Consider the following 57509-nt stretch of genomic DNA (forward strand, 5'->3'; position numbering starts at 1 on the left):
GGCGTTATTACGTGCCTTTATAATCCCCCGGGCTTGGAACGGGGGCGTGGTGTGGCGGAAAGTCCGCCACACCACGCAGGTGAAAGTGCTGGGCCCGGCCTTGCCGGGCCCCGGTTGTCGGTTGTGTCAGCTAGGGCCAGAAGGTGTGGACCCGGAAGCCGGTGTGCTCGGCGCACCAGTTCAGCCACGCGACGGTCACCGCGATGACGCGGTAGGCGTGCTCGTGGCCGGTCTCGGGGATGAGGTGGAGGTAGTCGTCGGTGTGGGTGTGCAGCCAGTCGGCGAGAACCTTGCTGTGGCGGGCATCGAGGGACCGGGCGAGGCCGGGTGCGCCCAGGGGTAGGTGGCGGTCGTCATGGCGGAGTTTGACGCAGATGTCGTGCGGCTCGTCGAGATTGAGGACGCAGGCGGCTTGGGGGCCGCGGCAGGGGTGGTGGGTCGGGACCGCGAACCGTCCGCGGCGCAGTGTGCGGATGTCGAGGTCGCGCTGGCGGGGCCAGTGGGGTTCATAACCGTCGGCACCGACGACCGGACACAGGGGTGTGCCGTCGTGGTGGCTGTGCCGCGGGACGCGGACGGTCTTCGGGTAGGGGCCGAACGGTGGGGTGTTGCGCGCGGGTTCACAGCAGGCCGGGCAGTACAGCTTCACGCCTGTCCCTCCTGCATGTGGTGGCGGCCAGGGGTGCGGTGCAGGTCCCGTAGCCGGACCTGGTTGCGGCCGGGAACCGTCTGGGTTGCGCTGTCGTGGTGGAGCCAGTACCAGGCTTCTTCACGTTTGGCCTGGTAGAGGGCGATGTCTGCACGGTGGAGCAGGGCTGTGCCGGTCCAGGCCTGCGGGCCGGTCAGCGCGAGTCCCGCGCTGGCGCGTGGGGTGAGTTTGATGGTGTTGTCGAGGTCGGGGTGCAGGGTCAGGGGCCGTTCGAGCAGGCCGAGGATGTCGGCGGCGAGGTTCGCGTAGTTCCCCGCTGCGGTGGGCAGGATGAGCAGGAACTCGTCGCCGCCGAGCCGTGCCGCGTACCCGCCGACGGTTGCGGTGGCGTTTTCGAGGCGAACAGCACATTGCTGCAGGAGCTGGTCGCCGGCGGCGTGACCATGTTCGTCGTTGATGGTCTTGAACCGGTCGAGGTCGAGGAGCATGACCATCGTCGGTTCCCGGTCTGCGAGTCGCTGTTCAAGCAGCGGTAGGGCGTGGCGGCGGTTGGGTAGGCCGGTGAGCTCGTCGACGTGCGCGAGGTGCCAGGCGTGTTCGTAGGCGGCGCGGGTGCGCCGCAGCGCCGGCAAGGCGGTGGCCCGCCCGGCGAGAAGCAGTGCTGCGGCCACGACGGTGGCGATCAGCAGGGGCAGGGTGGACAATGGACACCTCCATATGGAGGCCCCGGGGCGCGTTGCTTGCAGGCATTTGGGCGTCCCGGGGCGTTTTCACGGGTGCCGGACACCCCCGGACGGGATGCCGGAGAGCTAGCTGCGTGCTGTCAGTCGCGTGCTGGGTCCAAGACCGGGTCGATGGTCTGGGCGGCGCCGGTGACGTGGAGGCGGTGGCCGTGCAGCTGAGGCAGGTCCAGGGCGTCGAGGTGCGCGCGGGCCAGGCGGGTCGCGGCGTCGGCGGCGGTGTGCTGGTCGGGTGCGCGGACCCAGACCCGCAGGGTTTCGCCCCAGGTGGCCTGCCAGAGCCCGTTGTCGAGCCACTGGCCGTGGGCGTCGATGAAGTAGTCGTCGACGCTGATCCGCTCGTGGCAGGTCCGGGCGGCGAAAGCGGCCTGCACGGTTGCCTGTGCGCGGTCGTTGCCGGCGGCGGGCAGGGTCAGGGTCGTGGCCGCGTTGACGCATACCAGCCAGGCCCTGGGTAGCGGGTCGAGGCCGATATCGGCCAGGAACCGGTCGACGCGCGCGGCGGGGTCGGGCAGGTGGGCCAGGTCGTCGCCGACCGCGGTGATCACCCGGCTCCTGATCGCGCGGCGCAGCAGTCCCAGCCTGGTGCGGTCGGCCGCGTCGCGGTGGTGGTACCAGACGGGCTCCGCGGACGGCCCTTCAGCGGCGACTTCGGCCTCGGAGGACGCGGGGGTCCATGTCGGAGCGTCTCGGTCGAGGTCGAGCTCCGTGGGCCGGGGCGGCGCGCAGGACCAACTGGCCCGCTGGATGTCGACGAACAGCGGCAGCCCGGATCGGCTTGCGGTGATCTGGTCGAGCAATTGCCGCCTGGCGGTGCCCAGCGCGGTGTCGGCGTCGTCGGCTTTGACCGGCACGGTCAAAGCCACCGTCGCGGTGACCGTGAACTGCGGCCCGCCCGAGTGGGGTGTGACCCGAATATCGGCGGGGTAGCCGACCGCGATGCCGAGGTCGAGGATCTGCGACAGGCTCGCGTGGATGAACGGCTGCACCGCCGCGCCGGCCTCGGCCGGGTCGTGATACGCGCGGCAGTAGCCGACTGCGACGGTCGCTGTCACCGGCCACAGCTTCGGCAGCGGCGGCAGGCCCCACTCGGCCAGCACACTGTCCGCGGCCTCTGCACAGATCGTGCCGTCGATGACGGCCGAAATCACAGCCTGTCGGGTTCGTGCCGCCAGCCCTGCGTACAGCTGAGAATAATCGAGCCCGGCCGGGTCCACAGTGAAGGCTTGCGTGTCGTCGGGTTCGGCTGGGCCCTGCATCGGATATGCCAGGATGGCTTGAATGGCCATGAGGCTCCCTTCAAATGGTGAAGGGGCGCCACCCCTCGGGGGTGGCGCCCCGAGGCGATGGGTAGTTCAGGTACTGCGTTGATTCAGTTGCTCACCGGTTGCAGTGGTGCGGCGGGATCTGGTCAGGCGAGCAGGGTGTAGGCGGTCTGCTTGAGGCGGGCGACGGTGCCGGAGGTCAGGACCCGTTCGGCGCGCTTGGCGGCGTTGGCGGCGGGTGCGTGGTGGTCGAGGTACTCCCCGATGGCCTGCAGCCCGGCCCACGCCGATCCGCGGACGTTGGCTTGGGTGTCGGCGGTGGTGAACAGGTCGTCGAGGGTTGCGGTGCGTCGGGCGTGGTAGCCGCGGGTCCGTGAGGTGGGGTTGTCGGGCATGGGCCACAGGTCTGCGCAGACCTTGCGGAACCGGGCCAGGGACAACTCGGTTTCGATCATGGCTTGGGCTTCGGCTTCGAAGGCGTCGCAGTAGTCGAACATCAGCCCGATCGCCGACCGGGCTTGGGCGATCTTGCCTTTGACGTTGGCGGTGTGCCGGAAGGTGTAGTGCCCGCGCGAGGCCCGCAGCGCCATCCGCTGCGTGTTGGCGCACACCACGCGGACAGGTGTGGCGTCGATGCGCAGGGCCGCCGACCCGTCGTGGCTGGTCGTCACCGCGAGGTACAGGTCGATGTCGTCGACGCCGGCCACGCGCAGGGTTCTGGGCAGTTTCATGGTGAGGAACACCTGACGGCCGCCGCGCAGGCTGCCCGCGGTTTCGAAGTGTGCCCCGGACTCGTCGACGAGCAGGTTGATGAGCTCGGTGCATTCCTCGTTCTGGATGACCTTGTAGTCGGTGCCGACGACACCGAGCAGGTCGGGTTTGCCGGTGACGGGGTGGGTGCGGATGGTGGCCTGGTAGTCGGGCACGTCCAGGATGGTGACGCCGTCGGCGGTGAGGTCGACGGCCTGCAGCCGGGCTTTGCGGACGTTCCACCCCGCCAGCAGGGCGGTGGACAGGGCCTGCTCGGCGGTCATGGCGTCGGTGGTGACGGTGCCGAGGCGGTGCCAGGCGTCGAGGCGGGCGGTGGCGAACGCGGCGCGTCCGTCGGCGAAGACTTCCAGTTCGTGGGCCACGGGTGTGGTTCCTCTCGTTGGGTGATACGGAAAGACGCCCCGCCGGGTGGCGTGGGCGTCGACTGTGGGACCAGCAGTAGCCGGTCGGGTGTGGTGCCCGGATGGTCAGGCCGTGTGGGCTGCGAGCAGGTCGCGCTGGCCGGGGGTAAGTTCGTCCCAGAACGGGCTGGCGGGGCCGTGCTCGGCAAGGTCGCGGGCGATCTCGGCGAGGGCCCGGGCGAGGTCGTGTTCGGGGCCGGTGTAGGTGATGGTCAGGGTGCAGCCGTCGCCGGTCAGGACGGTGTCGACGCCAATGGCGGCGGGCTTCACAGGTGCCGAATTCCGGGGATCGCACCGCCGGAAGTGGGCTGCCAGCGCAGGTCGCGGTCGACGATGTTGCCGTACGGGTCCATGGCCGCTTCGAGTTCGCCGAGGGGGATGTAGCCCCACTCGGCGCACTCGGGCATCGCGGTCAGGCGCACGAACCCGAACCCGACCCAGGTCTGCTGGTCGAGTTCGGTGATCCACCATTCGCCGAACTTGGCGGTGTAGTGCAGGTGGACGATCTTGTCGGTGGTGGGTACGCCGTCCTGGGCGTAGATGGTCGGGATCGCGGCCACCTGCTCGGTTGAGGGCAGGAAGTCGTGCCCGCGGTACAGGCTGAGGGTCTCGCGCACAGCGCAGCTCCCCTTTCTGGGGTGGTCGTTGGATGGGGTGGGCTGTCCGCGCACGCGGCAGCAGAACTGCACGTTTGAGGCGCAGTGCTTCGCGGACGTGGGGCGTGGCAGGTCGAGCCGGAGCCTGAGTGCCGGTGCAGTCGACGGTGGGATGTGCACAATGCGTCCGCGACTGGCGGTGGACTGGCGTGTCCGGTGGACGGGCGTCACCAGATGGCGAATGCGGCCTGCCGTTTGGCAGTGGGGTTTGCTGCTCCGCCTACCGGGCGGGAGTCCGGGGGCGTGGGGTGCTCGGTGTCGACCGGCGATTGCGGGTGGACTGCCGTCCCACGGCCCGGAAGTGTCCCGGGGTGTGCGGATGGTGCTGTGGTGGTGAAACGTTGTGCCCTGACGATAGAGGCTCCACCAAACAGCGCAGGTCAGCCCGTATCTGGCCAGTGCTGGCACGGCGGCGCCAGGCACCCAACAATGCCTTTCAGTCGGGGTTGAGAGGGCCCGGGGTGCCGAGGTCGCAGGGCAGTTCGTGCAGGGCCAAGCGATGACGGCCGTTGCCTTGCACCTTCCATACCGGCTGCCATGGTGGCATCCCGCCGTCGCGTGACGCGGTGGCCACCACGGCGCCGTGGTCTTTGCCGTTGAGCCGCCGGTGCAGGTTCTGCTCCCTGGTCCTGGAGCCCAGCCAGAACAACACAGGCAAGCCCGGTCCGCCTTCGGCGCGCAGCCTGCGGTAGCGGTCGAGCTTGGCGACGAGCCGGTCCAGGGATTCAGTGCCGGTGTCGTGCTCGAGGAAGAACCCGACCGCCCGTCCGTCGGCCGTCCACAGGCCGTGGCCGTCGGGGTTGACGCGCCGGCCGAAGCGGTTGGCCGTGGTGCGTTCGGACCACCACCGCACCAGGTGGGACCCGCCGTCGGCGCGACTGTTGGCCAACAGTTCGATGAAGAACTGGTTCACCCCGAGCAGGTGGTCCAGTTTCGGACTGGATGCCAGACGGTCGCGTCGTTCCCTGATCACGCGCAGGCTCGGTGGGGGTTCGTCGCGGGACAGAGCCAGCCAGCGCGCGCCGACGGGGCCGGTCACCCAGTGGTAGGGGAAGGAGCCGAACCCGGGCCGGTAGCGCACGAACCGTTCGAGTACTCCCCAGATGCGTAGTAGCCGCAGCCGGTGCAGCGCGGTGTGCGGTGATCCGAAGAACGCGGCGGTGATCTGCGGTGAGGTGAGCACGCCGTGTTCGCCGAGTAGTTCGATGATGCGGATGTCACGGTCGGTGAGCATCGGGGTGACCGCGGTGAGGTCCATGCGGTCACCCCCGGTGAGAAGGGGAGCCCCCGTGAGGGGATGTCGGGGTCTTTCTGCGGCGCACAAGGTCGTCTCCAAGCTGGGTGTTGTGGCGGTTGGTGATCGGGATGTCGGGCGGCAGGCCGCCGACCGGCCGGGTTGCCAACCGGGCCGCTGCCGGATGTGCTGCACGGCATGGGGCCTGCGGGCCGCTGCCAGCCAATGGCTGCCTGTATTTCCGTTCAGGGCGGGTCGGTACGGCCGGTGCGAGCCGTGGTCCGGGCCATGGCCGATACACCACGAAGGCGGTCGGGCCGCTCGGCGAAGCGGCGGGCGGCCGCGGCGCGTAGCGCGGTGCTCTCCCCCACCGGTGGTGGCAGGGGCCGGGTCTTGAGGGTGAAGGCGGCGGTTTCGCGGGAGCTGATGACCAGGCGGGTGGCGGCGGTGTAGGCGTCGAGGCTGTGCAGGTCGTGCTCGTCCAGGTGCGGGACGGTGTGCCGGGCGAGGGTTTTGGCGTCTTCGGGCGCGCACGCGAAGAAGACCTTGTTACGGGCGTTAGCTGACAGCGCCGCGAGGGTCTCCTTCGGTAGTTGGGCCAGGTGTTGATGGGCCAGGATCATGGACAGGCGGTAGCCGCGGGCTTCGGCGAGCATGTCGTCGACCGACCGGGGCAGGGTCAGGAAGTTGTGTGCTTCGTCGATGACGATGGTGGCGTCGCGGCGCTGTGCTTCGGGTAGCCGGGATCGTGCGGTGGCGGCCTGCCAGGTCGAGGCCAGGACGAACGAGCCGAGCAGGCGGGTGGTCTCTTCGCCGAGGGTGCCTTTGGGTAGGCGTGCGAGGAGGATGCCGCCGTCGAGGATGTCGCCCATGTCGAAACTCGAGACGGGTGTGCCCAGGGTGCGGCGGACGAAGTCGCGCAGCAGGAACGAGCGCAGCCGGGCCAGGACGGGGCCGATGACCTGGGCGCGTAAAGGTGGTGGGGTGGTCTCGTACCAGTCCCAGAAACCGCGCAGGCCTTCGGGGTCGTCGAGGTCGTGGGTGAACCGGGCCCGGAACTGCTTGTCCTGTAGCAGGGGTGGGATGAGGGTGAGGTTCGCGCCGGCGTGGCGGAGCAGGGTGTGGCAGGACACGCGTAGGACGTCGTCGATGCGGGGTCCCCAGTGGCGTTGGAAGATCTTCGCGAAGATCGACACGATGTTGTCGACGGCCAGGTCGTGGTCGTCGCCCTGCAGCGGGTTGAGGGCGGGGGTGTGTTCCTGGTCGGGGTCGATCAGGACGAGGCGGTCGGCGGCGGTCGCGGGGATGCGCTCTAGGAGGTCGTTGACGAGGTCGCCTTTGGGGTCGATGACCACGACGCCGCGGCGGGCGGCGATGTCGTCCAGGACCAGGTTGGCCAGCAGTGTGGATTTGCCGGAGCCGGTCGAGCCCAGTACGTGCAGGTGCTGGCGGGCATCGGCGACCGGCAGCCCGACGCCGTGCCCACCTGCCTCGGCGCGGCCCAGGGGTTTGACGTGGCGGCCCCCCGTGGGGACGTCGACCGGCGCGGGGACGGCCTTGGCCCGGGCGCGTTGCAGGCCAGGGACGGCGATGTCGAGGGGCAGGCCGGCGAGCGCGGCGAGTTCCGGGGTGGACGTGAGGAACCCGCGGCGCATGGCGCGGGCTGCGAGGACGGGTTGGGGGTCGGGTAGGCGCATGGCGCGTAGGCGGTTGCGGTCGGTGTAGGCGTTGAACGCCGCCGTCACGCCTTTGACCAGGGTGCGTAGCCGAGGGGTCGGGTCGGTGCCGGCGCGGCTGGTGGTGTCGGTGACGGCGTAGCGGATCGCGGTCTCCCACAGCGGATACCCGGTCTTGTCGAGGGCTGCCTTGGCGTCGCGGTCGGCGACCGGATCAGCTCGCCGGGCGGCAGTGTCGGGTCGACCGGTCCGCGTGTTGCCGGGCAGGAACAGGTCGAGGATGAACCGCAGGAGGGCGGCTGGGTCGCCCAGGCTGCTGCCGGTTGCCGGCTGCCTCATCCGGGTCGGGGCGGTGGCCGCGTACGTGGTGCGGCGGCCGGTGGCGGGGCGTGCCAGGACCTGCACCGCGAGGTGCTGGGAGCTGTGCAGGGTCGCGCCGAGGGCGAGCAGGGGCCGTAGCGGGTCGGTGTCGTGGTCGGTGCGTATCGGAAGTACGTCGGGTCGGGCCGGCCGGAGTGCTGCGCCTGCGGTGGGGTGTCCTGCTGGTAGGGGTGGGTGGGCGTCGGTGGTGGTCGTGGTCGCTGCGGGCCATGCGGCGCGGGCCGCGGTTTCGACCAGCTGGGCGGCGAGAGTGCCTGGTGTCCAGATGCGGATGGTCAGAGCCCGGCCGAACCACACATACTCGAGTGCGAGGTGGGGTGTTCCGTAGAGGTGTCGGCGCCAGCCGCCGACGCGCAGGAGTCCGGCGGCGGTGGTCCAGAACGTGGCAGCGCCAGCGGCGTCGACCTGTGGTGGTACGGCGACGGTGATCAGCTTCGCGCCTGATGTCAGGCGGCGGTGCCGCCACGCCAGCAATCTAGTGCGCGCCAGGACTGCCACAGCCGCTGCTGCAGGCACCACCGGCAGCGCTGTCCACGGGTGACCGCACAGCCACAAGGCCACGTCATAGATCAGCATCGTCGGCTCCCGTCGCGCACAGACGGTGTTCGGTGTCGGAGGCGACCTGAGCGAAGGCGACCCTGTTGCCTCCAGCGACGAGCAGACCGTTTCCCCTTGTCGCAGACAGCAGGTAGTACCGCTCCCCCGCGGTCAGGGCGAACGTGTCGGCGACGGCTTCGATAGCCTGGGGTGCCTGCCGCATGAGGATCTGAGTGGCGGCGTTCGACACCACAGCGAGGCCGAGGTCGCTGCCGAGCAGGTCGGCGGCGTCCTGGGTGACGACGGTCAGGCCTGCTCCGCGTTTGCGGGAGGCTTTGGCCATGCGGTGCAGGAAGCGAGCGCCTTCGCCGTCGCGCATCAGTAGCCACGCCTCGTCGACCACCACGATCCGTCGGGGTGGGCGCTGCCCAAGAGTCGGTGGGGTGTCGACGGTGCGCCAGGTCGCGTCCAGTGCCAGCAGGGTGCCGATGGCGCGTAGTTCGTCGGGCAGGGCGCGTAGGGACCAGACGGTGAGGTGGCTGTTGGGGGTGTGGGTGGTGGGTCCGTCGAACAGGTGCCGGTGGCTGCCGGTGCTCCACGGTGCAAGGCGTGCGGCGAGGGTGCTGGCGATGGGGTCGGTGTCTTGGTCGAGGGTCGTGGCGAGGTCGCGCAGCAGTGGTGCGGGTCTGCTCCAGGTGTCGGGGTCGGGAGTGATGCCGGCGTGCTGGTAACAGGCGATCAGCGCCCGGTCGAGGGCGGCGCGGTCGGTGGGGGTTACCTGTTCGGAGCCGAGCAGCACGGTGACGGCGGTATGGGCGAACAGCAGCCGGCGGGTATATGCGTCGGGCCGGCTGTCACCGGCAGGGATGTCGAACGGGTTAATGCGCACCCCGGGCGCGCCGAGGGCGATGACGGTGCCGCCGACGGCGTGAGCCAGGCGGGTGTACTCGTCTTCGGGGTCGATGACGGTGACATGGGTGCCCTGGTAAAGGCTGCGCAGCGTCTCGAGTTTGATCAGGTAGGACTTGCCCGCGCCGGACCGTGCGAGCACGACCGAGTTGTGGTTGTCCTGGGTGAACCGGTCCCACCAGACGACCCCGCCGGTGGTGGGGTTGATGCCGTACAGGGTCCCGCCGACCGGTGCGGGGTCGCCGGGTAGGGGCTGTGGGAGGTCGGCGCTCGCGAGGGGGAATGCGGCGGCGATGCTGGTGGTGTCCATCGTGCGGGCGATGTGCAGGTCGTCGACGCCCAGGGGCAGGGTGGTGGTCCAGGCCTGGGTTTGGCGGAACGTCGCGGGTTGGGCGTCGAGGAGCACGGATGCGGCAGCGGCGCGGACCTGCCGGCAGGCGTCGCGCAGTTCGGTTTCGGTGGCGGCGTGGACGGTGAGGTAGAGGCCGGTGCGGAACAGTTTCGCCGCGCCGCGGGCGACGCGTTCGGCGAGCATGGCTGCGTCGTCTGCGGCGGCGTCGAGGTAGGGGTCGGCGATGGTGCCGCGCTGGTCGGCGATGCGGCGTCCGGATTCCATGCGGGCTCGTTGGCGGCGTAGCCGGTCGGCGGCGGTCGCGGGGTCGACGGGTTCCAGGTGGATCGCGACGTCGAGGCGTCCGGGCCAGGACAGTAATGGTTCGAGCCAGGTGGGGCTGACTTCGGCGGGATAGCCGGTGATCGCGAACGATGCGCAGACGCTGGAGCCCAGGCGCAGCTGGTGGGGTTGGACGTGGACGCCTGCCGGGTGGGGCAGGTCGCGGGGGTGGCGGGTCATGGTAGTCCTCCGGGGCGGAACGGGTCGACGGCGTGGGCGAGCACGGTGACGACTTGGGTGGGGTCGAGGACGCGGCAGGTCGCGCCGCAGCGGGTGAGGGCGGCGGCGGTGTCTTCGGCGTGGTGGCGTGCGCGGGCGGGGTTCGGGTCGCGGAGGATGACGAGGATCTGCCGGGCCAGGGGTTCGGTCGTGGTGGCGAGGTCGGTGAGGAAGTCGGCGTGTTCGGTGGCCATCGCGGCCAGGGCCGGGTCGGGCAGCTGTGTGGCGGTGGTGTGTAGGGCGGTGGTGCGGGCGGTGAGGTCGAGTGGCCGGGCGGTGATGAGCAGCTGCGTGGGGCAGGGCAGGGCGTTGAGCCAGCGGCCGAACGCGTCGATGAGCGCGGCCTGCTCTTGGGAGGTGCGCAGGGTGAAGTTCACGGTCGACACGGTGACTATCGCCGCGTTGCCATGCGGTCCGAGGTCGAGTACGCCGTCCGCGCCGACGGCTGTCGCGGGTAGGCGCAGCACTGCCGGTAGCGAATTCGAACCGGTGGTGTGGATGAGTTGGGCGCCGGGGCCAGAGCGGTTGGTGGCGGGAGCGAGGCGTTTGGGGGTGCGGGCGTGGGCCAGGGCGGAAAGGAGCCACCGGTCGAGGGTGAGGCCGTCGCGGCGGCCGAGTGTGACCGTGACCGCGACGGCTGCGACGACGACGCCGGCGGCGACCAGTAGCGGGGCGGGTAGGTCGTCGGCGAAGTGACGCCAGCCGAGCCACAGGCCGGCGGCGGTCGCGGCGAGGATCGCCAGTTGGCGGAACGTCAGGCCGTAGAGGACTTTGTCGGGGGCGTCGACGTCGGCGGGGATGTGCGCGCCCAGGTCCAGGTCGTGGTCGGTCATGGGCGTCTCCTCGGGCGTGGACGGGTTTGCTGCGGGTTGGGCCGGGCGGGTGTGGCGCCTGCGGGCGGGCGTGGGCTAGGGCGGGTTGAGGTGGGCCAGCCGGTTCCGGTCGGGGTGCGGTTGCCGGGACGGCCTGGCGGCACGGCGGGGGTGGCCAGGCGGTTGTACGAGATGTTGCGGATGTTGACGACCTGCGCTGCTCCACCCGCCCGGCCGGCAGTGCGGCCGGGACGTAGCAGGCTCATGCCGCGGTGCAGGACCACGGTCTTGAACAGGTACGAACCCAACCTGGGGCCGCCACCTCCGCGGGTGACGAACTGGCGCATCAGGCCGGGGATGCGGGCGGTGCCCCACAGCAGGACCAGAACCACGAACAGGTGCAGCACCGACAGCTGCCGCCCGGCAGCGCCACGGGCCAGCATCTTCGTGCCGTCGCCGACCAGGACCTGGACGCACAGGTGCAGGCTCACCGCCTGCAGCACCTGGGTGCCCAGCGCGGCCAGCAGCGACCGCCACCACGCCCGCGCCGCCCCGTCGGTTCCCGGAAGGCCGTGGCACGCCAACGCGACCGGTGCGATCGCCGCCAGGACGATCAGGATCCCGACGCGGACGATCCACTGGCACATCAGCAGCCCGGCCAGCACGGCGATGAGGACGAGCACGACCGTGAACAGGAACGCGGTCGTCCCGGACAGGTCTGCCTGCGCCGCGGTGATCAGGTCACGCAGTGTCGTCAGGGACTGCGGGGCCCAGATGCTGCCCGCGGTCATCGCGCCGGTGATCGCGTTGGCGAGCTCGATCAGGCCGGAGCACAGCGGTGCGGCGAAGTTCGCGCCGATGAACGCCACGACCAGCCGCGAACCCAGCTCGGAGATGCTGTGCCGGACCTGCACGACACCACCGGCCATGGTCATCGCACCGGCGGCGAGCACCGCGACGACGAAGCAGGTGTTCACGACGCCGACGCTGGTGGCGGTGACCTGCTGGACCTGCGGAAGGACGGTCACGTCCGGGGACGTGAACACGCTGGCGCCCAGCAGGTCCAGCAGCGACGACAGCACGTCGAGCAGTACCTGCGCGAGGAACGTGTTGAGGCTGTTGAGCATTGCCTGCACCGGCGAGCCGGGTATTAGGTCCCCGACGTCGGGCAGCGGGATCGGCGGGAACATCTCAGGCACCGACGATGCCGCGGACGATGTCGAGCAGCACCGGGGCGAGCAGGGCCAGGGCGTAGCCGAGCATCGCCGAGCGCAGGGACCCCTTGGCGCGTTCGACTTCGGCGGGGTCGCCGCCGGCGGCCAGGTAGCGCAGGCCGCCGATCGTGAGGAACAGGGTGGCGACACCGGCGAGGATCCCGATGATCCACGCGGTGAGGTTGCCGATCACTTCCGGCAGGGACTTGATCGAAAGCGCCGGAGACCCCGGCGCCGGGGCCATGGACAGTACGTGCTCGAGGACAGACCGCATCTCGGGCGACCTTTCTGATGGTGGCGGGGTCCGCAGCGGACCGGCCTGCGGGGCGGGCCGTCGGGTCTTGCCGTCATCGGCGCCTGCGCAGGTTGCCGCGGCTGTGTCGGCGGCCGCGTTCTTGCGGCTGCTCATCTACCAAGTGCCGTGGTGTTGGGCTGTTTGTGACAACGGCCTGGCCAACAGCGGCCCAACACAGCCCGTCTACGGGCCGTAGGTGGGTGTGGGGGCGTGTTCGTGGTCGGACAGGGACGCGGCAAGGCGGTGCTCGGCGCGGCGGCGGCGCTGCCGGGCCGCGGCCACGGAGATGCCGGCCTGTGCGGCGGCTTTGGCCAGGGGCACCAGATCCAGGCGCGTCGACCCGATCAGCGTCGCCTCACCGGCGGTGATCACGTTGGCGGCTACGGCGCGCAGCAGCACTAGATCGGGGTGATCCCAGGGCCGTGCTGGCGCGGACGACCAGAACCCGCCGCCGCTGACGACCTGGTGGCGCGCGTCGGCGTCGCGAAACCGCAGCGCGGCCCGCTCCCCTGCCCGGATCAGTCGCGGGTACACATGGGCGGCGTCGATGTCCGCGGTGTGCAGCGCCTGCAGAAAACCGGCCAGCAGCTCCGCGTCCAGGTCTGCGCGCTCGCCTACCATCCCCGCCGACAGTGCCCCGGCCGTGCGGCGCAGACCGGGCAGGGCCATTCCCGCGGCTGCCACAACCCAGGCCGCCGGGCCGCGTCGTGCACGGGCGACCAGTTCCCGCCATACGGTGTCACGCACCGACGGGCTGGCATCGGGTCGCATTAACAGGCGGCGCAGCTCGTCGAGTGGGATGCTGCGAGCTGGCAGGCCTGCAAGCGCCCGGCCGTCCAGCGATAGTGGCTGGGGACGGCAGCACAGCAGGCCAAAAGCCCGCTGCAAGGCGTCGAGCGCTCCTTCGGGCCAAGGGGATACAGATTGCGTCACGGTGACCTCCTCGAGACTGCGCCGGTCGCGGCGCAGGAGGCCTCCATCAGGTCAGCAGCACCCAACAGATCCGAGCCAAGAAGCTCTGTAGCAGTTGCGCCTGTCGATGATCGACTCGACGTAGTGACTGGTAAGAGTCTTGTTGGGCTGTGTTGGGCGGGTCGCTGTATGCGGAGCTGCCAGGCCCGCGGCTGTTGGGCGGCACAGGGTCGGCGAACTCACGTGCAACTGCAGGCGGGCTCGTTAGTCCGCCGCAACACCAGGAGCGTTCCTACCGTGTTGGCCAACAGCGGGCGTGGATGCAGGCGCCAACACCTCCGTGTTGGCCAACACGATCCGAGGCCTGAGCCATAGAACCGCGGGCTACCCGCGCCGACACGAGCATCCTTCATGGAAACGACATGCTTCCGCGGCGCTGCCGTTCACCTTCGCCTTGTGGCCGACTCGAAGGCGCTCATGGCGAGTTCACGCCACCGACTTGCTCTACGTCTGCCTGAGCGAGCCGACCTGGAGCCGCTGTTCGACCTCTTCTCGGATCGGCAAGTCCGGGTCCGGACACGATGACCCGGCACAGACCCAGCCGATGATCGGGAAATGGCGGGCGGCATGGAACCGCGATGGCCTCGCCATGTGGAGCGCCTGGAACGGCGACGAGTCCGCCAAGACGAATCGTCCGTGACTGGCAACCATTCACCAGGTACGGTTGTCAATACCAGGGCGCCACATTGAGCCTCTTTTAAACATGCGGCGAGAGCAACTCGCGTATCACCCACTCGATCCTCCTTGCAAGGGAAGGTAGGTCATGCCGCGACGATCTGTTCTGGTCGACCCAGCCTTCCCTTCACGACTCAAGGAGCTGCGTGAACAGCGAGGATTCTCGCTCCGGCGCCTTGGTCAGCAGGTGCACTGCTCTCACGGGTTCCTGTGGGACCTGGAATCTGGCAAGAAGCAGCCGAGCGTGGCGGTCGCTGTATTACTGGACGCCGCGCTTGGCGGCAATGCCGAATTGTCAGCCATGGTGCGGGAGATGTCAGCCGACAGCGGCGGACAGAATACTGCTCGCGACTTCCACGACTCCCCCAATGGTCTCGGGCTAGAGTTTGCGCCGGATTGGCGACAGGGCATCGCCCTGGCCGTAGACCTTTGGCAGGAAGATGTGCAGCGGCGCGAAATGTTGCGGGCGGTCGGGTTCAGCGCGACGGCGTTCATGGCACCCGCGATGCGGTGGCTTGTCTCGCCGATGGACGAACATCCGACCGGCGATGGTGATCGGCTGATCGGCGAGCCGGACATCGAGACGGTCAAACGGATCACGGCGACCTACCGCACGCTCGACAACCAGTTCGGCGGTGGCCATGTGCGGGAGAGCATCGTGCGGTTCCTCCAAGGCGAGGTGGCCGCGATGCTGCACGGCCGGTACGACGCGAACACGGGCCGGGCGTTGCTGTCGGCTGCGGCTGAAGCGACGCAGCTGGCCGGGTGGGCGTCGTACGACATCGGCATGAACGGCCTCGCTCAGCGGTACATGATCCAGGCGCTGCGGCTGGCATACGGTGCAGGCGACCGGGCCCTGGGTGCCGAGATCCTGGCGGCAATGAGTCATCAAGCCGCCTACCTGCGAGCTTCGACGCATGCAGTCGATCTCGCCCGTGCGGCAGGCCGGGTGGCCGCCGAGGCGGGGATCAAGGCGATCGAGGCCGAGTCCGCGGTCCTGGAAGCCCAGGGCCATGCATCGGGTGGCGATGAGGCAGCCTGCGCCAAAGCACTGGACCGGGCTGAGCGCACGTTCGACAAGGCAGATCGCACCAGCGCCCCGCAGTGGATCGGGTACTTCGACGAGTCGTATCTGGCGGCCAAGTTCGGGCACTGCTTCGCCACCCTGGGCCGAGGTGACCTCGCGCAGCGTTTCGCCGAGCGGTCCCTTGACATGGACGGCCGGCACTACGCACGTGGCAAGCAGTTCAACCTGGCGTTGCTGGCGACCGCGCATGCGCAGGCAGGCGACCTCGAACAGGCGAGCGCAGTGGGCATGCAGGCCGTCGACGCAGCCGAAGGGCTGGATTCCATGCGCGCTCGCGACTACCTGGGTGAGTTGTCGGACCGGCTTGCCAAGCATGTCGGCCTGCCCGCCGTGCAAGCGTTCGCCGAACGGGCTCGCCCTGTACTGACCGCGGTCTAGAGCTTGCCCTGCGCTCTCAGTAGAAGGACAGCGAGCAGGCCCGAGACGGAGCCCGCGCCGACAATCTCGCCCAGCCGCATCCGCCGCTCGACGTCGTCGAGAGGTATCCACTCGACTCGTTCGGTCTCGTTGATATCGGGCGCGGTGCCGACGTGGTCGGCCCCGCGCCCCAGGTAGACGAGGTTCGTCTGGTCGACGGTGCCCACCATGGGCTGGAAGGTCACCAGCGGTTCCAGCAGCCGTGGTCTCCAGCCGGTCTCCTCTTCGACCTCCCGTGCGGCACACACGGCGGGGTCTTCGTCGGGGTCGATGTAGCCACCGGGCAGTTCCCACACCCACCGGTCGAGGATGAAGCGGTGGCGCCACATCATCAGCACCCGTTCGGCGTCGTCGACCACGATCACCATCGCCGCTGTCGGCACGCGGAGCACGTACTGCTCGAAGCGGACCCCGTTGGGCAGCTCGACATCGGCGATGCTCAGCGCTGCACGCCGGGTGTCGTCGAGCACCCGTTCGCCGTGGATCGTCCATTCGCTGGCTCGACGCCCTGCCGCCTCCATGGGACGACCCTAGCGGGTTCCGCTCTCGCTCGGCGCATGGCTGTACATCGGTGTCGGCCGACAGCAGCTGACGCTTGTCCGCTTCTTGGTTACAAGCCGCAGCCGCCACGCTACTGACGACGGGGCGTTCCCGTCGATCCCGCTACCGAGCCACCGCCACGCACCGCGGAGCACCGGCAGCGAAAGAAGGCCCCGGCCGGACGTGACACCGTCTCCGTCCGGCCGGGCGCATCGCGTGACGACGGGAGGATTCAGCGGTGGATTCCGCACTGGACAAAAGCGAGCGGGCCCGCACCCGCCTACCCCAGGCCGAACACGTGGCGCGGGTACATTGCCCGATCTCGTGGCCGGAAGGCGATCGCTGCCTCAACTGCCACGAGATGTTCCCGTGCACGGCCTACGGCTGGGCCTTCGACGTGCTCGTCGATGCCGGATGGAGCCCCACCGACGTCCAAGCCCTCGACGCCAGAACGGGTCCATGGTCATGATCATCACCGCTGACAAGCCAGATGCCGGCATCGAGGACGACGCTCGCTCGATCCTGCTGGTGCACACACCTGACGAACACGGCCTGTGCCAGGGCTGCTACGAATTCGCTTGCATGTTCGCCAGGTTCCCGTGCTCGCAGGCTCGATGGGCACAGACGGTGCGGGACGGTGATCTCCCATGAGACCGCTGCACGCCAAGGTGCTCGCGGTACGCAGCACGCCCAGGCAGCAGATCTACGGCACGTTGCTGGCACAGCCTGGACGGACGTGGACCGTCCGCGAACTGACCGCAGCGCTGCCGGACGTGTCCGTGGAGGCGGTGACAGCCACGCTGTACCAGCTGTTAAACGAGCGGCTGCTGGACCAGGTGCGACGCGCCAGTGGTCTGACGCTGCGGCTCAACAGCGAAGGGCACGCGGCGATCGTGCAGGTCACACACGGTTGGGCCACTGCCGTCAGCACTTGGGAGGCCCAGCAGTGAATCGGGTGCGAGCCACGGTGCGGGCCGCCGCGCTACTGGGTCCGGACGCCGCCCACCAGGTCATCTCCGAACATCTACGTTCCGACGCCGGCGGACGGTGCCTGTCCTGCCAGGAGATGGAGCCGTGCCCTCAGCGCGCCACGGCGCACGCGGCGCTGTTCGGTCACAACCGCCAGCTTCCTCGTCGTCGGCCGATGGAGCTGATCGGCGCTGGCGGGACCTTCGGCGCAGGCGGCTGGCCTGCGTTCAGCACCTTTGGCACGGCGAGCGGCGACCGCCCGCTAGGTTCTGTCTCGCGGATCATGAATCTGGTTCGTTAGGCGGGTATGGCCCGTGGAGACCTGAGCTCGGTGGGACACGATCACGCAGCTTGGCACGCGAGAACTTCTGTATAAGCATCGGCGTGAACGCGATCGAAAGACGCCGTTCCTGGTGTGGATCTGCGTCGCCCTCTTCATATCTCCAGCTGTCGGATTTATCGATGTCCGGATTCGTCATGTGCCGAGATCCTAGCTAGATACGGAAAGTGCACATTGTAAGGTTCTTGCGCTACTGCCTCAAGGCCGGCGGTCCAGTGGCGTAGTAGCCTAGAGAAAACTAATAATGACAGTAGGAATGCGGCAACACTGACAGTGATTGCGAACCAGATTGCGGCGTTGGACTGGCTCGCCGCCACATATGCGCCGAGCGCAAAGGATATCGCTGAGCCTAGGGTGAGGAGCGGGTCGGTGGCAGCATAGGTACTGTAAGTCTTTGAATCCCGGAATGGCGGCGTATCGTCACCTGGTGTCCACGGCAGATATGGGCGTAGACCAGGATCCAGACCATCGAACCAGGTTCGAATGCGCCCTGCCCGTCTGTAAAGAACGACGATCTGAGCAGCTAGAACCACATGCTGTCTAAAGAGAATCACGCCAAGAGATGCCAGGCCAACCAAGGCGGCGAGTATTGCAGGACTACTTAATAGCTGGGGCCGGGTACCGATAACGCCGACACCAATTGTCGCAACGCCTCCCATGATGAGCACGTACGAGTTTGACCGCTGAGATCGTTCGCGCTCAAGACCCTCAATCCGGCGGTGAAGTACGTCGAACTCGGCCAGCATGAAGCTTGCGGACGACTCAAACGGGGATTTATTGACACGCTTATTGGTCGATGTCATGTCCGAGCTTCCTGCGCTTCGTCTCCATGTAACGGGCGTTTGACGCTCGTGGATCGGCGCGCAACGGAACACGTTCGACGGAAAGGCCTAGCGCGATTATCTGGTTAATTTTTTCCGGATTGTTGGTCAAGAGCCTGATGGATCGTATGCCTTCATTCATTAATAAATGACCAGCGTGGCGGTAGCTTCTGCCATCAGCTTGTAAGCCCATCGCATGGTAAGCATCGACAGTATCGAGCCCCTCGGTTTCGGACAACATATACGCCTTCATCTTCGTAAGTAGTCCAGCACTTCGACCCTCTTGATCAAGGTAGATTATGATGCCGACACCCTCATCTCGTATCGCAGTTGCTGCGAGCGAAAATTGTTCGCCGCAGTCGCAATGGAACGATGAGAATAGCTCGCCAAAGAGGCAGCGCGAGTGGATGCGCACGAGCGGAGCGGGCTCAATGTGGGGTTTACCCACGAAAACGGCTACTCCTTCGCCTTCCCCGAGGCCACTTGATGACAGGTGAACCACTCGCACTTCACCCCATACTCCAGTCTGAAGATTGATCAATTCCACTCCCGTCGTCTGCCTCCACATGCTGCATCACCGGCGCAAGCGCGGCCAAAATTGCAGTGCCGATGACAGTGGGACCGACAGGGGCGTGGGCCGAGTGACAGAGGCCTACGGAAGGTGCGTGGAACGATCTAGGACCGAGGCCGTACGTCGGCAAGGATGTCCGCAGGTGGCCGCCCTCACAGGATGCGAACGAGCAGCCCCTTACTAAACCGGGTCTCTCTGTCGTCGCCCCGCCTGATGCTGTTGGTCTACCCCGAGGCAGGCCACCACGGCGGAGATGTCCGCGGTCAGGAACAGCTGGAAGTGGTACGGCGGAGAGATCACCGTGACCTGGCCCAGCCGCAACGGCTGATCTCCCGATTCGCCGAGGCGGTCGGCCGCTTCCCGGAACCCGAGCGTAGGTCTGCCGGCATTGCGCGTGAGCCGCTCGCGCCGTGCGTAGATCCGTGCGTAATGGTGAGCCGGTAGCGGCGCGGGGTCCTCAAAGATCCGGAACGACGCCCCGTCTTCCAGCGCTAGCCGGCATGCCTCGAAGGCATCGTTGCGCTCACCGAGCAGGCGGATCAATTGCCCCGTTCCACGCTGCGACCGTACAGCAGCGAAGTACAGCAACGGCACCGTCCGCAGACGACCACCGTCGACCCTCGCCGAGCAACTGACCTCGTAGATGACCGTCGCCGACCGTCGCGCGACAAATCGGAAGTTTGAAGGCCGACGTCAGGCCGTCTCCAGGCCGCCGTGCATGACTCTGGGCCGTCCTCAGGCCGTCAAACGGCGACCAACAACGACAGGAGTTGGCCGACAACACGCACTTGAACAGCAGCTTAGAAGGCATGCCGGTGGCGCGACCATGAGGGCGACGGACGAGTCGGCCTGTACGCCGGATACTGGTCAGCGCTGTGTGGTTGACCGTCTGTACCCTCCGGCCATGGACGAGCTGCTGGTACAGGTCCAGCTTATGGCCGCGTCGCTGTGGCTGACCCTCAAGATCTTCGGTCCGGCGCTGCTCATCGTTTTCGGTCCGCGCCTCTGGCACCGCTTCCGGAGCAAGCGACCCGTACAGCAGCTCAGTACAGCAACGGAAGCAGCCGCACCGGACCGTAGCGGTGTGAGCGAGACCGCTTGACCTCGCACGAGACCCTGAGCGGCCGTGCCGCCGGTAGTTCGCATCGAGGGGGTCACCCCCCGGGCTGACGCGAGCCGACAGCGTGTAACGCGTGCTGGGGTCTGACCCCCACGCGACCCCAACCGGCCGCAAACGAGCGCAGCCAGCACGCTGTCGGTGTGAGGGCTCAGAAGATGTTTGACCGGCTGTTATCAGAGGGCGTTTTGTGAGTTTCTGGGCTGAGCCTGTAAGTCGTGCTTCTTGGGATCGACAGCAGGAGGAGCGCCAGGGGCGACGGTGACGTCGGTCTGGCCGCTAACGTCTTCGACCATGTCGATGACAGCGAATTATGTCTCGGTGCGCGACGGCCGGCGCAGCGTACTATACAGCCATCTCGGCGGCTACGAGGTACTCCAGCTCGCGGTCCTCGGGCCCGCAGTCGTCGGTCGTTTTCTCTCTGTGGGAGCGGGCGTTCGGCGAGGACGACTGGGTAAGCGACGCGCAGGCGCACGGCGGTCTGCTCGTCGACTGGGATCGGCGGGTGCTCATGGTCTTCAGCGACCAGGGGAGCGACCTGGGGTCGGCTTCTACGAGGGCCGCATTCCTGGTGACGGCGGTCGCCGCATGGCCCGGTTGGGATGTGCGGTGGGCGTTCGACGGTCTTGGCGACATGCTCACGCACCTTGGTGAGGACGTCGCCGCGGTGCGCCGGACGAACCGGGACCCGCGCCCGCTTTATCGCGACGAGCCCGCAGACGCGGCGCTGCAGTGCCTGGTGACTGTCGGCGACACCCTCGCCTACGCCCTGGGTGAGGACGCGGCACCGCCATGGGAGGTCGGGGTGGGCCTGATCGAGCAGCTTCGGGAGTCCGATCGCGTGACCGAGTGCACGTTTGTGCCGGAGGGTGGCCTGCATCTGGAGCCGACCACGCGCACTGCCGGGGTGTGGAGTGCGACGATCCCGCTGGAGGGCCTCGCTGAGCGGTGGAACGGCCTCTGGCCCGGCTGGACATTGCAGATATGGGATGGCCTGTACGCAGAGCAGTCGGCGCGCAGCGTGGAGGGCATCCGCATTCCTGCGCCGGACCTCGATCATGGCCGGGAACGGCTGGCACGGCTGGTGGTACAGAACCTGTCGTTATGGGTGGTCGAGGACCAGCAGGCCAGTCTCGCCCAGGCGTACCCGAGCGAGGCCTATCGCGCGATGCTGCTGGAGGAGCCGTGCTGGCACAGCATCCTCGCGGCGACAGCCATCACCCGAGCCGAGTTGTCCGCGACGCTTCGGCTGCTCACCGGCGAGGAGCCGGAGCACCCGGTATGGCTGCGCCGCTATGCTGTTCCACGCGACATCTGAGCTGGCGATTTATGAGGCTCTGGCAATTCGTTACTGCACGATGACGTCTTGTTTGAGCACCCCGATATCCGTTGCGGCTGTGCCGCGTTGGTCTTGTCGTGAGTGGACGCGCCGCTTATCCGAGCGACCTGACCGATACGCAGTGGGCGGTGCTCGGGCCATTCCTGCGGGCCTGGAAGGCCAGGCACCCGTCGGTGTCGGGCCATGAGGGGCGTTATGAGCTGCGGGAGATCGTGAACTCAATCTTCTACCAGAACCGGACGGGTTGCCAGTGGGCCTATCTGCCGCATGACCTGCCGCCGAAGTCCGCGACGTACTACTACTTCGCGCTGTGGCGCGCCGACGGCACCGATCAGGCCATCCACGACCTATTGCGCTGCCAGGCGAGGGAGAAGGCCGGCCGCTCGGAGGACCCGACCGCGGTCGTGCTGGACACCCAATCGATCCGCGCGGCCAACCACGTTCCGGCGGACACGACCGGCAAGGACGCGGCCAAGCGCGTGCCCGGCAGCAAGCGTGGGCTGGCTGTTGACGTCCTTGGACTGATCGTCGCCGTGGTGGTCGTGGCCGCCTCGGCTACCGACAACACAATCGGCGTGAAGCTGTTGGACGAGGTCGTAAAGCACACCCCGACGGTCACCAAGGCGTGGGTGGACTCCGGGTTCAAGGACGACGTCGCGATCCACGGCGCGATCCTCGGCGTCGATGTCGAGCAGGTCAAACGCAGCGACCACCAGCCCGGGTTCGTCCCGGTCAAACGCCGGTGGGTCGTGGAACAGACCAACGGCACGTTAATGCTGCACCGGCGCCTTGTCCGCGAGTACGAGAGCAACCCGGCGTCGTCGGTGTCGCGCACCTTCTGGGCGTCGACGGCGAACCTGGTCCGCCGGCTGACCGGCACGACGACGCCGTCCTGGCGAGACGCGTAGAAAGGACACCGACCATGCCGCCGATCCTGGACCTGATCGCCGAGCGCGAGGCCGCCGCGACCGCGGCGGCCGAAGCATTACGCGAGCAGATCGCCAAGCTCACTGATGAACTGGCCCTCGCCGAGACCGAGTTGGCCGAACTCGCGATCACCCGCAAGACGCTGATGAGGCTGACCGGTGCGGGCGAAACGACGGCGCCTGCCGACGCGACCATCGCCAGCGTCGCCTACCAGCAGATCCTCGCCGTGTTCGCCACCGCCACCAGCGGCATGCGCGCCAAGGACGTGTGTCTGGCGCTCGGTGCCGGTACCACTGCCAAGGACACCGAGGGCATGCGCGCCAAGCTCAAACGCCTTGTCGCCCGGCAGATCCTGGTCGAGACCGAGCCGGGCTTGTTCGCACTCACCCCGACGACCCCGTCCGCATAGCCCCGCGAGCAGGACTCCCACTCCAGAGCCAACCTCAAAACGGGCGGAACCCAACGAACCACCCTCTGACATCCTCACCTCGGACAGCCCTCAACCGATACCGCCCGGCCCGGGGTGCCGCAAGCGTCTGTGACTTCCAGGCTTAGTTGGCCACCGCAGGGCTGCCCATCAGGGTCGGCGTGTGCATTCCCACGGCCACTTGGCCATTCTTCCCGTGGTTAGTTGGCATAGTCATGGAGGGGGACAACACGGAACGGCCGACTCGTGGTCGAGTCGGCCGTTGTTCGGGCGTACCAGGTTGGCGTGGCTTAAGTACTGCTCGGCACTAGCTAGTCGTGGGGATGTCGGTCAGGTAACGGGTCACCGGTCGACCAGACCGCCGGATCGCGATGCCGCTACGGTGTGGCAGCCGCCGGCGCGCCCTGGACCGCGGTCAGCCGCGCCTGCAGCGGCCTGGCGGCGCCGCGGCAGACAAGGTCGACCTGCCCACCCGGCCCGACTGAGGCCAGGGCCGTCGTGGCGGCCGTGATGCGCGTGAGGCCAACCTCCTCGCCGGATAGGCTCTCAAACACCTCGGCGATCCCTGTCTGCCCGACCGTGAGGTCGCACTCGAAATTTGGGAAGCGGCCGGTCTAGGTGGCGATGATCGACGCCGTCACCGCGAACCGGCCCTCGGTTAGCGGCAGGCTGACGACTGTCACCGGGCCCTCCCCCAGGTTTGCCTGACCGGTGGCCTCGAACAACTGCAGCAGCGCCCCGCTTCCGGGTGGGCCCTGCGGGCCCTCCGGCCCCCGCGGACCCCGAGGCCCCTTGACGTTCCAGGTCAGGGGCTGCTCGTTCTTGGCGCAGCCCTTGTCGCCGCGAGGCAGTTCGGGGATGCGCACGTCGCCAGTCTTCTTGCTGACGCACGCCTGGATGACGGCCGCTGCTTCCGGCTCGGCCTGTGCGAAGCTTCCGAATGCCAGCAGGGTTGCGGCCGCGAGCCCGGCCACGCCGAGGACGCGCTGCGCCCTGCGTCGGTTGAACGACTTCATGTGTCTCCTCGACGAGATCAGCAGATCTCCCCGCGGGAGATCAAGAGTGTTGTATCGAGGAAAAAGGGCGAATCGGAAACACCGCGCCGCACTAACAGTAGTTATGCAACTACTTTGTGTTGGCAGTCTCCGGCCGGCTGTGGGTGCATAAATGCCGACCACCCGACACCTTCTCAACAGCCATGGCCGACCATCGTGGGAGAAATGGCCAACTATCCGGGGGAAAGGCCAACTAAGTCTGGGAGTAACAGCGGTGATGTTCAGGGATCCCGAGCAGGTCACGAAACTGGATTAGTACACTTGTTCGATGAAGTGGCACGGTGCGAATGATCTCCCCTGGGCTGACCTGCACAGGCGGCTTACCGGAGGTCCGGTTGTCGATGTCCTGGCCGACGCAGACGGCGGCGACAGCCCAGCGTTCACCCGTCACCGCGAGGCCTACATACCGCCGCCGATCGAACGGCCCACGACGGCAGTGCCCTACGCCGAGCTGCACTGCCACAGCAACTTCTCCTTCCTCGACGGCGCATCGAGCCCGGAAGAACTCGTCGAAGAGGCCGTCCGGCTCGGCCTGAACGCCCTGGCGATCACCGACCACGACGGCATGTACGGCGTGGTCCGGTTCGCCGAGGCCGCCCGCGAGCACAACCTGCAGACGGTGTTCGGCGTCGAACTGTCCCTGGGCCGCGGCGGCCGGACCGGGATGCCAGACCCGCCCGGTGAGCATCTGCTCCTGCTGGCCGAGGGCCAGGAGGGCTACCACCGGCTCGCCGGGGTGCTGGGCGACGGCCACCTGGCCGGCGGCGAGAAGGGAATGCCCCGCTACGACCTCGCCCAGGCCGCCGACCGGCTACGCGGACACGTCGTGGCCCTGACCGGCTGCCGCAAAGGCTCCGTGAAGCAGGCAGTCGCCGACAGCAACCCGGCCGCCGCCACGGCCGCGCTGGAGCAGCTGGTCGACCTGTTCGGCCATGACCATGTCGCGGTCGAGCTGACCGACCACGCCAACCCGCTCGACAGCGAGCACAACGACCTGCTGGCCCACCTCGCTGCGGCTGCTCGGCTCCCGGTTCTGGCGACCAACGCCGTGCACTACCACGCGCCGAAACGGCGGCGGCTGGCCGAGATCGTGGCGGCGGTGCGCTCAAACCGCAGCCTCGACGACATCGCGCCGTGGCTGGGCACCCCGACGGCATACTTGCGCTCAGGGCAGGAGATGGCGCACCGGATGCGGGCCTACCCCACCGCCGTGCCGTACTCGGTCGAACTCGCGGGCCGGTGTGCGTTCGATCTGCAGCTGATCGCGCCGAACCTGCCGCCGTACCCGGTGCCGGACGGTCACGACGAGGACTCCTGGCTGCGACACCTGGCGTACGAGGGCGCCGCCCGCCGGTACGGGCCACCGTCGGCGCACCCGGAGGCGTATGCGCAGATCGACCGCGAGTTGAAGATCATCGCCGAGTTGTGGTTCGCCGGCTACTTCCTGGTGGTCTACGACATCGTCGAGTTCTGCCGGGTCAGCAACATCTACTGCCAGGGCCGCGGGTCGGCCGCGAACTCGGCGGTCTGCTACGCCCTGCGGATCACCAACGCCGATCCGATCCACCACCGGCTGCTGTTCGAGCGGTTCCTGGCCCCAGAACGCGACGGCCCGCCCGACATCGATGTCGACATCGAATCCGACCGGCGCGAGGAAGTGATCCAGCACGTCTACGCCACCTACGGCCGCCGGCACACCGCCCAGGTCGCCAACGTGATCACGTACCGGCCGCGGTCGGCGGTGAGGGACGTGGCCAAGGCATTCGGGTTCTCCCCCGGCCAGCAGGACGCGTGGAGCAAGACCCTGGACCGCTGGCACGACATCAGCCCCGACGCCGCCGCCGGCATCCCCGAACACGTCGTCACCTACGCCGGCGAACTGCTGTCCGCACCCCGGCATTTGGGCATCCACTCCGGCGGCATGGTCATCTGCGACCGACCAGTGACCGAGGTCTGCCCCGTCGAGTGGGCGCGGATGCCCGGGCGCAGCGTCCTGCAATGGGACAAGGACGACTGCGCCGCCGCCGGACTGGTCAAGTTCGACCTGCTGGGCTTAGGGATGCTGTCGGCACTGCGCTACGCCCACGAGTTCCTCGGCAACGACCTCGACCTCGGCGAGCTGCGCTGCGACGACCCCGAGGTCTACGAGATGCTGTGCCGCGCCGATTCCGTCGGAGTGTTCCAGGTCGAGTCGCGGGCGCAGATGTCGACGCTGCCCCGGCTCAAACCCCGCGAGTTCTACGACCTGGTCGTAGAGGTCGCGCTCATCCGACCCGGGCCGATCCAAGGCGGCTCCGTCCACCCCTACATCCGCCGCCGCAACGGCCTCGAGGAACCGCAGTACGGGCACCCGCTCATGCGCCACGCCCTGGAGAAGACCCTCGGGGTGCCGCTGTTCCAGGAGCAGATGATGCAACTCGCCATCGACGTCGCCGGGTTCACCCCCGCCGAAGCCGACCAACTGCGCCGCGCCATGGGCTCCAAACGGTCCATCGAGAAAATGGCCAAGATCAAAGGACGGCTGTACGACGGCATGGCCGCCCGCGGCATCACCGGCGCCGTCGCCGACGACGTCTATGCCAAACTCGAAGCCTTCTCCAGCTACGGATTCCCCGAATCACACTCCATCAGCTTCGCCTACCTCGTATACGCCTCAGCCTGGCTCAAGCGCTACCACCCCGCCGCGTTCTGCGCCGCACTACTCGGCGCCCAACCCATGGGCTTCTACTCCCCACAAAGCCTCGTCGACGACGCCCGCCGCCATGGCGTCACCGTCCACCGCCCCGACATCAACCGCAGCGGCGTCAAAGCCACCCTCGAACACAACCCCACCACCAGATGGGGCTCACAACCACGAGAAGCCCCCAGCCAGTGGGGCCTCGACGGGCCCGAAGTCCGCCTCGGCCTCGACCAGGTCCGAACCCTCAGCACCGACATCGCCACCCACATCGTCGACGAACGCGACAAAAACGGCCCCTACACCGACATGACCGACCTCGCACGACGAGCCGGACTCACCGCCCCACACCTCGAAGCGCTCGCGACCGCCGACGCCTTCGCCGCCTTCGGCCTCGACCGCCGCGCCGCGCTATGGGCCGCCGGCGCAGCCGCCCAGGACACCCCCGACAAACTCGCCGGCACCATCGCCGGCATACAAGCCCCGCCCCTGCCCGGCATGGACGAAGCCGACCTGCTCGTCGCCGACGTCTGGGCCACCGGCCTGTCCCCCGACAACCACCCGATCAAACTCGTCCGCCCCAGCCTCGACGCCGACGGCGTCCTACCGATCGACCGGCTGCGCAGCGTGCCCGACAAGACCCGGATACAGGTCGGCGGACTGGTCACCCACCGGCAGCGGCCCGCCACCGCCCAAGGCGTCACCTTCCTCAACCTCGAAGATGAAACCGGAATGCTCAACGTCATCTGCTCGCCCGGCATGTACTCCCGCTACCGGGCAATGCTGACCCGCCACAACGCGCTCGTCGTCCGCGGACAACTCGAGTCAGCGTCCGGCGTGCTCAACCTCGTCGCGGACAAGGTCACCCCACTGCAGATTGCCACCCGGCCCGCCAGCCGCGACTTCCGTTAGGTCGAAACTCAGGACCGAGTCGAAGATCAGCCGGTCGCCCACTTGCGCGGCCCGCTGCCTCTGCGCCATTCACGCACCGGCATCAGTGACGCCAGGACGGCCCACATCGCATCGGGGATGCTAGAGCCTCCAAGCGTCACACGGTCGGGCCGACCGCGTGCCGTTCCGATCGGGGACGAGGACCTGCGGTCGTCCCGGTCCGTCTTGGAGCGGGCGTGTGGCTGCCGAACGGCCGCACCGCCAGGAAGCCCAGTGATAATCTTGAATTGCTGGAGAACTCCGCGACCGCCCGCGCCTCAGGCGGTCGCCATCACGAAGCCTGAGGCCCGCGACATGGACCCCCTGCTGTTGTTCGGCATCGTCGTCATCGCCTTGTTCGTGCTGTTCCGCATCCGTCCCGGCGGCGGCGGGCGGCTCACCGACCTGGGCGACGCCTTCTGGATCGCCATCCCCATAGCCTTGCTGTTGTTGTGCTTGATAGGCGCCGGCCTGCTTTAGCCCGCACGACCTGACCGGCACCGGCCCACGACAGGGGAGCTGCCAGCCCGATTCGGAGAACTATCCGGCCGGCTGGCGACCGCGGGCGGCGAGTAGGTTCGCTCCTGCGTCACAAACCCCAGAACCCATCGCCGACCAGCAGGTCGACAATGCCGAAAAGGACCATCACAGCCGAGGGTGCCGCACCGCCCGGTGGACCGTACTCGCACACCGTGGTCGCAGGTGATCACGTGTTCCTTGCCGGGGCGTGTCCAGCCCTGCCGGACGGCACGTGGGTGAAGGGCACGTTCGCCGAGCAGGCCGGGGCCGCCTTCGCCAACCTGGCCGCGGTTGCCCGCACCGCTGGCGGCGACCTGAGCCAAGCGGTCCGGGTCGAGCTCTACCTGCGGGACTTCGCCGACTTCGACACGATGAACGAGATCTACGTGGAGTTCTTCGGCACCGAGAACCTGCCGGCCCGCACCACCATCCCCGTCGCGCTCGACGGTTTCGACATCGAGATCGACGCCGTCCGCTACCTCGGGTAGTGGTCAAGAGTAGGGTGCACGTCGTCGCAGCTGTTCGCGCTGCTAATCGGCAAGGTAGCCGCACGGGGCAGCCCTCCTCGCCTACGCCGGACGCGCCGGCTCAACTCGCCCGACGTCGCCGGTTTTACGGTCCCGCCGAGTGATACCCGTTGTCGGTGGCCGGGTCCCATACCCTCGCGCCATGACTATCGGCATCGAATGCATCCTGCAGGTCAAGATCCCGGTCTCCGACCTGCGGCGCAGCGTCGCCTGGTACACCCGCGTTTTCGACCTGCGCCTGGCCTGGGAGTTCGTCGAAGAAGGCGTTGTACGCGGCGCGGTGTTGACCGACCAGCACGAGCGGTTCCTCATCGGCCTGCGCGACCGGGCCGTCATCCCCAGTCGGCCGGAGTTTCCCGGATTCGATCTGTTCAGCTTCGGCGTCGGCTCGGTAGCGGTCCTGGAAGACCTGGCGCGCCGCTTCGACGATCTCGACGTCGAGCACGGGCCGCTCATCGACCGGGGGGCCGGCGGCGGCGTCCAGCTCGACGTGCCCGACCCGGACGGGACGGTGATCCGTTTCCTGTCGCCCTTCGGGGAACATCCGCCGTTCGCCGGGGTCGAGTTCCATGCCGACGGTCCGCCGTCCTTCTACGACACCTCCCGGCTCACGGTCTAGATCGCTCGGCCGTGACGGCGGGGATGACGGAGCGGTCGCTGTCCTGCACGACGCCGAAGACGCACCGAAACATTGGCGCCGAAGCGATCCGCACCCTGGTTGCCCGCCTTCACAAACCGATCAGGCATTGTGAAAAATACCTTCGTCGAGGGAGTCTTTATCGAAGTTTCCCATCGTGAGGAGAGTTCATGGAGCGCAGGGCAGTCCTCCGGTCGACATTGGCAGCGGGCGCCTCGATCGGCATCGCAGGCGTCGCCGGCCCCGCGTGGGCGGCGAAGCCCCCGCCGCCGCCCGGGCCGCGCAACATCGCCTACAAGGGTTGGACGTCGGCCGCCGACTTCGGCACGGGTGCCCATCTCGGCACCGCGACATCGGGTGACGCCTTGCGCATCACGTCCGCGGCCGGCCAGTTCACCTATCTCGGATCGAGCTACGACTACGCGAGCTGGACGTCACCGATGGTGACCACCGGGTTCCCGGCTACCGAGGCGATCGCATCCTGGACCGCTGACACGCCCGGAGCCACGTGGGTGCAGGTGGAACTGCGAGGCGTGACCGCGGCGGGCAACACCTCGGCCTGGAAGATCATGGGACGGTGGGCCGCAGACGATGCCAGCGTGCAGCGCACGTCCGTGCCGGGCCAGACCGACGGCGACGGCGGCATCGCGATCGACACCTGGACCGCGGCCGCCGGTCGGGAACTGATCAGCTGGCAGGCGCGGGTAACCCTGTACCGGCCGGCCGGCGGCTCGCTCACACCCGTGGTGCGCAGCCTCGGCGCGGTCGCCTCCGCCGTGTCCGGGGCCGGCACGGCGACGCTGCCGGCCGTGGCGCAGGGCATCACGCTCAACGTGCCGCAGTACTCGCAAGACATCCACGCAGGGCAGTACCCGCAGTACAACGGGGGCGGCGAGGCGTGGTGCAGCCCGACTTCGACGTCAATGGTGGTCGCGTTCTGGGGCACCGGCCCCACTCCTGCCGACTACGCATGGGTCAATCCGAGCTACGCCGATCCGTGGGTCGACCATGCCGCCCGCCACACCTACGACCTGAACTACCAGGGCACCGGCAACTGGCCGTTCAACACCGCGTACGCGGGCCGGTTCGGCCTGGACGGCTTCGTCACGCGGCTGCGCTCGCTCAACGAGGCGGAGAAGTTCATCGCCGCCGGTATCCCGCTGGTCTTCTCGCTGTCATTCAGCAAGAACGAGATTCCAGGCCTGTCCTATTCGACCAACGGGCACCTGCTGGTGCTGGTCGGCTTCTCGGCGACCGGTCAGCCGGTGTTGAACGATCCCGCCGCGGCGACCAACGCGGCCGTACGCAAGACCGTCGGGCGCGCCGCGTTCGAGGCGGCATGGCTGAGGACCAGCGGCGGCGTCGTGTACGTGATCAAGCAGCCGGGCGTAGCCCTCCCGCCTCCCCCGGCCCAGGCCAACTGGTAGTCGACCGCGCCGGCGGCATCGGCCTCGACCGGATTCCGGCCGAGGCCGAGGCCGCCGGCCGCAGTCTTGCTCCGCACACCTGGACGCTGGTGGCCGCCGACGACCGTGGCCTGCTCGGACATGTGGTCATGTGCCGGCCGCCGAGTCCGCTGGTCCACCTTGCCGACCGCGACGACGCCGAGATCCGCTTGCTGGCAACTTTTGGGAGGGGACGTCAGCTTCCTGGCATACGAGCTCGCCCTGTAGACCGGCGGACTCGGCCAGGCCGGTTGCTGCGGTGAACGCCGCGTCCTGCAACTCCGGCATCTTAATGAGGGACCACCCACCGTCGAGCCTGCTGACCCGCCATACCTGCCCGATCCAGCGCCGCTGCCAAGAGGTCCGCAGCGGCAGGCGGGCGAGCAGGATCGACACGATTCGCCGATGAGGTCCCGTACGACGGTTCGGACGAGGGTGAGACCGCGCCGGGGGCTGAACGTCCGATGCACGTTATCGATCTTGTCGTACTGCCACGCGGGGCCTGCCGGGTGCTCACCTGACGGCCATCCGCCGGTCATGATGCGCCATTACACCTATCCGGCATGACCAGTTCCCCCCTGCATGACAAGGCCACGTCCGTCGACCGGCGGCGATTCCTCACTGGCGTCGCCACCGTCGCCGGCGCCGCCGCGCTGGCCCAGATGACCGCGGGCGAGGCCACCGCTTCGCCTCGCCCGGTCGGCGGCGAATACCCGTTCCAGCTCGGTGAGGCCAGCGGCGACCCCACCTCCTCGGGCTTCGTGCTCTGGACTCGCCTCGTCCCGCGGCCGTTCGAGCCCGGTGGCGGCATGCCGCCCCGGGCGGTCTCTGTCGACTGGCAGGTCAGCGAGGATGCTCACTTCCGCCGCATCGTCCGCGAGGGCGTCGCGCGGGCGCTGCCGAGCCTGGCGCACTCCGTCCACGTCGAGGTCGACGGGCTGCGGCCGGATCGGGAGTGGTTCTACCGCTTCCGTTACCGCGGCGACGTGTCACCCGTCGGGCGCACCCGGACCGCGCCGCACGTGCGGGCCGCGGGCGGCTCTCTCGCCTTCGCGTTTGCGTCCTGCCAGGACTGGACCAGCGGCTACTACCCGTCGTACCGGCACATGGCCCAGGAAGATCTCGACCTGGTGCTGCACCTCGGGGACTACGTCTATGAGGGCGGCATCCCCGCCGACGGCGGCTACCGGCGTACGCCCACGCCGCAGATCCTGCGCGACGCGCCCCGCGACCTGGAGCGCTGGCGGATGCAGTACGCGCTCTTCAAGAGCGACCCCGACCTGCAGGCCGCGCACGCGCGCTTCCCGTGGGCGGTCACCTGGGACGACCACGAGGTGCAGAACGACTACGCCAACACGCAGTCGCAGTACGAAGGCGACATCGGGGCGCTGCGTGCGGCGGCCTACCAGGCCTGGTACGAGCACCAGCCGGTCCGGGCCCCCGCCGCCCCCGGCCCGCATGGTCCGCGGATCTACCGGCGCCTGCGGTGGGGGCAGCTGGCGCAGATCGACGTCGTCGACGGGCGGCAGTACCGCAGCATCCCGCCGTGCGGGTGGGGCGAGGCGGCCGCCTGCGCCGAGGCGTACCAACCGGAAGTGACGATGCTGGGCGCGAAGCAGGAGCGATGGCTCTATGACGGCCTGGCGGCGTCGTCGGCGAAGTGGAACGTGCTCGCCAGCAACGTGATGCTTGCGCGCCTGGACCACGACGGACCCGCCGGCGACCTATTGTGGCACGACGCGTGGGACGGCTTCCCGTCCGCGCGCAACCGGCTCACCGAGGCCTGGGTACGCCACGGGGTGTCGAACCCCGTCGTGGTGACCGGCGACTGGCATTCCACGTTCGTCAACGACATCCTGCGGGACTTCGACGATCCGCAGTCGCCGGTGGTGGCGACCGAGTTCGTCGGGACGTCGATCTCCAGCAACGGCGACGGCGAGGTCTACGGCCCGTACTACGGTCCGATGATCGGGTTCAACCCGCACATCAAGTTCTTCGACGGCGACCGCCGCGGCTACGTCCGCTGCCGGCTGGACGCCACGGGCATGCGGACCGACCTGCAGATGGTGAGGACCGTGAGCCGGGCGGACGCGCCGCAGTCCACGTTCGGATCGTTCTTCGTCGAGTCCGGGCGGCCCGGGGCGCAGCGGATCTGATGCGCCTCACGGGATCCGGGACCGTGCCGCTCGCCCAGCACGGGAGGCGACCGACGTCCCGGATCCCGCCGGTCGCGTCGTCAGCGAGGTGCCGCACCTTCGGCCTGCGTCGGCTGCCGTGCCAGCAGTTCAGGTCCGCCCGGCCAGGGAACGGCCGGGCCGACCCGCTGTCGTCGTGTCAGATGAGCTTGGCGAACGCAGCTCAGGTGTTGGGCCGGGGATGCCGTCGACCGGGCCGGTGTACCCGCCGAGCTGCGCCATCCGCTGCAGGGCGGAGTACGTGTTGAGCGCTCGCGCAAGCCGTCTGGAGTGCGGCCAGCTTGCCGGGGCCGCGAACCCCATGATCAACGCGGTGCGGCTCAGCGGCCGAAGGCCAGGTAGTGCCGCCGCTGTTCGGGCTCCAGGTGCTCGATCGCCGCGCGCAGCAGGACGCGCGGTGCCGTAGCGGCGTACCGGTCGAGGTAGTCCAGCAGCCGGGCGCGGTCGGTCTTGCCAGCCTCGCGAAGCATGCCTCCGGTGGTCGAGGCGAGCATCAGATGGTCGTCGTCTGCCAGAATCTCGGCGAGCGCGAAGGTGTCGTCGACCTGCCCGCGGCGCAGAAAGTGCAGCGTGCAGAAGATCGCGATCCGTTCATAGCGAGCATGAGACCACGTCCTGGGCGTCCCCAGAGCCCGGACCGCAGGCCAATCGATAGACTCGAACATACCCGTGTATGTTCGATGGTGGGCGATACTGGGATCGAACCAGTGACCTCTTCCGTGTGCACGCGGTGAGGACCTGCCTTCCCGTGTCGCCCACCATCGACGCGCCTGGAATTTGGCGCAGCCGTCCGCATCTGGAAGCGCTCGGCAGAGGCGGGAGTCAGCGGGTTCGCTGACTTTTCGCTGACTCTCCAGCCGAAGATCACCCCACTCCCCGAGCGTCGCCAGTCAGGCGCACCGCCAGTTTGGAAGACCGCCGAGAACCGATCGGGATGCCCGAAACGCTGGATCGGTGTCGCCAAGCATCTGCCCGCTGGTGCCCGCCCGAGGCCTGTAGCGGCATGCCGATCTGGCACGCTACTGACATGTGCTACGGGGCGTCGTCTCCGTCGTCAAGTTCGTCTGCCGCATCCCACTCGCTGCGGCGTGCCGCGTACTCAGCGAACACCTGGCGTAGGCCGTCGTGCTGCTCCTTCACTGTGAGGAACTGATCGAGCAGATCGAACAGCTGGTCATGGGCCGCAGTCTCAGCCTCGGCAGACAGCTGCCGGGCAGGTTGGAGCCCGACTCCAGGGGTCAGTTCGAGGACCAACGCTGACCACACCAGCGAACTCTCGCTGCCGAGCCGGACCAGGAGCCACTCGCGGAAGCCCTCCAGCAGCATCCAGCCCATAGCTGCGTCACAGCCGGTTACGAACGAGGTGGTCTCGGCGTAATTCTGTACGCCATACATGCCTGGCCTCAGGCGTACTCGCTGGAACAGGTCGCGAAAGTGGCTGATCATGCACGTCATCATGCCGCACTCTCGCGCTGCTGGCTGGTGATGACTGGTGATCTCCTTGCGACGGCAGTCTCAGACCAAGCCAGGGGTTCTCAGTGCCGGCAAGGGCTCGGCGTAGCCGACCGCGTAGCGGCTTGGCCCTTGCCGGCACTGAGGTTCGCTGGCATGCCCTCCGGGTGGCGTCGTAAGGAGATCACCACCCCAACCCTTCCCCTCCAACCCCTTCCGCAGCTGCGCCGGGTGCATCTCTGAAGCGGTGGCCGGGGTTCGGGGCAGAGCCCCGAGGTCTGAGGAAGCTGTGGTACTCGGACATGACGGCATCACGGGAGGGACGGCCTGGTCCACGATGACAGTCCGAACTCGGCCTCAGGGTTCCTAGGTGAACACTGCGGCTGGCGCCCGCGTCCCCCGCGCGGGCCGGAGGCAGAGCGCGGGGGGAGACGCGGTGCGCCGGGCCGCGCGTGCGCGGCCCTTGATCTTTGAAGGGGCCTATTCGGCAGACGGTCCAGAACCCCAAGTCACTCAGAGACAGAAAGAGAGCACATCCATCAATGGGATGTGCTCTCTTTGCTGGTGGACCATACGTGGCAGAATCCGACCGCATTCCGGCAGCTCACGGCCCGATTTTTACCGTACCGGCGGTACGCACGCGCCGAATGTAGCCCGTTCAATATCCCGCGACGAGCGTCTGGCATCCCGAGGTCCAGCTGGCACTCGTCGTCGGCCTGCAGGGCCAAGTATCCGGATCTGCCGATGTCCGGATGTTCCTGGCGGCTGTCCGTTAGGGATCGGCGGATTCTGGCGGTCATCGCAACAGCGCTGGCGGAACGGGGCAAGCGTGGCGCGGATCTGGTCGCCCGCGCCCCAGTCGTCGTCGAACTGGGCGATCACGGCGAGGTGCTGTCGCAGCTGAACAATCGGCATGCGGGCTCGCCAGTCGCCATCGAGGGAGGTCAGCTCTGCATAGACCTCAAAGAACCGTTGCGCCTCGGGCGGGGGCGCGGTGGACCACACATGGGCGAGGTCGACCTCGGCCCACATATAGGACACGGCCGGGTCGATCAGCGCGGGCTCGCCGTCCGGGGTGGCCAGGACGTTCTGCGCCCACAGGTCGCCGTGCGTCAGGCACGCCGGCCGGTCCGGCAGCAGGTCGGGTAGCCGGTGACACAGCCGCTCCAGCGCCGCCCGGTCTCCGGCGTCGAGCGCCGCCTCGACGCGAGGCTCCCCGAGCCACCGCAGCAGTCGGTGCTGTGCGAAGAAGGTAAACCCGTCGTCATCCCAGGTATTGGCCTGCCGGCGGCGGCCCAGCCAATTGTCGCGGTGCCACCCAAAGCGAGGATGGGTCGTGCTCATGTGCAGGCGGGCGAGCTCATGCGCGAACCGCTCCCAGAAGGTCTCGCTACGCGGCCTCGGCCGCAGCACCGACAACACAAGCAGTTCCCGGTTCGCCAGGATCACCTCGGGTGTCGCCACGCCGCCGAGCTCACGCAGGGCGCCCTTCGGCCTCCGCGACGAAGACATCGTCAGCCGGCGGTTCGGCGAATGCCTTGGCGAAAACCGACGGCGCGTCCCGGCGGGTGGCTGTGCCCGCGAGCGCCGCGACCCCACCCGTCGCCGGCTCGATCGTGACGATGTCGCGCATCCCGGCCCGGTGCAGGCACTCCAGCAGCAACGTCGTCGAGCGCATCACGGCGGGCTCCTCTTGTCCGGGTGCTTGCTGTTCGCCAGATCTTATGTAAACAACAGTTGGCCACCTCCCGAGGACCGACCTCCGGGTCCAGGATCCGACGACCCAGCACGCCGCGATCAGCGCGTTTATCTAACGAAGCCCGTTGTACGTAAGGGGATCCGTCAGCGGACACCCGATGATCCTGAACCCTGACCACGACTACCGAGTCAACTGCCACCAGCGGTTTCTCACATAGCCTGTCCGCACCGAGAAAGACGACGCCACCTGGATCGCCGACTCCGACGATTGCGGTCCAGGTGGCGTCCAGCGTGCGTCGGTTACTCGGTGAGCAGCTCGACCGGGATGTTGCCGCGCGTGGCGTTGGAATACGGGCATACCTGGTGGGTGGCCTCGATGAGCTCGCGACCGACATTCCGGGGCAGGTTCTCTGGCAGCTTCGTCCGCAGGGTGACTTCGAGCTGGAAGCCGCCTTGCCCGTTGGGGACGAGACCGACCTCGGCGGTGACCGACATGCCCGAGACGTCGATCTTCTTCTTCTGCGCCACCAGCTGCATGGAAGTGGCGAAGCAGGCGGCGTAGCCCGCCGCGAAGAGTTGCTCGGGGTTGGTCCCGTCGCCGGTGCCGCCCAACTCCTTCTGGAGGGCCAGCTTGACGTCCAACTTGCCGTCCGAACTGAAGGCGCGGCCGTCGCGGCCGGTCGCGGACGCGATGGCGGTGTACTGGCTCATATCCTGCCCTTCTGGTAAACCGATCGGCCAATCTGTTTGGCGCCTTCAGCGTATGGAGATCAGGAGCCGCTCCCCATGGCTCACCGTCTCCGTTTTATATCTAATCGTCTTGCCGGACGGCGGCCTAGCGATACGATCTGGCAATGGACGTGCTCAGCGACGCAATCGGTGTCATGCGTATGGGGCGCCCGCATTCCGCTGAAATCCGCAAACACGCTCCTTGGGGAGTGCGGGCCGAGCCGTTCTTCGGGGCCGGCTTCCATGTGGTGCTGGAAGGGGCGTGCTGGCTGATCCCGCCGGATGGTGCTGCGATCGCCCTGGGTGTAGGCGATGTGGTGTGCCTGCCGCACGGCTGCGGGCACGCCCTGGCCGACAGCCCGTCGACGCCTCTGACGGGCGCACCCTCGGCCTCCCTGCCGGAGATAACGCCGAGCGCCGACGACGGCGAGAGGGCCAAGACGATCCTGCTGTGCGGCGCATACACGCTCGACCAGACCCGACCACATCCACTGTTCCAGGAGCTGCCCGAGGTCATCCACCTGCCGGCACGTCTCGGCCACCGCACGCCGCTACAAGCTGCCGTCAACCTGCTCGGCGACGAGATCGCCAACCCCGACCACGGAACCGAAGCAGTCGTATCGGCCCTGCTGGACATCATGCTGCTCTACATCCTGCGGGCCTGGCTCGACGAGCAAACCGACGACCGCCCGGCCACCGGGTGGGCCGCGACCCTACGCGACCCCGCGATCACCGCAGCGCTGCGCCACATCCACCAGGAACCCGCTCGCCAGTGGACCGTCGAAGCGCTGGGCGCGAAAGCCGGACTGTCACGGGCGGCCTTCTCCCGCCGGTTCACCTCGCTAGTCGGCAAACCGCCACTGGGCTACCTGACCTGGTGGCGCATGACCCTGGCGGCGCAACTGCTGCGCGACACCGATAAACCGGTACAGACCGTCGGGCAGCGCACCGGATACACCTCCGAATTCGCCTTCGCCAAAGCGTTCAAACGAGAGTACGGCCTGGCCCCCGGTCGGTACCGCCAGCAGTCGCGGAGGTAGTCCGGGTCAGCACGCCGTGACGACGACGGCCTCCTGTTGGACACCATCCTGATCTCCACCAGCGCCGACGATAACGTCCGCTGCTGCCGAGATGAATGCGCTCGGCATCGGCCCGGTTGTCCCGTTCGTCAGCACTGCGGTGCGCGATCATCTGAGAGTGGAGATCCCCGAGATCCAGGCAGCATTCGACGATGTATCGATCAGGCCATCGTCTTTCACGGCTTCGCCGACTACATGCGTAACTACGACATCTTCATCTACGGAACCGCCGATCCCCGTACCGGAATTGCACCACAGCACCTGCGCTACCGGTTCCTACACTGTGTTCGCGCCGTGGCCACGTCCGTTCTGTCGCCGGCGATCTGGCAGCGATCACTCGACAGGCGGCTCGTGGACTGTGAACAGGGCCGAGAGGTTGACGGATACGTATGGGGCGTCAAGTGGCAGTTGCTCTACCCGGGCATGAAGCTTGTGCGCGACTCGGTCGATGCACAGCGATGGTCGCAGGTCCTCGGTCTTGCGTTCCACGAGGCGGTCATCGAAACGAACGGCCACAACATTTCCCTTGTCTTTTCGGACCTGTCCGTCGACACCCGTAGCGGTCGGGCACACACCGTTCCTCGTGGCTGACGATGGACCGGACTTCAAGATCCCTCTTACATGACAGTGCAGTGCCGGCCGTCAGAAGCTGACGACCTCATGCGGATATATTGGGCCGGTCTGATTGCGCCGGAGCCGGCCGCCGCTGCGGGCGGGGAGTCGATCGGGATCCGTGGGCGCTACCGCAGTTGGTCGCGGCGGCGTGCCAGGTAGGCGGTCTCGGCGGTGTTGCCCGCCAGCTCGATTGCTTTGTCGTACGCCGCGCGCGACTGCTGACTGCGGCCCAGCCGGCGCCGCAGGTCGGCGCGGGTCGCGTGGTAGGCGTGATAGCCGGCCAGCTCGTCCTCAAGACGGTCGACGGCCGCCAGCGCCACCTCCGGTCCGTCGATCTCGGCGACCGCGATGGCCCGGTTGAGGGCGACGATCGCCGAGGGGTCGAGGCGGACGAGTTGGTCGTAGAGGGCGACGATCTGCGACCAGTCGGTGTCGCGGATATCGCGGGCGGAGGTGTGCACGGCGTTGATCGCGGCGAGGATCTGGTAGCGGCCCGGAGCCACCCCGGCGGCGGCAGCGGCGAGGCGCTCGCGCACGAGCCGGTGACCCTCGGCGATCAGCGCGTTGTCCCAGGCCCCACGGTCTTGCTCGTCGAGGGCGACCAGTTCGCCGCTGGCCGAAACCCGAGCGGTGCGGCGGGCCTCGGTGAGCAGCATCAGCGCCAGCGGCCCGGCCACCTCACCGTCCTCCTGCAGCAGAGCGCGGATCAGACGGGTGAGCCGGATCGCCTCGGCGGTCAGATCGTGACGTATGGGGTCGGTGTCGGGGCCGGTCGCCAGGTAGCCCTCGTTGAAGACGAGGAACAGCACGGCGAGTACGCCGGAGACGCGTGCCGGGAGATCCTGCGCGGACGGCACCCGATACGGGATGCAAGCCGCCTTGATCTTGGCCTTCGCGCGGGTAATCCGCTGCCCTATGGTGGTCTCCTGCACCAGGAAGGCGCGGGCGATCTCGGGCACGGTCGGCCCGCCGAGCATGCGCAGCGTCAGCGCGACACGGGTCTCCATCGCGAGCGCCGGGTGACAGCAGGTGAAGATCAGCCGGAGCCGGTCGTCGTCGATGGCCCCGAGAGGCTCGGGCGGGTCGTGGTCGTACAACCTCTGAGCCTCCTTGTGCTTGTCGACGCGCTTGTTCTCGCGCCGGATCCGGTCGATGGCCTTGCGGTTGGCGGTGGTGGTAAGCCAGGCAGCGGGATTGGGGGGTATGCCTTCGGCGGGCCGTCGCTCGACGGCGGTGGCGAACGCTTCGGCTGCGGGCTCTTCGGCGATGTCGAGGTCTCCGAATCGCCTGGTCAGGGCGGCGACCACCCGGGCCCACTGCTCGTGGTGGGCCCGGGTGACCGCTTCGCGGACGTCGGTCCTGTTCACAGGATCGGCCGTACCTCGAGTTTCCTGTTGCAGGCTTTGGATCCGTCGGCGGCGAGGTCGAGTGCCGCGTCGAGGTCGGCAGCCTCGATGATCCAGAAGCCGGCGAGGTATTCCTTGGACTCCAGAAAAGGCCCGTCGGTGACCATGGCCTTGCCGCCCCGGTTGTCGATGACGGTGGCCGTGTCGGGCGAGGCGAGGCCGCCGGCGAAGACCCAGTGGCCCTCGGCCTGGAGCCGGGCGTTGAACACGTCGATCGCGGCGTCTTCGTCCGGGGTGGCGACGTCGGTCTCGTCGTAGATGACGGAAATCAGGTACCGCATGTGAAGATCATCTCCCTGTGGGTGTCAAGAGCGGGTGGTGGGCCGGATGACGCCCTTGGCGTCGACTGTCGGGTACTGCGGGCGCCCGGCGGGCCGGAAGACCTGGATGGTCACGCCTTTGGAGTCGACTCGCGACTCGATCAAGTCGAGCGCGAGATCCGGGCCGGCGTCGGGGAACAACCGCGCGCCCTGGCCGAGGATCACCGGGATGACGATCAGAGTCATCTCGTCGACCAGATCATTCTCCAGCAGCCACCGGGTCAGGGCGCCACTGCCGTGCACCTGAAGCTCACCTCCCGGTTTGGCCTTGAGGTCGGCGATGGCGGTGGCGAGGTCGCCGGACAGGACGCTGGTGCCCGACCACGCCGGATCGGCCAATGTGGTCGATGCCACGTACTTGGGCCGGGTGTGCAATGCCCGCACGACGGGTTCCCAGCCGGGGACGTCCTGTTCCGTCAAGGACCCCCACGAGCCGGCGAACACCTCGTAGGTCCGCCGGCCGAGCAGGAACGCGTCGGCGCGCTGGTAGGTCTGGTTGATGAACGCCTTGGTGTCGTCGTCGCCCTTGCCGCGGGCCCATCCGCCGCGCTCGAACCCGTTCCTGCGGTCCTCATCCGACGCACCGCCGTTTCCCTGCATCACTCCGTCGATGGTGATCTGGGTCATGGTTGTCAGCTTCATGTTCGCGCTTCCTTTACTTGGTGCCGCCCTCTTGTGGGCGGCCTCACCCCTGCTACGAACACCACCGCCCCGATCCGACACTGCCTCCCGGATTTCTTTGAGAAACTTTTCCGGGATGCCAGTCGTCAGCGATCCGACAGCACGACAGTTTCGCGGCAACAGCGCTCCACTACCGCAAGCCCGCCAGTGCGGACAAGCTCTTGGACCAGATCGAGCGCGAAGATCCTGACCAGTCGTCCGCACATGCCGCGATCCGTGCGCCCAGACCCGCAAGCCCGCCGCAAGCATGCGGTTCGCACCGGGCGAATCGGACATGCTTCACGAAGCAGGTGAGTGACACGGCGAACAGAGAAGAAAGCCCAGCTCAGCGAGCCGGCCTTTCAGTAAATCTAAATTTCCGAATTGTCTTGGTGGACCATACCCGGCACAATCCGAACCGCGTTCCCGCAGCTCAGGGGCCGGTTGTGACCGTCACCGCAGTGCGATCCCGGCGAATGTGGACCGTCGGTGCCCGGCGTGCCATGTGTTGGTGTCGGAGGGACTGTGCGAACCCCGAGTACATGATCACGGTGGCATCTGACGTGCGGACTGCCTGATTGGGACGACTGGCTGCGGCACTGTGCCATTGCGGTTCTACCGATCCGGAACGCGCCTGGAGAAGTCGTACTGAGCGCGTCCCGGACCGCCGACTAGGTGCAAGCGACAGGTTAGTTCCACACCAAGACGTCGCCGCTGACGGGCGCTACAGGTGACCCTGCAGAGAGCCCGGTGACGGTGACGCTGTACGCGCCGGGTGCGAGGCCGTCGATGCTCGTTTCCATCGGGCCGCCTGACGGCTTCGGTGCCCGGGAGTCGACCACGCGGCCGGTCTCGTCGGTGACGATCACCCGGATGGCCTGTCGGCTGCCATCGGCGACGGTGACGCAGACGAGAAGGTTCTCGCCCGCGAGGATCAGGTCCGGGATCGCGACCTGCAGGCCGATGGACTCACCTGTCCGTACGTCGATGTTGCGTGCGGTGAGGATGCCCTCCAGCTCGTCCAGGGCGGCCGAGTTGCGTTGCAGGTTGCCGTGCTGGTCAGGAACTCGGCGCAGCAGCGGGCTGTCCATCGGCACATCCTGGCGACAGGCTGCCACGATAGGCACCGTCGCATCACCGAAGAGCTCTTCCGCCCGATAGGTGTCGGCCAACTCGACGGCGCCGTTGGTGAGACGAGCGGTCGTGGCAGTGGGCTGCTGGATGCCGACGATCGCGTGCGTGGCGGTCAGGCCTGCCGGACGGCCCGCCTCGGCTTTGGCGAGCGTCGAGTGAAAGGTCATCCCATCGGTGACCATACTGCTGTCGAGCTCCGGGAGACCCGCTTCGGTGGTCTTGACGAGGTTGCGACCGCTCTCGATGCAGGCGTACTCCGGCAGCAGTTGATACATCGACGGCATGCTGCGAACCAAGCCGGTAAGATCGACAGCGAACGGTCCGAGGCCCTTGCGGGCGCCGTTGACAAGCTGCTCGAGCGACTTGGCAGCACCACGGTACGGCGTGCCCAGCGTGATGAGCTTGTGGGTGATCTCGGCCCCACCGCATTCCTCGATGTACCAACGGGCGATGAGGCCACCCATCGAGTGGCACACAAACGTGACCTGCGCATCCGCGTACCTGCCGCCCTGCTGTCGCCACCGCTGCAACGCCGGCTCGACGATCCCGGCGAGTCGGCGTGCGTTGTACCGGTTGGACAGCCGCCAGTCGTAGGCGACGGGAAGAAGATTGCCGGGCGGCGCTTCGGGGTCCGCGACAGACTCGCGGTAGCCGAGCGAACGAAGCCGCGCCATCAGCAGGTCATAGCCTTTGACGGGAGTCCACAGGCCGGGTACGACGTGCAGGTCGGGCATCAGGCCGGCGGGTTCCACGCCGTCGTCGGGGTGCTCGTCGCCGATGCCGTTGGGCAGCTGCAGCTGGCGGAGACTGTCACCCAGTGTGCGAATCGCCCGCAGCGCGGATCCGGCCGACGGGGCCCACACGAGCTTTCCATCGTGGCGCAGGGTGCTGCCGAGGATGCCTGGAAGAACGACGACAAGATCGGTGGGAGTCATGACTCGTCTCCAGGCGGTTCGTCGAGCGGCGCCGTGAGCACCGTGATCAGCGGCAGAACCGCAGGATGGTGCTCCGCGACAGTGACAAGCAAGTTGATCCACACAGCGCCCTGCTCAGAATCGATCCGGCGGGCGGCAGTCAACAGTGCCGCGGCCTGCTCGATGTCGTTGGCGGTCGCCGCGGCGACCGCAAGATAGAAGGTGGCTGTCGCACTATCGGCAGGACTCTCGGCGGCTGTCCATGCGAGCATCGCCGTCGCGGCGAGCGTGGCGATCTCGGGTTGTTGAGCCAGGTGGTGGAGCAGGGCGGCGAACTCGCCGGGGTGTGCGAGCGCGTGCAGGGTGAGCTGGGTGTCGCCAGCTTCCGCCACGGTCAGCAGCCCGGCTGCGCGGATCCCTTCGGAGCGGCCCCGCCGGGCCAGCTCGTTGATGATATCTCGGACCGTTTCGGTGAGTAGATCATCGCGCCGGTCAACGAGCAGTTCCGCTTGCCTGGAGAGACTTGCTGAGATGAATTCGCTGGCTAATACGGCCAGCAGCAGTGGCTGGTAGGCCGCTTCGACACCAGCGCGACGTGCGGCATCGCGCAGCGCGCGGTATCGCGCAGCTGACTGCTCATCAAGGGGCAGCAGCGCCTCGGTGACGGCGCTGTCGGCGTCGGCTGCTAGCAATTCGGGGTGGCGAGCGAGGTGGTCCCGTTCTGCTTCGTAGGTCGTCGTGTCGATCCACGCGTGAGCGGCGGTGAGTAGGTCGGTGTCCAGGATCAGCCAGTCAGGCACGGTGCCGGTCTGGTTGGGCCAGGCGCTATCGAACAGGTTCCGGTCGGCGGCTCGGTGCCGGCGGGCCTGCTGGCGAAGCGCGGCCACCATTGCATCGTCGTTGTCGGCCAGGTCGAGCGCTGTGGCCAACCATCCAACGGCTGCCGGTTCCAGCGGCTGCGCTGCGCGGGCCCTGGCGAGCAGCAGGTAAGCGGTGGTCGGTGGTGTGGTATCGGCAAGGATGCTCTGCCAAACCACCTCACCGGACGTATGGTCGCCGACCTCGCTATAGCGGATGCCGAGGTTGGTCAGCGCCGAGGCGAGGTTGGGGAGGTAGGCGGGATTGTCCGCCGCCTGGACACGGTAAACGGCGACCGCCTCCTCGGCAGGACCGACCGCATCCGCCCACCGACCAACCCCGCTATAGCGGACGCCGAGGTTGCTCAGCGCCCCGGCGAGGTTGGGGAGGTAGGCGGGATTGTCCGCCGCCTGGACACGGTAAACGGCGACCGCCTCCTCGGCAGGACCGACCGCGTCCGCCCACCGACCAACCCCGCTATAGCGGACGCCGAGGTTACTCAGCGCCGAGGCGAGGTCAGGGAGGTAGGCGGGATTGTCCGCCGCCAGGACGCGGCGCAGGGCGACCGCCTCCTCGGTAGGACCGACCGCGTCCGCCCACCGACCAACCTCGCTATAGCGGACGCCGAGGTTGCTCAGCGCCCCGGCGAGGTTGGGGAGGTAGGCGGGGTTGTCCGCCGCCTGGACACGGCGCAGGGCGACCGCCTCCTCGGTAGGACCGACCGCGTCCGCCCACCGACCAACCCCGCTATAGGAGGTGCCGAGGTTGCTCAGCGCCCCGGCGAGGTCAGCGAGGTAAGCGGCATTGTCCGCCGCCAGGACACGGCGCAGGGCGACCGCCTCCTCGGCAGGACCGACCGCATCCGCCCACCGACCAACCTCGCTATAGGAGCTGCCGAGGTTGCTCAGCGCCCCGGCGAGGTCAGGGAGGTAAGCGGCATTGTCCGCCGCCTGGACACGGTAAACGGCGACCGCCTCCTCGGCAGGACCGACCGCATCCGCCCACCGACCAACCCCGCTATAGCGGATGCCGAGGTTGTTCAGCGCCGAGGCGAGGTCAGGGAGGTAGGCGGGATTGTCCGCCGCCTGGACACGGCGCAGGGCGACCGCCTCCTCGGCAGGACCGACCGCATCCGCCCGCCGACCAACCTCGCTATAGCGGATGCCGAGGTTGCTCAGCGCCCCGGCGAGGTCAGGGAGGTAGGCGGGATTGTCCGCCGCCTGGACACGGTAGACAGCGACCGCCTCCTCGGCAGGACCGACCGCATCCGCCCACCGACCAACCTCGCTATAGAACGCGCCGAGGTTGCTCAGCGCCCCGGCGAGGTCAGGGAGGTAGGCGGGATTGTCCGCCGCCTGGACACGGTAGACAGCGACCGCCTCCTCGGCAGGACCGACCGCATCCGCCCGCCGACCAACCACGCTATAGATCGTGCCGAGGTTGTTCAGCGCCATGGCGAGGTTGGGGAGGTAAGCGGCATTGTCCGCCGCCTGGACACGGTAGACAGCGACCGCCTCCTCGGCAGGACCGACCGCATCCGCCCGCCGACCAACCTCGCTATAGAACGCGCCGAGGTTGCTCAGCGCCATGGCGAGGTTGGGGAGGTAGGCGGGATTGTCCGCCGCCTGGACACGGTAGACAGCGACCGCCTCCTCGGCAGGACCGACCGCATCCGCCCGCCGACCGACCCCGCTATAGATCGTGCCGAGGTTGTTCAGCGCCATGGCGAGGTTGGGGAGGTAAGCGGCATTGTCCGCCGCCTGGACACGGCGTAGAGCGACCGCCTCCTCAGTAGGAGGCAGGGCCTCCTGTCGACGGCCCCATCGTTGAAAACGGTCAGCGACGGTAAGTGCCGCGAGTGCGACATCCGGTGTCAGAGTGTGGTCCAGATGAGCTAGGTCGCGCAGGAGGTCCAAGCCCGAGGGCCCGGCATCTGCGGCATGTCGCCATGCGTAGCGCCACAGGTAGACCGGGTCTTGCGCACGTACTCCGCCCGCGAGCAATTCTCGGTATCGGGTAATGAGCGCCGCGCAGATCGGGATCGCCTGAGGGTCGAACGGCGTCTCGTGATTGGGCTGGTGCGGTAGGCGCAGGTGGTCGGCGAGGCTTTGATGGGCCAGCCGGTATACCGCGACGCCGGCTTCGCCGTCCTGCACGATGTAACGGCCCAACTCGTCCAACACCCAAAACACATCGTCGCGGACCAAACGTTCGGGCAGCGGGTCGGCGTTGGCGACGGCCAGCCACTCCTCCTCGGGCATGCCAGCGCCGTACCCGCGTGTCAGCGCTACCAGCAGTGTCCGAGCCGCGGCCCTCGTGGTCTGGTCGGGCGGGAGTTGTCGGTGCCGCGGAGCGTTGACTGCGGCGAGATCGCTCTCGAACGCCTCCTCAATGGAGCCCGCAATCCGGTCGCGCCAATCGTCACGAGACGTGTCGATCGGTGCCGCCCGCAGCTGATCCGTCACTAGCCGCGCGAGCAGGAACGGACGATCGTCGCGCATCTAGTCGCCTCCCATGACGCCGACGAGATGCGCAGCGACCCTTGCCGCGTCCATGCTGGGGTCGACATCCGCCAGCCGCGCCAGGACATAGTCGTAGAGATCCTGCCGGGTGCGCTGTTGAGCATCGACGGAGTCGAGGTCGAGTCCGGGTCCCCTGGGAGCCAGTGTGTCCAGCAGCCCAGAGCCGCCGCCCGGCCGTGGAAGATCACGAGTGGACACAATCACGACCGCGTACCGAGCAAGGCGCACAAGCAGCTCCTCAGCCAGCGAGAATGCCTCCGATCGGGCTTCGTCGACGCCGTCGATGATCACAACCGGAGGAGACGCACCCACCTCGACAGCCCGCTGCAGATGTCCCAGCAACTCCGGTGCGTTGCGGCGTTCAGCCTGGGCAAGAAGCACACCTCGGCGCACCAACTGTCCGGCGATCAGCTCCGCTGCCCGATCCACAGTCATCCCGCGCGCATGAACATGAGCGTGCACCGATCCGGCGCCGGGGTCATCATGGCTCCACGTGTGCCCATCGCTGAGCAGCCTGTCTCGTTCGCCGGGGTTGGACAAGCTTACGACCCGCCCGACGATCGCCGATTTGCCGGTGCCAGCCGAGCCCGTCACCACGTGGAGTCCGGGCAGGCCGGACCGTATCCAGGCCACGACCTGGTTGACCTCCGTCGTCCGGCCGGTGAACCATGATCGGTCCTCGATCTGCTGGCTGCCGCGCGCGGCAAGCAGCAGGTGTTCAACCACCTGTTCCGGAGCTCCGGGGTCGTACAGCGGGTTGCGGAACATCCACCAAGCGCTGCCATTCGTCCGGAGCTGTGGCGCCTGCCGGTCGCCGACCCACTCTTTCAGCAGCCCGTCACAGAGGTCATCACCGCGGACGAACTCATTGTGCACGGACCAGCGCGTCCGCAGCATCAGCGTGGTAGGGCCGAACTTCACCAGCGCCCGCAATCGCTCGCCCAGCAAGCCGTCCTGCGCGGTCTCCACCGCCTGGCACGAGGTAAGAACACCCACCCACACGTGCTGCTCGTCTGTCGGAACATGCCGCAACACCTCCGCCGCCACGTCCGCCGCCGACAGCGCCTGCCCCGAATAGCAGGTGTCCAAGATCAGCAGTAGCTGGTTTGCGCCCGAGACTGCACAATATCCCGCCACATCGTTTGCACCGATGCCAGCCGCGAGACTGCCGCCACTGTCGCGCGCCAGCAGCCGAAGCCCGTTCGGAGAGTTCCGAGCATGCCCACCCCACAGCAGCACCAGGGCACCCCCGTCAGGCAACGCGCCCTCCAGCGCCTTCAGCCCATCCCGGACCGCCTCCTCGCCGGGATCGACCACCGCCTCGCCTGCGAAGTTCGCAGCAAGCAGATCACGAAACGCGGTCGCGTCCCCCACCGCGCATGGCAGGGCTTTGTAAAGGGGATTGTCATATGAACCGACCCCGATGCCTATAAATCGGTTCACGACAACTGACGCCCCCTCGACCGACGAGTCTCAAGGTCGAACTTACACAGCTCAGGTGCCAGGAACTGTCATGAATTAGTCCTTAGGCTTCGACAAATGGTCAAACTCTTTATCCGCCATCCTCGATGCCCGGGAACGATCGGAACGATGGTGTGACCGATCATCCACCCCGATCTCAACTTCAGCCGCTGATGCGGGATCTCGTCGCCGAGCCATGGTCGCGCGCTGCCAACGAGCTGATCGACCCGATCACCAGGCTCGTCCACCCGTCGACGCCAGCATGCAACGGCAGCGCAGCAGCAAGACGGGGCACTCGACCCGAAGCGCGTTGGGGCACGGCAACCGAACCCAGAGGCATTGACCACGCACCCCAGAACTCGGCGAATGCCGCGCCACATCCGAGGATCCTTGACAAGGTACAGCGACTGCCCCTGCTTCGCGCCGGCGGTTCGCGCCGGGCTAATCGGGCTTTACACCCATATCCATCTATCGACACCGAGAGACGAACGAAGTCCCAGCTCAATTAGCTGGGACTTCGAAACGACCAAATGTCCGTATCGTATGGGTGGACCATACCCGGCAGAATCCGAACCGCATCCCAGTAGCTCACGGCCCAGCGGTGAACGTAGCGCCAGTGCGAACACGCAAGGTATAGGCACAGGCTGCGAAGGCTCGAATCCCCGGCGGGACACGGCTCATCTTCCTGCAGCTTCGGTACCGTCACACCGGATCTTTCAAGGCAGCACCGCGCTCGTGCGACGCACTGGTCGAAGAGATCCCGCCTCTTGCGCCGGTGGCCTGATCGTCGTTCGGCAAGGTGGCATCGGCTTCGGGAGGTTGCTGGACCAACCGCTCCCATGGCCGCTGCGGCCGGTTACCGGTCGCGTAATCGGCGGCGAGGTGAAGAGCCGCCCGCTGCTCGCCGGAGATTTCCATCCCGTTGTCGGTGACTGCGGTGAGGATCTCGGCGATTCGCCGAACGAGCATTTCCTGGCCAAACCATTCGGCCAGACGGTCCCACAAGAGCACCTTGGTCACCGTAACGGCTGCAGCGCCAAGTACTCGTCCGCGCGTCTCGCCGACGCAGTCGGTCAGCAACGACAGCATGACCCTGTTGTCCTCAGCCGAGGCATGTAACACGGTCCTGCCCGCACCGGTCTCGGCCATGAAGCCTGCGAGGCGGGCGATTCGGTCTTGGCCAGCGAAGTCGCCTGGTGCGAGGGCCGCAAGTTCGTTGCGCAGTCGCCCTTCCAATTCAGTGGCGACGGCGGGTTTGATGAGGCCGAAGCCCATGTCTTCCCGGTGCCCAACGATCAATAGAAGGATCAGCCGAGCGCTGAGCGTGTTGGTCTCGGAGAAGACGGCGCATATCACGCACTCCCGGACGTCCGCGTCGAGGATCCTCCGCAGTAGCAGCAGTGCGGTCCGCATGAGAAGCACAGATCCACAGGACGCAATTTCGCTGCGGTCTTCAGGGAGCTTCGGAAGCAGATCCAAAAGGATCGGAGTAGCAAGGCGGGCGGGATCGCCCTCGATGTCCTCAGCGACCGGCAGTTCTTCGATCGCTGTGTTCATCCGTTTGATCAGGTCCGTCAGCTCGTCTGGAGTCCAATGGTTGAGGAGCTGCCGGAGGCCTTCTCGGTCGGCGAGCACGGCCAGCGCGTCGTCCACGACGCTCGCGGGCACCACGCCCTCGGGCAGTTGACGTTCGAGGTAGAAGCGAAAGACGGTTGCGCTAGCGATCTTGCGCTCGCGCCGCCAGATACCCTCCCATTCCGGTCCGTAGCCGGTGTTCTCGAAGTAGCAGCGTGCGGCCGGGAACAACCAACGGCATACGGGCTCGGCAAGCTCCGGGTCAGCGGTGTGCAGGAGCGCGATCGGGCTGTCCGCGATGGCGCGGCCGGGTTGGTGGCCACCTTGGCCGAGTCGGTCGGGCTTGGCCGCTAGATCGTCCGCGACGGAGGTTAGGGCTGCGAACAGCGTTGGGTGCAGGACGCGGATCGCATCGATCGCGACCAGGTCGGCGAAGGCAATCTCGTCTCCAACCATGCGCATCGTCATCGACAGGCAGCCCAGCAGGCGCTGAACATGGCGCGGCGTCACGAGCAGTGGGCGGATGACGAACGCGAGGTTGTTCTGCCAGTCCTCAGACTTAATGGGCCCGGTCGGTAAATCGTCGACCATCGTCGTAAGGCCGGCAGTGAGCATCGCGACCACGTCCGGCTGTCGAGCGGCCGGCACGTCATGGGTGACCTGAACGATTTTCTCGAGGTAGGCACGCCCTCGGTTGAGGTCTCCCTCGCCGAGGCATTCCTCGACCCGAGCGCGGTCGAAGGCCAGCAAGTAGAGGGTGTTAGGGAAGTCACCGACCAGGCGCACGAGCCGGACGATGTCAAGGACTTCCTCGGGCCGGAGCCGGTCGACGTCATCGATGACGACGACCAGCCGCTTACCCACGCCGGCGAGCAGCTCGCGCAGTTCCCGGTGCTGCTCGAACACTGAGGGTTGCGCTGCGAGCGCTTGCAGGATATTGAGTGCGCCCTGGGTGGCGCCGCCCGCTCCTGTGAGAGCAGCGAATGGCGATAGGACCTGCCCGTAGGTGGCCAGCTTGCCCGCGACGGTCTTGAGTTTCGCCTCTTTCTTCTCGAGCTGCTTGCTAATCTCCGAGAAAAAGGAGCTGACGAGGGCTTCGGCGCCAGAGAACATCCATGGGTTGAAGTGGACGGCAGTCGCGGTGTCGCCAATGGCGTCGACAGTCATGTTGAGGATGGAGGTCTTGCCGCTTCCCCAGGCACCGGTCAGGCCCATGACGTAGCCGCGGGCAGTCGGAGCCGCCATGATTTCGGCGGCGAGCGCTTGGGCGAATGGTCGGCGTCCGAGCCGATCCCCGGTCAGTGATTGGATTGGGGCGTCGTCCGCGCCAATTGGCGAAGCGGACTCGGCCGCTGTGCTCTTCTGCTTGCTCACGGTTTTCCTTGCTCGTGCGATGTCGGTCGGGCACGGCGCGTGGCCAGTCCAAAGTTTCGGCCACCTCGGGTTGGGCTTGGTAGTGGCTGGCAAGTCTGTCTATATCAATGATCCTGTCGCCGTTGCGAGGCGGCAAGCCGATGGCGTTGATGGTGGAGCTGTCGTGTGCGGGCGCCTTCGGTGAGGTGCGGGCTGCCGGATCCGTTCGCTAGGTGACGCTGTCGGTGCGCGATACCTTGAGGGTTCGACTGGCGCTGACGACCAGCGTCATTGTGCGGCCCGGTAGCGACGCGCCCGAGCACGGAAGGCGGCGTCGCCGCCCTCGAGGATGCGCCGCGCTGCTTCGGCAACCGCCGGGTCGTCGATGGCCCCGCAGGCTACGGTGCTGCTGCGCTCGATCGTGGCGTCCAGGGCAAGAATGAGTTCGGCGTCGCCGAGAATCGGAATGTTGGGGTTGTGCGTGGCGACGATCACCTGGCGGCGGTCTGCGACCTCGGCGAGCTGCCGGACCACGTGGTCGTAGATGAAGCGGTTGTCGAGGTCGTCTTCGGGCTGGTCGATGATGAGTGGGTCCTCGCCAGTGGCCAGGACGAGCGACAGCATGGCGGTGGCGCGCTGTCCTGGGCTCACCCGGCGGACATCGGTCCAGCGCGGGTCGTCGACTTCGGCGACATTAATCTCGACGGTGATGAGGTCCGGGGTGGCGCACTGCTCGATCTGTCTAATCTTGTCGGGTGATAGCGCCTGCAGTTTAGCGGCGCTGCCTTCGGACACGCCGAGCTTGGTCAACTGCTCAGCTCCGCTCTTGATCGCAGCGATGATCGCGGCTGGGCCCGCCTCCGCAAGTTTCACCAGCTGTGCGGCGAAGATCTTCTGTCCGGCCATCGTGTTGGTGAGCAGTTCGACGAGTTCGCTGCGATCGGCTGCGGGTTGGGCGGAGACGCGCACGCGACCGCCGACCCGATCAGACAGGTGCTGAGCCCCGGCTTGCAGCTCTGCTGAAGCCAGAGCGCGATGGGTATGGAGAACTTCGATCTGCTCAGCGCGGCGCTCGCAGAGCGTTTCGAGATGTGCACGCTGGCTGGGGACGGCCGTGATGGCTCGCTCTAGGTCGGCGGCTGCGCGCTGTTTGACCGCGAGTTCGTCGGGGTCAGCTAGACCTGCCTCGGCCAGGGCCACGTTGATCTCGTGGCGGTATGTCTGTGCGAGTTCGCGATGCTGGGCGACGATCGGCGGAAGGCTTACGCCGATCTGCTGGGCCGCAGCGTCGACTAGGTCAGCGGCTGCTCGCACGGCGTCCTCGGCGCGGGCGGCTTGGGCGAAAAACTCCGTCGGCACGGTGCGATGCTGGTTGAGTTCGGGACGGGTTCCGGCGGTGCGGAGTGCCCTTCCCAGCTCGCCCAGGCCCGACAGCCACGCCTGCACGGCGGCGACCTGTTCCTCGGCGGCGGTGAGCGCTTGAGATGCCGCGACCTGCGCTACTGCCCCTCTTTGTCCCAGCACGTTGAGCTGGTCGTGAAGGTCGGCCAGGCTCTCCTCACTGGAGGCGGCGGCCTCCAGCTGCGCTTCGAGCGCGGTGATCTCCCCGTTAAGGCGGGCGAGTTCGTTCAGGCAATCTGCCTCGCCGGCGCGAGCAGCCGCCAGTTGCGGGCGCGCCGACTGAGCCACGAAGTCGCGCAGTGCTTCTTGGCGTTCGGCGAGTTCGGCCAGCTCCCGCTGCCCGTAGATGCTGACGCCGAATCTGCGGTTGACCTCCACCGGCGTCGCGACCCCGTATCGCAGCAGGCGAGGTGGGATGCTGTCACCAGAGCGGGTGATCTCGTAGTGCTGACCGTCGCCAGCGACAACATCGATCTTCGCGTTGGCGTTGGCGGAGAAGTTCGCTCTGCGATTGCGGTTGTTGTCTTCTACCGTCGAAGGTGCCGCACTGCATACGTGGCGGATGATCTCGAGCGTAGTCGACTTTCCAGTGCCCTTTCCTCCGATGATCGCGTTAAGGCCGGGACCGAACTCGACGTCGAGCCCGTCGTGGAACCCACCTTCGATACCGACGCGGCTGATGCGCGGCCAGGCAGGCTCTGGCTTGCCCAGGAATTTCAGGTGAGGGACGCGCTCGTATTTGCGTCGCAGGTGCTCCGGGAACCGGATCCGGTTTTCGGACATAAGAAATGCCTGGCGCAGGCTCTCCAGCGTGTAGGGAGTGCCGAGCTTGAGGTAGACGGCGCGCCTTCCAACCTCACCCAGGTCCCGCACGTCCCCTGAGATGAACCACGCAGGGCGCCGGTCACCGAACTGGCGACGCGGGTTGGTTAGCACATCGGCCTGTTCCTTGCCATAAACATCGAAGCCAACGAGGTGCTCGCTCTGGGCGACCTGATCGCTGATATTGCACACGCCGCGGCCGAACAGCCCGTTGTCCACCGCGGTGGAGTGCGGTGCCAGCACCAGGGCGCCGTAGGTTTCGGCGGCCACCTTGGCCAGAGACAACGGCGATCCGATGTTGGTCGGATTCGGTTCGCGCCGAGGCGTCAGGGGCGGCGGGCCGTCGGGCGGGAACAGGTGATCGAGGAACTGTTGCCCACGGCGATATCCGGCGTCGTCACCGTCCCAGATCGCCATGAGGTGGCATTTGTTCACGTTGAACTCGATGCCTGGGAACACGACCACGCCGTGGCGGCGACCGGCTTCGGCCAACACGGGATACCACGCCAGCGTGTTGTGATCGGTGACGGCGATGACGCCCACGCCTGCGTCTGCGTGCGCCTTAATCAGCACATCGGCGAACGCCTCATTGGGCTCGGGGCCACCTACGTCGCCGTACTTATGATGGAAGTCGGCAGGCGTATGAACTTGAAGGTCTGCCAGCACCCAGCGTGAATATCCCACGTCGGAGGACGATAAGCCCAATGCCTCAGCTCTACGATGAGGTTTTACGGCGCGTCCGCCGAAACGCCCATCTGGTGCGGGAATCTAACCGAGCGGCTGGTCCTGACCGACGTCGTGGTGTATGCCAGCTGCGTCCGACCGGCAGATCGAAGTGTCGAGGTTCCGGTTGCGATCCTCGCTCGGTCCACAAGCCGGCGCGGACGGTTATCCGCAGCCACGGTAGTGCCAGCTGGCAGCGGATCTGCGGGCGTTGTTCGGCGCGGTCCACGGCCGTGGTGGTCCCGGCTTCTATGTGACGTGAGTACGAGACGGTGGCAGCTGGCTTGACGCGCTTACGAGAGCGACAGCTGGCTGCGAACCCGGCGCCAGGCCACAGGCTTCGGCGGTTTGACGACGGCTCTGGCGCTGCACCGATCGCTCGAACGCCGGGGCCACGGGTACCTGCTTCCCGCGTCTAGGGATTTCCACGCGTGTCCATGCTGCTTGCAGCCGTATGCCGCGAGGCCGCCACAGAGGCGTGGCTGACCGAGGAACATGTGCCACCCGACCGACGGTTCGCGCCGGGTGAATCGGGCTTTACGCCCCCATCGCCACCTATCGGCACCGAGGAACAAGCGAAGTCCCAGCTCATCGAGCTGGGACTTCGAAACGGCCATATGTCCGTATTGTATGGGTGGACCATACGCGGCAGAATCCGAACCGCATTCCAGCAGCTCACGGGCCGATTGTGACCGTACCGGCAGTCCGAACGCGCCGAACTCAGCCTGGTCTTTCCGAGTGACCGGCGCCCATCCCGCTGCTTGCCGCCATACGCGCGGCGCGCCGTCACCGGCTCGTGGGCCGAAGGTCCGAATCCGCCGATGGGGGTTGACCCGCAGCCGTAGTGGATTGGGCCTCGGCACCGCATGTGCTCAGCAAGCCGAGGGGCGGACCGGGCGCCGCGGCTGGTTCACCCGCGCCTGCGCTGGGATAGTACCGCCGATAGCGTACACCGGGCCGGATGCCCGGTCACTCGGGTGAACAGCCGTGTGAGCTGTGGTTTTGCGCCACTACGCTCGGGGCTCGTGTTCGATGATCACTGGCTGTTGCTGCCCCCGGCCGTCACCGACGACCCGCTTGGCACGCCGCGGGCGTTCAGAACGCGCACGAACCTGTGGCGTGACGAGCCCGCCGTGGACCCAGTGCTGCGCGGCCTCGCCCACAACCCGGCCGCGCCGACCGACGTCCTGCTGGGTCTCCTCGGCGCCCACGGCGACGCGCTATCGGATGCGTTTAACCGGCGAGCCGACCTGCCGCCGGTCGTGGTCGAGGCGATGCCGCGGCATCCGTCGGCGTGGGTACGAGCGGCGCTGGCGGTCAACCGGTATGTCGACTCGGCGATCCGGCTACGGCTGGTGGACGATCCCGACCGTCGGGTGGTCGGGGCCCTCCGCGCCGACCCGGACCTCGCACTGCCCGACCGTGTATTCACCCCCGAGTTCGACCGGGTTGTCCAACAGTTCCAGCGCACGCTGATGACGGCCGACGAGTTGCACTGCGAGCTGATCGAGTTGATGTCGAAGGACCGGCGGTCGGTGCCGGTGGCCGCCCGGCATCCCGAACCCCGAGTGCGGACCGCCGCGGTTGACCGGCTCGGGCTACTGAACGAGGTCAAACGTGACGAGGTGACGCAGGCGCTGCTGCATGACCCCGTGCCGGAAGTCCGCGCGGCGGCGGTCCGGTACGACGTCGGCCTGACCCGGGTGCACGAGCCGGCAGACCTCCTCTCGTGCAACGGCTATGCCTACCGTGGCCTGCTGCGCGAGCGGCGGCTGTCCCGGCCGCTCATCGCGCACGTGCTCGCCATCGACGTGGACGATCGCATGGGCGGGGTCGCCGCCATGGCGGGCAACCGCACCCTGCCGCCCGACGTGCTGGACACGCTGTTCGAACACCCCTCGTCCGATGTCCGGTGCAGTCTGGCCGAGCGTGACGATCTGAGCCGTGCGCAGCTGACGCGACTCGCCGCCGATCCCGACGTCGCCGTGCGAACCGCGGTTTCGGTCCACCCACGGCTCACCGAGGACGAGCGGGTTGCGATCGACATCGACGTCACCACGTCGCGGGAGCACCGGCCGGTCGGCCGGTCGAGTTCTCGAACCGGCGGGACGAGCACCCGTGGATGCGGGCCTCCACATTGCCGCCGCTGGAGCAGTCGGTGCGGTGGGCCTCATCGGTCAACATCCTGCTGCGCCGTCGTGCGGCGGCCAACCCGCGGCTGCCCGCAGATCTCGTCGCGACACTCGCACACGACGCCGACCTCGGCGTGCGGGTGCTCCTCGCCCAGCATCACCCGGCCGCGCCGTCGGCGTTGCTGCTGCGCTCCTTTCGTGAGTACGGCGGTCGCGGTCGGGCGCGGCTGCTAGCCATGCCGAACTTCCCGACCACGGACCTGGCACGGCTCGCCGACGATCCCGATCCAGCGGTGCGCCGACTCGCCGCGCGTGACCCCCTCGCCGCACCCGCCCTCGTCGAACGCCTCACGCACGACCCCGATCCCATGGTCCGCCGAGCAATGGCCGCCTGCCCACGCCTACCGGTACCGCGCATCGTCGCGCTGCTCGACGACCCGGACCTGGCCGAGCCCGCCGCCGCGAACACCGCTCTACCCGTCGACACGATGCGGCAGCGGTTCGCCGCGGCGGTGTGACACCGCAGTGACCAAGCGGCCCCCGCTCGTCCATCCGTGCGAGCAGTAGTCCGACACAGCTCAATCGCCGCGGGTTTCGTCGATCCGGGACACGGCATGCCAGGTCACCACGGCGGCCTGAACGGAATCCGAATCTGCCGCGACGAGGACGACAAGCAGACGACCCGGCTTCGCCGGCGGCGGTTCGCGCCGGGCCAATCGGGCATTCCCCCGCACATGCGTCGCTATCGGAACCGACCGACGAGCGAAGTCCCAGCTCTACGAGCTGGACTTCGAAACTGCGGAATGTCCGTATTGTATGGGTGGGCGATACTGGGATCGAACCAGTGACCTCTTCCGCGTGAACGCGGTCAGGACCTGTCGCCCCGTGTCGCCCACCGTCGACGCGCCTGGAATAAGCCGCAGCCGTCCGCGCATGGAAGCGCTCGGCAGGGGCCGGAGTCAGCGGGTTCGCTGACTTTTCGCTGACGTCGTTATGATCACCGGACGCGGGCAATCATCCGAACCTGGTGTGGAGACCCCATGCAGCACGTCAAGATTCACCGAGGGTACGAAGGAAATTTTCTTGATCCCTTGGATTACCTCAGCGTGCTTCCAGAGCTCGCCGACCACCTGCCTGCCGGTGCGCGCACCTTCGCCACCGATCCCCAGCACTACGACTTCTATAGCCAGCGGTGCGTCAAGGATCTCAAGCCCTTAGCGCTGGTCTTCGGTGAGGAGAACGGAGTGGGGTGGGCTGAGCTGCACCTTGGGCACAACTGCTGGAAGCACGAGGAGGATCTGACGATCCGCTATGTCGGTCTGCGCAGCTTGGTGATCGATCCCGTCGCAGCTGACGACGTGACGAAGCTGCTTGACGTCATACTCGACGAGCTTCTGCCTCACGAGCATGGATGTAGCCATGAGCTGGCCTGCCTTGCCGGGACTCTGACGGTCACGTGTACGGACCTGATCGCCACCTGGCGCGAAGCGGACTGCCCCGAACGCTAGTTGGGCCACCTATCTGGTGCAGTTGAAGCGGAACGGCCCACGTTCTGGAGTCCGCCAGGGTGAACATCTCCGGCCTGGAGAGATTCACGCCTGGCGCTCTCCGTCGGTGGTTGACTCTCCCCGCTGTTTCACATCCTCGTGTGCCCCAGGTGTGCCCCAACATCGTCCCGGACGGTCCTCGCCGTCCTTCCTGCCCGCGTCGCTACAGTCCACGTATGGATCTCCGCAACCTTCGGCTCGGGTTTCGCGATGATGCCCAGCGGAGCCGGGCACAGCGCGTGATTCACGATCGACTCGCTGATGATCGGTTGCAGGAGGAGTGCCGCTACCTGATGAAATTCTGGTGGCAGCTATCGATGTCGTACCAAGAGGTGACGCTCGGCGAGCTACAAGAGCACGTTGGCGCAGACAAGCTCCGAGCCGTCCATGCCCTGATCAAGGCGATCGATCAATCACCCGAGAGCATCGACGAGTGGATCACATGGGCGGTGGAGAATTACCCGGTGATCCGCGACCGGGGCAATCCGG

General features: G+C 67.5%; 51 protein-coding genes (1 of these 51 running past the window's edge). 20 read left to right on the forward strand and 31 right to left on the reverse strand.

What is annotated here, in order from left to right; all coding sequences use genetic code 11:
* Positions 1 to 130: 130 nt before the first annotated feature.
* The 13 genes from FLL47_RS13925 to FLL47_RS13985 form a co-directional block, all read right to left on the reverse strand.
* Complete coding sequence (locus FLL47_RS13925; protein ID WP_144120941.1) at positions 131 to 649, reverse strand: hypothetical protein; 519 nt, start codon at positions 647 to 649, stop codon at positions 131 to 133.
* Entirely contained in the window at positions 646 to 1353 is a 708-nt protein-coding gene (locus FLL47_RS13930) for a GGDEF domain-containing protein (RefSeq protein ID WP_186315724.1), read from the reverse strand. Before FLL47_RS13930 ends, FLL47_RS13925 begins: the two co-directional genes overlap by 4 nt.
* Positions 1354 to 1472: 119 nt before the next feature.
* Positions 1473 to 2678: a hypothetical protein gene (locus tag FLL47_RS13935; protein WP_144120943.1), complete on the reverse strand. Its 1206-nt coding sequence runs from the start codon at positions 2676 to 2678 to the stop codon at positions 1473 to 1475.
* A gap of 122 nt (positions 2679 to 2800) precedes the next feature.
* On the reverse strand, positions 2801 to 3787 hold the full coding sequence (locus FLL47_RS13940) for a DUF932 domain-containing protein (protein WP_144120944.1): 987 nt from the start codon (positions 3785 to 3787) through the stop codon (positions 2801 to 2803).
* Between the two features lie 105 nt (positions 3788 to 3892).
* Positions 3893 to 4096: a hypothetical protein gene (locus FLL47_RS13945; RefSeq protein ID WP_144120945.1), complete on the reverse strand. Its 204-nt coding sequence runs from the start codon at positions 4094 to 4096 to the stop codon at positions 3893 to 3895.
* Positions 4093 to 4443 (reverse strand): DUF2958 domain-containing protein, encoded by a 351-nt coding sequence (locus FLL47_RS13950; RefSeq protein ID WP_144120946.1) that lies wholly within the window; start codon positions 4441 to 4443, stop codon positions 4093 to 4095. The genes FLL47_RS13945 and FLL47_RS13950 overlap by 4 nt, the downstream gene beginning before the upstream one ends.
* 475 nt (positions 4444 to 4918) lie before the next feature.
* Positions 4919 to 5740, reverse strand: coding sequence for a replication-relaxation family protein (locus FLL47_RS13955; protein WP_144120947.1), 822 nt, complete (start codon positions 5738 to 5740; stop codon positions 4919 to 4921).
* A gap of 221 nt (positions 5741 to 5961) precedes the next feature.
* Positions 5962 to 8349 carry a type IV secretory system conjugative DNA transfer family protein gene (locus FLL47_RS13960; protein ID WP_144120948.1) on the reverse strand — a complete coding sequence of 796 codons (2388 nt, stop codon included), beginning with the start codon at positions 8347 to 8349 and terminating at the stop codon, positions 5962 to 5964.
* Positions 8336 to 10072 (reverse strand): VirB4 family type IV secretion system protein, encoded by a 1737-nt coding sequence (locus FLL47_RS13965; protein WP_144120949.1) that lies wholly within the window; start codon positions 10070 to 10072, stop codon positions 8336 to 8338. Before FLL47_RS13965 ends, FLL47_RS13960 begins: the two co-directional genes overlap by 14 nt.
* Positions 10069 to 10944 (reverse strand): PrgI family protein, encoded by an 876-nt coding sequence (locus FLL47_RS13970; protein ID WP_144120950.1) that lies wholly within the window; start codon positions 10942 to 10944, stop codon positions 10069 to 10071. The genes FLL47_RS13965 and FLL47_RS13970 overlap by 4 nt, the downstream gene beginning before the upstream one ends.
* Positions 10941 to 12113, reverse strand: coding sequence for a conjugal transfer protein TrbL family protein (locus FLL47_RS13975; RefSeq protein ID WP_144120951.1), 1173 nt, complete (start codon positions 12111 to 12113; stop codon positions 10941 to 10943). The genes FLL47_RS13970 and FLL47_RS13975 overlap by 4 nt, the downstream gene beginning before the upstream one ends.
* A 1-nt stretch (position 12114) precedes the next feature.
* Entirely contained in the window at positions 12115 to 12411 is a 297-nt protein-coding gene (locus FLL47_RS43625) for a pilin (protein WP_246157901.1), read from the reverse strand.
* Between the two features lie 204 nt (positions 12412 to 12615).
* Entirely contained in the window at positions 12616 to 13179 is a 564-nt protein-coding gene (locus FLL47_RS13985) for a hypothetical protein (RefSeq protein WP_144120952.1), read from the reverse strand.
* A gap of 988 nt (positions 13180 to 14167) precedes the next feature.
* On the opposite strand from FLL47_RS13985, the gene FLL47_RS13990 reads away from it, so the two are divergent.
* Entirely contained in the window at positions 14168 to 15544 is a 1377-nt protein-coding gene (locus FLL47_RS13990; protein WP_144120953.1) for a helix-turn-helix domain-containing protein, read from the forward strand.
* Here FLL47_RS13990 and FLL47_RS13995 read toward each other — a convergent pair.
* A complete protein-coding gene (locus FLL47_RS13995; RefSeq protein ID WP_144120954.1) occupies positions 15541 to 16104 on the reverse strand; it encodes an NUDIX hydrolase in 564 nt (187 codons plus the stop codon). The two genes, FLL47_RS13990 and FLL47_RS13995, sit on opposite strands and share 4 nt — an antisense overlap.
* Positions 16105 to 16361: 257 nt before the next feature.
* On the opposite strand from FLL47_RS13995, the gene FLL47_RS14000 reads away from it, so the two are divergent.
* Genes FLL47_RS14000 through FLL47_RS14010 form a run of 3 tightly spaced genes read left to right on the forward strand, consistent with a single transcriptional unit; the run spans position 16362 to position 17073 of the window.
* Positions 16362 to 16592, forward strand: coding sequence for a hypothetical protein (locus tag FLL47_RS14000; RefSeq protein ID WP_144120955.1), 231 nt, complete (start codon positions 16362 to 16364; stop codon positions 16590 to 16592).
* A complete protein-coding gene (locus FLL47_RS14005) occupies positions 16583 to 16774 on the forward strand; it encodes a hypothetical protein (RefSeq protein WP_144120956.1) in 192 nt (63 codons plus the stop codon). The genes FLL47_RS14000 and FLL47_RS14005 overlap by 10 nt, the downstream gene beginning before the upstream one ends.
* Positions 16771 to 17073 (forward strand): hypothetical protein, encoded by a 303-nt coding sequence (locus tag FLL47_RS14010; protein WP_144120957.1) that lies wholly within the window; start codon positions 16771 to 16773, stop codon positions 17071 to 17073. Before FLL47_RS14005 ends, FLL47_RS14010 begins: the two co-directional genes overlap by 4 nt.
* A 475-nt stretch (positions 17074 to 17548) precedes the next feature.
* Here the strand turns inward: FLL47_RS14010 and FLL47_RS14020 are convergent, their stop codons facing one another.
* From FLL47_RS14020 to FLL47_RS14030, 3 genes are all read right to left on the reverse strand, one after another.
* Positions 17549 to 18235 (reverse strand): hypothetical protein, encoded by a 687-nt coding sequence (locus tag FLL47_RS14020; RefSeq protein ID WP_144120958.1) that lies wholly within the window; start codon positions 18233 to 18235, stop codon positions 17549 to 17551.
* Positions 18219 to 18821 (reverse strand): GTP cyclohydrolase II, encoded by a 603-nt coding sequence (locus tag FLL47_RS14025; protein WP_144120959.1) that lies wholly within the window; start codon positions 18819 to 18821, stop codon positions 18219 to 18221. Before FLL47_RS14025 ends, FLL47_RS14020 begins: the two co-directional genes overlap by 17 nt.
* Positions 18822 to 19004: 183 nt before the next feature.
* A complete protein-coding gene (locus tag FLL47_RS14030; protein WP_144120960.1) occupies positions 19005 to 19418 on the reverse strand; it encodes a hypothetical protein in 414 nt (137 codons plus the stop codon).
* Between the two features lie 310 nt (positions 19419 to 19728).
* On the opposite strand from FLL47_RS14030, the gene FLL47_RS14035 reads away from it, so the two are divergent.
* The 4 genes from FLL47_RS14035 to FLL47_RS14050 all read left to right on the forward strand — a co-directional run bounded on the left by FLL47_RS14035 (position 19729) and on the right by FLL47_RS14050 (position 22616).
* Positions 19729 to 19926, forward strand: coding sequence for a hypothetical protein (locus FLL47_RS14035; protein WP_144120961.1), 198 nt, complete (start codon positions 19729 to 19731; stop codon positions 19924 to 19926).
* A 520-nt stretch (positions 19927 to 20446) separates the two neighbouring features.
* Positions 20447 to 21259: a hypothetical protein gene (locus FLL47_RS14040; RefSeq protein ID WP_144120962.1), complete on the forward strand. Its 813-nt coding sequence runs from the start codon at positions 20447 to 20449 to the stop codon at positions 21257 to 21259.
* Between the two features lie 98 nt (positions 21260 to 21357).
* On the forward strand, positions 21358 to 22188 hold the full coding sequence (locus FLL47_RS14045; RefSeq protein ID WP_144121003.1) for an IS5 family transposase: 831 nt from the start codon (positions 21358 to 21360) through the stop codon (positions 22186 to 22188).
* 14 nt (positions 22189 to 22202) lie between these two features.
* Positions 22203 to 22616 (forward strand): hypothetical protein, encoded by a 414-nt coding sequence (locus FLL47_RS14050; protein WP_144120963.1) that lies wholly within the window; start codon positions 22203 to 22205, stop codon positions 22614 to 22616.
* Positions 22617 to 23248: 632 nt separating this feature from the next.
* Here FLL47_RS14050 and FLL47_RS14055 read toward each other — a convergent pair.
* Complete coding sequence (locus tag FLL47_RS14055; protein ID WP_144120964.1) at positions 23249 to 23650, reverse strand: hypothetical protein; 402 nt, start codon at positions 23648 to 23650, stop codon at positions 23249 to 23251.
* Between the two features lie 307 nt (positions 23651 to 23957).
* Between FLL47_RS14055 and FLL47_RS14060 the strand changes: the two genes are divergently transcribed.
* From FLL47_RS14060 to FLL47_RS14080, 6 genes are all read left to right on the forward strand, one after another.
* Entirely contained in the window at positions 23958 to 27278 is a 3321-nt protein-coding gene (locus tag FLL47_RS14060) for an error-prone DNA polymerase (protein ID WP_144120965.1), read from the forward strand.
* A 333-nt stretch (positions 27279 to 27611) separates the two neighbouring features.
* The gene (locus tag FLL47_RS42920; protein WP_186315727.1) at positions 27612 to 27776 is read left to right on the forward strand and encodes a hypothetical protein; all 165 of its coding nucleotides are present in this window, start codon (positions 27612 to 27614) and stop codon (positions 27774 to 27776) included.
* 149 nt (positions 27777 to 27925) lie between these two features.
* On the forward strand, positions 27926 to 28303 hold the full coding sequence (locus tag FLL47_RS14065; RefSeq protein ID WP_144120966.1) for a RidA family protein: 378 nt from the start codon (positions 27926 to 27928) through the stop codon (positions 28301 to 28303).
* Between the two features lie 181 nt (positions 28304 to 28484).
* On the forward strand, positions 28485 to 28961 hold the full coding sequence (locus FLL47_RS14070; protein ID WP_144120967.1) for a VOC family protein: 477 nt from the start codon (positions 28485 to 28487) through the stop codon (positions 28959 to 28961).
* Between the two features lie 188 nt (positions 28962 to 29149).
* Positions 29150 to 30406, forward strand: a complete 1257-nt coding sequence (locus FLL47_RS14075; RefSeq protein WP_144120968.1) for a C39 family peptidase — start codon at positions 29150 to 29152, stop codon at positions 30404 to 30406.
* Positions 30407 to 30987: 581 nt separating this feature from the next.
* On the forward strand, positions 30988 to 32580 hold the full coding sequence (locus FLL47_RS14080; protein ID WP_144120969.1) for an alkaline phosphatase D family protein: 1593 nt from the start codon (positions 30988 to 30990) through the stop codon (positions 32578 to 32580).
* 359 nt (positions 32581 to 32939) lie between these two features.
* Here FLL47_RS14080 and FLL47_RS14085 read toward each other — a convergent pair whose 3' ends face one another.
* The 5 genes from FLL47_RS14085 to FLL47_RS14100 form a co-directional block, all read right to left on the reverse strand.
* A complete protein-coding gene (locus FLL47_RS14085; protein ID WP_144120970.1) occupies positions 32940 to 33284 on the reverse strand; it encodes a DNA alkylation repair protein in 345 nt (114 codons plus the stop codon).
* A gap of 367 nt (positions 33285 to 33651) precedes the next feature.
* On the reverse strand, positions 33652 to 34065 hold the full coding sequence (locus FLL47_RS14090; RefSeq protein ID WP_144120971.1) for a hypothetical protein: 414 nt from the start codon (positions 34063 to 34065) through the stop codon (positions 33652 to 33654).
* Between the two features lie 624 nt (positions 34066 to 34689).
* Positions 34690 to 35535 carry a fructosamine kinase family protein gene (locus FLL47_RS14095; RefSeq protein ID WP_246157909.1) on the reverse strand — a complete coding sequence of 282 codons (846 nt, stop codon included), beginning with the start codon at positions 35533 to 35535 and terminating at the stop codon, positions 34690 to 34692.
* 10 nt (positions 35536 to 35545) lie between these two features.
* Complete coding sequence (locus FLL47_RS44025; RefSeq protein WP_246157910.1) at positions 35546 to 35752, reverse strand: hypothetical protein; 207 nt, start codon at positions 35750 to 35752, stop codon at positions 35546 to 35548.
* A gap of 317 nt (positions 35753 to 36069) precedes the next feature.
* Complete coding sequence (locus FLL47_RS14100) at positions 36070 to 36480, reverse strand: organic hydroperoxide resistance protein (RefSeq protein WP_144120972.1); 411 nt, start codon at positions 36478 to 36480, stop codon at positions 36070 to 36072.
* 143 nt (positions 36481 to 36623) lie between these two features.
* Between FLL47_RS14100 and FLL47_RS14105 the strand changes: the two genes are divergently transcribed.
* Together FLL47_RS14105 and FLL47_RS14110 are read left to right on the forward strand one after the other, a co-directional pair.
* Positions 36624 to 37538 carry an AraC family transcriptional regulator gene (locus FLL47_RS14105; RefSeq protein WP_144120973.1) on the forward strand — a complete coding sequence of 305 codons (915 nt, stop codon included), beginning with the start codon at positions 36624 to 36626 and terminating at the stop codon, positions 37536 to 37538.
* A 234-nt stretch (positions 37539 to 37772) separates the two neighbouring features.
* On the forward strand, positions 37773 to 38168 hold the full coding sequence (locus FLL47_RS14110) for a YxiG-like protein (RefSeq protein WP_246157911.1): 396 nt from the start codon (positions 37773 to 37775) through the stop codon (positions 38166 to 38168).
* 149 nt (positions 38169 to 38317) lie between these two features.
* Here the strand turns inward: FLL47_RS14110 and FLL47_RS14115 are convergent, their stop codons facing one another.
* From FLL47_RS14115 to FLL47_RS14150, 8 genes are all read right to left on the reverse strand, one after another.
* A complete protein-coding gene (locus FLL47_RS14115; protein WP_144120974.1) occupies positions 38318 to 39559 on the reverse strand; it encodes an RNA polymerase sigma factor in 1242 nt (413 codons plus the stop codon).
* Positions 39556 to 39879 carry a YciI family protein gene (locus FLL47_RS14120; protein ID WP_144120975.1) on the reverse strand — a complete coding sequence of 108 codons (324 nt, stop codon included), beginning with the start codon at positions 39877 to 39879 and terminating at the stop codon, positions 39556 to 39558. The genes FLL47_RS14115 and FLL47_RS14120 overlap by 4 nt, the downstream gene beginning before the upstream one ends.
* Before the next feature lie 24 nt (positions 39880 to 39903).
* Positions 39904 to 40560 carry a dihydrofolate reductase family protein gene (locus FLL47_RS14125; RefSeq protein WP_144120976.1) on the reverse strand — a complete coding sequence of 219 codons (657 nt, stop codon included), beginning with the start codon at positions 40558 to 40560 and terminating at the stop codon, positions 39904 to 39906.
* A gap of 707 nt (positions 40561 to 41267) precedes the next feature.
* On the reverse strand, positions 41268 to 42647 hold the full coding sequence (locus FLL47_RS14130; RefSeq protein WP_144120977.1) for a lipase/acyltransferase domain-containing protein: 1380 nt from the start codon (positions 42645 to 42647) through the stop codon (positions 41268 to 41270).
* Positions 42644 to 45985: a tetratricopeptide repeat protein gene (locus tag FLL47_RS14135; RefSeq protein WP_144120978.1), complete on the reverse strand. Its 3342-nt coding sequence runs from the start codon at positions 45983 to 45985 to the stop codon at positions 42644 to 42646. The genes FLL47_RS14130 and FLL47_RS14135 overlap by 4 nt, the downstream gene beginning before the upstream one ends.
* Positions 45986 to 47380 (reverse strand): ATP-binding protein, encoded by a 1395-nt coding sequence (locus FLL47_RS14140; RefSeq protein WP_144120979.1) that lies wholly within the window; start codon positions 47378 to 47380, stop codon positions 45986 to 45988.
* A 789-nt stretch (positions 47381 to 48169) separates the two neighbouring features.
* Complete coding sequence (locus FLL47_RS14145) at positions 48170 to 50416, reverse strand: P-loop NTPase fold protein (protein WP_144120980.1); 2247 nt, start codon at positions 50414 to 50416, stop codon at positions 48170 to 48172.
* Between the two features lie 267 nt (positions 50417 to 50683).
* A complete protein-coding gene (locus FLL47_RS14150) occupies positions 50684 to 53302 on the reverse strand; it encodes a TrlF family AAA-like ATPase (RefSeq protein ID WP_144120981.1) in 2619 nt (872 codons plus the stop codon).
* 1016 nt (positions 53303 to 54318) lie between these two features.
* On the opposite strand from FLL47_RS14150, the gene FLL47_RS14155 reads away from it, so the two are divergent.
* From FLL47_RS14155 to FLL47_RS14170, 4 genes are all read left to right on the forward strand, one after another.
* Positions 54319 to 55707 carry a HEAT repeat domain-containing protein gene (locus FLL47_RS14155; protein ID WP_186315728.1) on the forward strand — a complete coding sequence of 463 codons (1389 nt, stop codon included), beginning with the start codon at positions 54319 to 54321 and terminating at the stop codon, positions 55705 to 55707.
* A gap of 2 nt (positions 55708 to 55709) precedes the next feature.
* Positions 55710 to 55991 carry a HEAT repeat domain-containing protein gene (locus tag FLL47_RS14160; protein ID WP_144120983.1) on the forward strand — a complete coding sequence of 94 codons (282 nt, stop codon included), beginning with the start codon at positions 55710 to 55712 and terminating at the stop codon, positions 55989 to 55991.
* Positions 55992 to 56513: 522 nt separating this feature from the next.
* The gene (locus FLL47_RS14165) at positions 56514 to 56981 is read left to right on the forward strand and encodes a hypothetical protein (RefSeq protein WP_144120984.1); all 468 of its coding nucleotides are present in this window, start codon (positions 56514 to 56516) and stop codon (positions 56979 to 56981) included.
* A 215-nt stretch (positions 56982 to 57196) separates the two neighbouring features.
* On the forward strand, positions 57197 to 57509 hold the 5' portion of the coding sequence (locus FLL47_RS14170; RefSeq protein WP_144120985.1) for a hypothetical protein. 8 nt of this gene lie beyond the right edge of the window; the window shows 313 of its 321 coding nt (coding positions 1-313); the start codon lies at positions 57197 to 57199; the stop codon falls past the right edge of the window.

The organism is Catellatospora sichuanensis, from assembly GCF_007483665.1.
GTDB classification, from domain to species: domain Bacteria; phylum Actinomycetota; class Actinomycetes; order Mycobacteriales; family Micromonosporaceae; genus Catellatospora; species Catellatospora sichuanensis.

What these genes read in the sequence shown, in the direction of transcription:
- FLL47_RS13935 (WP_144120943.1), bottom strand. Translation starts at nt 2,678, where the DNA reads ATGGCCATTCAAGCCATCCTGGCATATCCGATGCAGGGCCCAGCCGAA.
- FLL47_RS13955 (WP_144120947.1), bottom strand. Translation starts at nt 5,740, where the DNA reads ATGGACCTCACCGCGGTCACCCCGATGCTCACCGACCGTGACATCCGC.
- FLL47_RS13960 (WP_144120948.1), bottom strand. Translation starts at nt 8,349, where the DNA reads ATGCTGATCTATGACGTGGCCTTGTGGCTGTGCGGTCACCCGTGGACA.
- FLL47_RS13965 (WP_144120949.1), bottom strand. Translation starts at nt 10,072, where the DNA reads ATGACCCGCCACCCCCGCGACCTGCCCCACCCGGCAGGCGTCCACGTC.
- FLL47_RS13970 (WP_144120950.1), bottom strand. Translation starts at nt 10,944, where the DNA reads ATGACCGACCACGACCTGGACCTGGGCGCGCACATCCCCGCCGACGTC.
- FLL47_RS13975 (WP_144120951.1), bottom strand. Translation starts at nt 12,113, where the DNA reads ATGTTCCCGCCGATCCCGCTGCCCGACGTCGGGGACCTAATACCCGGC.
- FLL47_RS43625 (WP_246157901.1), bottom strand. Translation starts at nt 12,411, where the DNA reads ATGCGGTCTGTCCTCGAGCACGTACTGTCCATGGCCCCGGCGCCGGGG.
- FLL47_RS13990 (WP_144120953.1), top strand. Translation starts at nt 14,168, where the DNA reads ATGCCGCGACGATCTGTTCTGGTCGACCCAGCCTTCCCTTCACGACTC.
- FLL47_RS13995 (WP_144120954.1), bottom strand. Translation starts at nt 16,104, where the DNA reads ATGGAGGCGGCAGGGCGTCGAGCCAGCGAATGGACGATCCACGGCGAA.
- FLL47_RS14005 (WP_144120956.1), top strand. Translation starts at nt 16,583, where the DNA reads ATGGTCATGATCATCACCGCTGACAAGCCAGATGCCGGCATCGAGGAC.
- FLL47_RS14010 (WP_144120957.1), top strand. Translation starts at nt 16,771, where the DNA reads ATGAGACCGCTGCACGCCAAGGTGCTCGCGGTACGCAGCACGCCCAGG.
- FLL47_RS14020 (WP_144120958.1), bottom strand. Translation starts at nt 18,235, where the DNA reads ATGACATCGACCAATAAGCGTGTCAATAAATCCCCGTTTGAGTCGTCC.
- FLL47_RS14025 (WP_144120959.1), bottom strand. Translation starts at nt 18,821, where the DNA reads ATGTGGAGGCAGACGACGGGAGTGGAATTGATCAATCTTCAGACTGGA.
- FLL47_RS14035 (WP_144120961.1), top strand. Translation starts at nt 19,729, where the DNA reads ATGGACGAGCTGCTGGTACAGGTCCAGCTTATGGCCGCGTCGCTGTGG.
- FLL47_RS14050 (WP_144120963.1), top strand. Translation starts at nt 22,203, where the DNA reads ATGCCGCCGATCCTGGACCTGATCGCCGAGCGCGAGGCCGCCGCGACC.
- FLL47_RS14055 (WP_144120964.1), bottom strand. Translation starts at nt 23,650, where the DNA reads ATGAAGTCGTTCAACCGACGCAGGGCGCAGCGCGTCCTCGGCGTGGCC.
- FLL47_RS14060 (WP_144120965.1), top strand. Translation starts at nt 23,958, where the DNA reads ATGAAGTGGCACGGTGCGAATGATCTCCCCTGGGCTGACCTGCACAGG.
- FLL47_RS42920 (WP_186315727.1), top strand. Translation starts at nt 27,612, where the DNA reads ATGGACCCCCTGCTGTTGTTCGGCATCGTCGTCATCGCCTTGTTCGTG.
- FLL47_RS14065 (WP_144120966.1), top strand. Translation starts at nt 27,926, where the DNA reads ATGCCGAAAAGGACCATCACAGCCGAGGGTGCCGCACCGCCCGGTGGA.
- FLL47_RS14070 (WP_144120967.1), top strand. Translation starts at nt 28,485, where the DNA reads ATGACTATCGGCATCGAATGCATCCTGCAGGTCAAGATCCCGGTCTCC.
- FLL47_RS14075 (WP_144120968.1), top strand. Translation starts at nt 29,150, where the DNA reads ATGGAGCGCAGGGCAGTCCTCCGGTCGACATTGGCAGCGGGCGCCTCG.
- FLL47_RS14080 (WP_144120969.1), top strand. Translation starts at nt 30,988, where the DNA reads ATGACCAGTTCCCCCCTGCATGACAAGGCCACGTCCGTCGACCGGCGG.
- FLL47_RS14085 (WP_144120970.1), bottom strand. Translation starts at nt 33,284, where the DNA reads ATGTTCGAGTCTATCGATTGGCCTGCGGTCCGGGCTCTGGGGACGCCC.
- FLL47_RS14090 (WP_144120971.1), bottom strand. Translation starts at nt 34,065, where the DNA reads ATGATCAGCCACTTTCGCGACCTGTTCCAGCGAGTACGCCTGAGGCCA.
- FLL47_RS14100 (WP_144120972.1), bottom strand. Translation starts at nt 36,480, where the DNA reads ATGAGCCAGTACACCGCCATCGCGTCCGCGACCGGCCGCGACGGCCGC.
- FLL47_RS14105 (WP_144120973.1), top strand. Translation starts at nt 36,624, where the DNA reads ATGGACGTGCTCAGCGACGCAATCGGTGTCATGCGTATGGGGCGCCCG.
- FLL47_RS14110 (WP_246157911.1), top strand. Translation starts at nt 37,773, where the DNA reads ATGCGTAACTACGACATCTTCATCTACGGAACCGCCGATCCCCGTACC.
- FLL47_RS14120 (WP_144120975.1), bottom strand. Translation starts at nt 39,879, where the DNA reads ATGCGGTACCTGATTTCCGTCATCTACGACGAGACCGACGTCGCCACC.
- FLL47_RS14125 (WP_144120976.1), bottom strand. Translation starts at nt 40,560, where the DNA reads ATGAAGCTGACAACCATGACCCAGATCACCATCGACGGAGTGATGCAG.
- FLL47_RS14130 (WP_144120977.1), bottom strand. Translation starts at nt 42,647, where the DNA reads ATGACTCCCACCGATCTTGTCGTCGTTCTTCCAGGCATCCTCGGCAGC.
- FLL47_RS14135 (WP_144120978.1), bottom strand. Translation starts at nt 45,985, where the DNA reads ATGCGCGACGATCGTCCGTTCCTGCTCGCGCGGCTAGTGACGGATCAG.
- FLL47_RS14160 (WP_144120983.1), top strand. Translation starts at nt 55,710, where the DNA reads ATGCCGAACTTCCCGACCACGGACCTGGCACGGCTCGCCGACGATCCC.
- FLL47_RS14165 (WP_144120984.1), top strand. Translation starts at nt 56,514, where the DNA reads ATGCAGCACGTCAAGATTCACCGAGGGTACGAAGGAAATTTTCTTGAT.